The organism is Bacteroidales bacterium (assembly GCA_035299085.1).
In the GTDB taxonomy this organism is placed as follows: domain Bacteria; phylum Bacteroidota; class Bacteroidia; order Bacteroidales; family UBA10428; genus UBA5072.
The window spans coordinates 1-57,671 of sequence record DATGXG010000048.1; the positions used below are offsets into that span (position 1 = coordinate 1).

Genomic DNA, 57,671 nt, shown 5'->3' on the forward strand with positions numbered 1-57,671 from the left:
ACTATTGGAATAAAGATATTACCCCCACGGATACGGAAATCGAAAACAAAGTCAGTATCTATCCGAATCCGTTTAGCACTTATCTGAATATTAGCGGAATCAAGGGATATGCGGAAATAGAATTAATTGATCTCTCCGGAATTGTCAGGTTTCACAAGAATATTAATAATTACGGGCAAATTCCGGTTGACAAGTTAAGTCCAGGCATATACCTTTTAAAAATAAAAAGTAGTGATGGAACCGTTACAAAGAAATTAGTTAAATGCGCAGGCTGAAACTATAAACAATATCACCAATAACTTGTCTTTAAGATCATAAAATGCATTTACCTCATAAGGACAGATTATGGCAACACATATTCAGAAAGAAAAAGCTGATCTATTTCTAAAGTACCACCATGACAATGAAATTCTCGTCCTGCTGAACTCATGGGATATTGGCAGTTCAAAATTAATTGAAGCTTGCGGCTATAAAGCAGTTGCGACCACAAGCATGGGAATTGCCGCGTCATTAGGGTACCCCGACAGCCAGGTAATCAAATTGCCCGAGATGATCAGTGTAATTACCGGCATTGTCAATTCGGTGAAAGTTCCGGTTACTGTTGATATTGAAGCAGGCTATGGTAATACCCCGTATGAAATCATTGAATCGGTGACTAAAATAATTTCAACAGGTATTGCCGGAATTAACATAGAAGACAGCAATAACTTAAGTCCGGTATTAACGGATGAAAAGGAGTTCTGTGAAAGGATTTCATCCATACGTCAATTATCCGATTCGCTTGGATTTCATTTGGTGATCAATGCTCGGACTGATTCCTTTTATACTTCCACGGGTTCACACCGGGAGAAATTATCTGAATCGATAAAACGAGGCAACAAATACAGGGAAGCCGGTGCCGACTGCATTTTTGTGCAACCAGTGTGGGATAAAGAAACGATTTCCACGTTGGTTAAGGAAATTAATGCACCCATTAATATCCTTGCCAATCCTTCAATAGGTGAAGGATTTCCTCCTTCGGTAAGAGAATTGCAGGACCTGGGTGTCGCCCGTTTAAGCCTCGGCTCAAGCATGATGAAAGCCACGCTGGCATTAATTAAAAAAGCAGCTGATGAAATCATGCATAAGGGAACCTATGAGGTGTTGTCCGACGCATTCACCCCTCGTGAAAAGGCTGCATTGGCTTATAAAATGGCGATCGGGAATTCATAAACTTATCAGCCTGTTATATGTTATTAATCAAATCAGTTAATTGTAATGTTATGGCAAAGAAATATTCAGATAAAGCGCAGGACAAGATTGGTGAGGTAATGGAAGAATTCAAGGAGGGTAAACTCAAATCAGGCCGGTCAGGGAAGAAAGTCACAAACAGAAAACAGGCTGTTGCCATTGGTATCAGTGAAGCACGGAAAGAAGGGGATAAAGTACCCAAAAAGAAAACAAAATAATTAAGCTGGTGATTCAGGCAGTTGCTGTCTCTTTATCAGCAATGTGTGCGCCTTCAAGGGTAAAATAAAATGACGTGCCCTTTCCCTCACCCTCAGAATCAAGGCATATAGCCCCTTTATGGACTTCTGTAATTCTTTTTATCAGGGCCAGACCTATGCCGGTACCTTCACTTTTTGCGTCCAGCTTTTCAAATAATCCAAAAAGCTTGTGATGGTATTTCGGATCGATTCCAATGCCATTATCTTTAACGAACAACACTACCATATTTTTACTCTTTTCCAGGTATGAGCCAATTTCTATAACAGGTTTGGGCTGTTTTCCCATAAACTTGGCAGAATTGTCGATCAGGTTCTGGAATAATTGTACTAATCGCTGCTCATAACCATAAAGTGTGACGGGCGGACCGGTGAGTTTGATTTCTACCTGGCCCTGGCGGAGTCGGCCTGCCACCAAATCAACAGCAGATTGTACAATTGCCTGCATTGAAATTTCGGTTTTCGGGTCTTCCTTTCTTCCGATTCTTGAAAGTTCGAGTAATTCATCCAGCAATAGGCCCATTTTATCTGCAGCATTCTGAATATAAGCAATATCCTTTTCCTGTGAATCTTTATCTGAAATCTCGATATCCTCTTTCAGAAAAGAAGAAAAAGACTTAATTGTGATTAAGGGACTTTTCAAATCATGGGAAACCGTATAAATGAACCGTGTAAGTTCTTCATTTTTCTTTTTAATTTCCTCTTCGTTTTCCTTTAAAATATCCTCATCCTGTTTGCGTTTCGAAATATCAATGATTGATGCAATAACAAATGTCCCTTCGGATGTAGTCATCGGATTTAACCCAATTTCAACAGGGAATTTTGAACCATCCTTATGTAAACCATACAAATCGCGGCCGGCGCCCATTGACCTTGTAACGGGTTCCTTAAAAAAATCCTCACGGTAGTGTTCGTGATTATTCCGGTGTTCCCCGGGAATAAGCATTTCAACTTTTTTTCCCAATAATTCCTCGCGTTTATAGCCGAACATGGATTCGGTTTTTTTATTCACGAGGGTGATATTACCCCTGGCATCCACCACTATAAATCCATTGGGTGACGCCTCAACAACCTGCAGGTAGGTTTCAATTGTAGAATGCATAAAGCAGAATTCAATCAGAATCTTAACAGGAACGAAAATATATTGTTCAGGATGCGAACTAATATCTTTCCTAGCCCCCAATTCCGTTAAAGCTTCCCTGCCCAGGTTTATGATTGACAGTCTTATTCAGATCGTAGGTGAAACTCATCATAAAATATCTATGCGGCGAATTGGTAACCGATCTTTCAATGAAATTCCGGCTTGTTGCCTGACTTACACCAATAGTCCTGTTCAGGATATTGCTTACTGAAAACCTGACTTCACCCCTCATGCTTTTAAAAATAAAACAAGAGAGATAGGCATTCAAAATCGGAATTTCCTGCCTGTAATCATAGGTCAGATTTTTGAACTGCAGGTAATCTGATTTCACATTAACCAGGAACCTATTCAGAAATCTGCAGCTAACATCAGCTGAATAGACCCTATTCATGTATTGCTGTTCCGGTATGCCGACACCGAATGTTGATGATTGGCGGTCCATTTCAACCTTCAGGTTCACATTCAGGTTGTCATCAATATTCAGATTATATTGGATATTTCCCTCAAAAGAACCGGAATGAACCCTGATTAAAGTATTATTAATGATTGTGAGACCGTTATTCGTTCTTATTCCGGTTCGAAGATTGAACCGGCTACGGATTAATTTAAGCGGAAAGCCGACATCAACCTGGGTGAATCCTGATTTTTCATATTTCACATTTACGGGGGTTGTAACAGTAACCAGGTTCTCGTTGATTGTCTGTGAGCTTGAAAAGGCATTCATCCTGTAATCGGCCTGAGCCAGGAAAAAGAAGCTGAAAAACCGTGAAGGTGAGAAGAAATTATACTGTGTCCTTAGGGTATGATTATAGGACGGTTTAAGACCGGGATTACCGGTGAATATATTCAGGGGATCACTGTTATCCACTACAGGCTGCATCTGAATTAAAGAGGGTTGTTCAGCCTGAGTCGAATATTCTATTTCAAGGTGGCGGGTAGAGGTGAAATCATATTTGAAGCCGACTACCGGTAAAAAATTGAGGTAATTTTTATTGATCCTTGTATCATTTGACTCAACGATTCCAGACATATCCGTTTGTTTCAGAACTCCGCCCAGCTGAAAGTTATAATCCTTTTTTACAAACCGGAAACTCAGGCCTAATGTATTATAAAGGTAAGTACTGCTGAATTGATTGGTAAGTGCTGTGTCAACCTGTTTTATTCCTTTATTCAAATCAAATACTTCCTGGTTAACATCGCCATTTTCAGCAGCCAGACCATAGGAAACTTCATAGTATTTACCCTGTCCGATCCTGTCGGTATATGTGATTTTACCGTTGCAGTTCGTGTTGTTATTTGTCCTTTCATTTAACTGGTTTTGCTTAATGGTTTGAATGGTATCACCATAAAAACGGTTTACTGCATTCAATGAACCGCTCATATTCTGAGCAACCACATCGGCTTTTAAATCGATTGAAAAGGTTCTTCCCTGCTTTCTGAATTTGTGCCTTAACAGGAATTCAGAATTGGATCTCATTTCATTACCCGAAGAATTCAGGCTCCTGTGGCTGTCATTAACCGGGGAATCACCAGCAGTATTGGCTGATACGGCTGTTTCATCAAGCTTAGTGGCTGTAATATTAAAAGCCGTTAACAATTTGAAACTGTTAAATGAATCGAGCTTTTGATCAATTGTTAAATTGAGCCGTTGATTTGTATTTTCATTGAACTGAATATCATCCTGATCAAAGTTAAACTCGTTTCCCGGCAAAAAATTCCACCGTTCCGTTTTGGTTTGAAGATCCTGATTAATTGAATTTGCAAAATAACTGGCATTGACATTGGTCTTCCGTCCGAAATCGTGATTGATATTTGCACCGCCTGCATAATTTGTAATGATTCCTTTTGAATTTCCTATATCGAGCGGAACACCGTTGAGATTGTTATTCTCATCAAGCCTGACAAGGAATTTAATTCCACCGGCCATCTGTTGCATGGCACCGCTGAAATTGAGGTAATCTTCCATCGAAAAACCCTGTTCATTAAAGTTTCCCGCCATTCCAAGAAATGACAGCTGGTTTCCTGAATTGAACCGGTTTACACTAAATTTACCCCTGAATCGATCATTGGTTCCGGCCCCGGCAGAAACGTTACCGAATAGCGCCTTCTTCCTGTCCGCTTTAAGTTTAAGATTGATTGTCTTTTGTTTTTCGCCGTCATCGATGCCTGTAAAAGTTGCCTGTTCCGATTTTTTGTCGTATACCTGCACCTTTTCCACGGCATTGGCCGGAAGGTTCCTTGTAGCCAGAGTGGGATCATTCCCGAAAAACGTTTTTCCTTCAATTTCAATTTTTTTTACTTCCTGCCCCTGAGCCATAATTTTACCATCCGATTTAACCTGTATCCCCGGCATTTTTTTCAGAAGGTCCTCGACGTTGGCGTTGGGATTTGTCTTAAAAGAAGACGCATTGAATTCAATGGTATCCTTTTTTACAACAACCGGAACTCTCTCTGATATCACAGTAACTTCCCCGAGAGATTTGTTTTGTGCAGAAAGCTGAATGTTGCCCAAATCAAGGATGTTTCCGGGTGAAGTCGTTGCAATGGTTTTAAAATAAGTCCTGTATCCCACGAATGAAATTCTCAGCAAATAGTTACCCGGCTTTACATTTCTGATTGAAAAATTACCTTCAGTATTGCTGGTGGTAAAATCAACCAATGTTGAATCACCCGGGTAAAGAAGAATAACCGTTGCAAACGGCAAGGGTTGGGAAAGACTATCGTGAAGCTGGCCCTGAATTGTGAAAGATTGAGCGGATAGAATAGAACCGGAAAACAGAATGATGAATAAGGCTAAGTATTTCATAAGTAGTGTTTTAGTCTGTTAGTCTGTTAGTCTGTTAGTCTGTTAGTCGAACCGGATGTCATGCTGAGCGGAGTCGAAGCATATTTATTACCGGATGTCATGCTGAGCCGAGTCGAAGCACTGAGCGTTCACAGCCAAGTCGAAGGGAGTATCGAATAATATTTTGGATCATAATACCCTTCGACTCCGCTCAGGGGTGACTGCGGATCACCCGCCGATCATGACATTGCCTCCGTTTTTCTTCATTCTTTCCATTTCATCGAGGACAAGCTTTTCATATTCCCTGCGTGTCATAAGCCTGCCTCCTTTCGGTGCTTTCAGTTCGTTCTTTTTTAATTCACGAAACTCAATATTTTGAGCTGATACCGTACCGCGGCCATTGTCGATATCCACTTCGAGTATGGCGCCCGGAAGGGTATTGGCATTGTCTGGTCCCAGGAAAGGCCTCAGGTCGGTTGTATACCATGCAATCAATGAAGGATGAACCGAATCACCTTTCCAACTTGCCATTTTACAGTCGTAACCAAGGATTTTTTTTGTATCCGTTCCTAGTTTCCAGGAACCGATTTTGAGTGAATCAGTAACCAGGTACTTCTTTCCCAGGAATTCAGTTTGCTCAATTGTATTCCTTTGCTGAACATTGGAATACATAATAATTTCAGGTGCCTTAGCCCTGAACATTTTAACCCCGTTAGTGAATTCATCATCCTCATCATCCGGCAAAGGGATGTACAAAGACTCATTCTCATTAAAAATGAGTTGCTGACGGCCATTAATATATTGAGGCTCCTGATCGTCTTCGTTTTTCATCATGAGCTTCATTTTCAATTCATAGGTTATCACACCCTGCTGTTGTGAAAAACCAGGTTGAGGATTAGTTAATCCGGCAAAAACCAAAACGGGTAAGATGTAGCTTTTCATTGCTTTTTTTTCTGCAATGATAGGGACTACGGGCTCAAAACCAGGTTTATGAAGCTGTATATAACGTTAATTAAGGTTAACGGATAACGATCAATTTAATGATCATTCTAATTTTGTATTGAAATGAAAACATCAAAGAACCTGTTGGCTATTGTTTTGATGTCTGCCAGCACAGCATTGCTGCTGATACTGGAGATATTGTGGCTCAAAAATGCATCAAGGACTGAAAACGCGAATTTTACAAGAACTTCCTATTTTTTATTCCAGAACACAGTGATGGCATTACAGGACAGTCTCAGGGTGCAAACATTTAATCCAGTCCCCCCTGGCAGACCGCCGATAAATAAAACCAATCCCTCGGGCAGCATCCATGATTCCAACAAGGTTACGAATAACAGGATTGTTCAAAAGCTCAATGATGAAAACAGAGCACATGAACTGAAACCGGAAAAAATAACAAGGTTGCTGAGGTTTGTTTATTCCCGATTTTCGCCTGAAAAATTTCCCGAGACATTCCAGGTAAAGATTACGGGTGATTCTGTAAGCATGAACCGTCTGAAAAACCAATACAGCAGGGAATTACATAATGCAGGCATACAATTGACTTTCAATATCTCCGTTTTCAGGGAAAACAACCGGAATTCAGGATGGGTATATTCCATCCATTTTTATAACATGGGCAAATATGCATTTAAAAAAGTGATGCCCCAGGTGGTATTTTGTGCAATCCTGACCTTACTGATTACTCTGTCATTTATTTCATTGTACCGGAATATAAGATCAAATCAACGTCTTATGGAGTTAAAGAACGATTTCATAAGCAATATTACCCACGAACTGAAAACGCCGGTTGCTACGGTATCAGTCGCCATTGAAGCGTTGCAGAATTTCAGTGTATTGAATGACCCGGCAAAGGCGATGCAGTATCTTGATATTGCCTCAAAGGAATTGAACCGGCTCGATATGATGACAGGCAGGATTCTTAGTAATTCGGTCGTCGAAAATAAAGGAGTGGAATTCAAAAATGAACCGGTAGACATGAAAAGGCTGGCGGATCATGTAATTGATTCGATGCAGCTTGTTTTTGAAAAGAAGAAGGCACAGGTTAAACTGGTGGCTGAAGGTGATTCGTTCATTGTTGCCGGCAGCTCCCTGCACATTATGGATGTCATGTATAATCTCATTGACAATGCCCTGAAATATGGTCAGGCGGGAGTCAGAATTGATGTGGATCTTTTTTCTGATGGCAGGGATATTGTCTTTTCTGTTAAAGACGATGGTCCGGGCATTTCTCCTGAATTTCAAAAAAAAATATTTGAAAAGTTCGGCAGGATCCCCGGCGGTGATGTTTATAAAAAAGGTTACGGGCTGGGACTTTATTATGTAAAACAGGTGGTTGAAAGACATAAGGGGACGATTCACCTGGATAGCAAGCCGGGAAAAGGAAGTACATTTTCTGTCCGTTTACCCAAAACGAATGAGTAAGGTTAGAATATTATATGTCGAAGATGAACCGAGCCTTTCAAGGATAGTCAGTGAAACTCTTGAAGGAAGCGGATTTGAAGTGAATCACACTGAAGACGGAATCAACTCCATCGATATTTGCATCCGATTCAATCCTGATATTTGTATCCTGGATGTCATGCTTCCCGGTATGGATGGCTACAGCCTGGCGAAGAAACTGCGTATGCTGATGCCTGATGTTCCCATCATATTCCTTACAGCTAAAATTCAGACTTCGGATGTAACAAAAGGTTTCGAGTCAGGCGGGAATGATTATATCAAAAAGCCATTCAGCATGGAAGAACTTATTGCCAGGATCAACAATTTGCTTGAACTCACCAATAACAGGCGGAAAACAGCAAAACGGGAAATCCTTATAGGCAGCTATCGTTTCCTTCCGAACCGGTTTGAATTATGGAAAGACGGCGATTTACGGAAATTGTCAGCCCGTGAATCCGCTCTACTTGAAATGCTTTATCAAAGCAGGAATTCCACATTGTACCGGAAAGACATACTGCTCAAGCTCTGGGGAGATGATTCCATCTTCAACTCCAGGAACCTGGATGTATATATAACCCACCTGCGGAAATACCTGGCAAAGGATAATTCGATACAGATAATAACCGTGAAGGGAATCGGGTACCTGTTTGTTTGTGAATAGGGAGAGGGGGCATCAATTCTTTCTATCATACTGGCAACAACCCGGCAAATAATTGTAAGCCTTTTCGTCTGCCTTGTACTTTTCAGTGTCATAACCTACAGCGGCAATTTTTTTCTGAATGTCATCGCTGGTGACTTTGGACGGATCATAAACCACTGTTAATACTTTTGTATCCGTATTCCAGGTTGCTTCGGAAACGCCTTCAATTTTAGCAGCTTTTTCGATCTTTGTCTTACATGATCCGCAATTACCGGAAACTTTTATAGTTTCGGTCTTATTGCCCGGGGCGGTTGGATTAGCCTGAACCATAGAACTGAATAATGCTATGGTCAATATAGCTGTGAAAAGCACTTTAATTCTATTCATGTGAGAAATTTTTAAGGTAAATATAGGTATTTCTGAAATTGGTACAAGAAACTTCACCTGGCTTATCCTGGTCTTAGGGACTATAGGGACCATAGGGACTATAGGGACCAAGAGGCCTGGGCTTAATTGAACGCTGTTTTAACTTCTGACAATGAAACACCAAAAATTGAAACTGCAATAAGATTCAGCTTTTCTTCAGGGCCGGTGAAATGAAATACCCGCTGGATGTGCTTAATGCTGTCGCCGGCATTCAGCAAGGCCGCCGGTGATGAGCTTTCTATTTCAAAGAAAGGCCCCATCACCGATCCATCCTCAACCGGTCCGTCATTGTATGAATTAATCACATCGCCTTTTAATGGATTGTCCTGTTCGCCCCATTTTGAATTCACATATTCCACAGGCTTATCCGGTTTTGAATACCAAAGCACGGTAAGTACGTGTTGTTCGGGGTCATAAGATCCGCAGTAAGGTAAGGCACGCATGGGAGGAATTCCTATTTTTCCGCGCTGTTTACCGTCGACTTTAAAAAAGAGCTTGTCTTCTCCGATTTTTAGCCTGTCAGCCGGCACTTTCCCGAAATAATCATCGTGAACTTTAACTCCCAGGTCCTTTTCGGACCCCGGTTTAAAAGGTATAAAAACAACTCCTTTTTCAGAAGGATTAAACATGGACAATATCCATACGGAAAGGAAGCCGTATTCTTTTTTCCAGTCGTTGCTGCCTTTATTGATGAGAACATTACCCGATTGATAGGCAACTGCTTTCACTGAACTATCTGTTGTAATGCCAAGTGATTTTTCAATTTCATCCCGGCTGAATATTTTAACCGTCCGTTCAATACCAATGGTCATCGGGGTACCGGAATAATTATCCAGGACAAAATCCTTTTTAAAAGAAACAGCGTTTTTCTCCTGTTTTGCTATTTCGAAAGGTTCAGTATCCAAAGCCGGCGGCACCTTCCAGTTTTCAAACACCTGCGAAGTACCCTTTTTAAAATATATTGAAAACGGTCCTCCTTCAGGTCCAAGCCATAGCCTTTCTTCTCCACCGTAAGGATTGAACTGGTCGCTTACTTTTGCTGAATCAAAAAGCCTGTAGTTGATCCATCCGAAGCTCAACCCATTCTCGCCGTCAGCCGAACTTGTCATTACCCTGCCCTGCAGACCGGGTGCCACCATGACGCAGGCGCCTGATGAGGAATCTTTGAGAATTACAGTTTCAATTGAGTGCTTTGCAAGGAAATCAGCATCGTAGCCGAATGATCCTTTAATGAATGTTTTTGTCATTGTCGCAGATTTAAGATCATTTCTGCCTGAAGTATTGCAGCCGATTATGAAAGGAACAGTTAATATATACAATAACCAGGTATACCGGTTATGTGCATGTGTTCTCATTTTATGTTGTTTTATATTCCGGAATTAAATATAAAGCGGACCAAAATTTGAACAGGCCCTGTAATCAGCTCCTTCAGGGTCGCTCCCGAAAGCTGCCCACGTGGCAGGACGGAATATCCTTTCATCCGGAACGTTGTGCATGCAAACCGGGATACGAAGCATTGATGCCAGCGTAATCAGGTCTGATCCTATGTGGCCGTATGATATGGCGCCATGATTGGCACCCCAGTTGGCCATAACCGAATAAACGTCCTTGAATGCACCGGTACCCGTAGTTGCAGGTACAAACCATGTGGTAGGCCAGGTCGGATCAGTACGTTTTTCCAATATGCTGTGAACATCTCCAGGGAGCTCGGTTGTCCATCCCTCTGCAATCTGAAGTACAGGTCCCAGCCCTTTTATAAGATTTATGCGCGACATGGTGACCGGCATTTCACCGGCAGTGCGGAAATGTGAAGAATAGCCGCCTCCCCTGAAATAGCCTTTGTTTCCCGGACACCAGTCGGTATTTTCAAGGCATTTCTTCATCTCATCTTCTGAGATATCCCAGTATGGTTTCATAACCGGTTTGCCGTTTTTATCATGCTGTTGTGCTGTAGCATCAAGGGTTGTAGAGCCCGAATTAATGAGGTGAATGAACCCGTTGGATGCCAGTCCGGTAAGCGTTTTTCCGGTAACCCTTTTAACGGCATCGGCACTCCAGAATGTTCTGACATCAGAGAATATCTGTGCCGTATTGGTGAGCAAATGACCGAACAGCATGGATACACCATTCAGGCTATCGTTTTCCGTTGCAAAAATATAAGCCTGCCGGATTCCGTTCCAGTCGAATGAAGAATTGAGAATGGCTTCCGTAAAATCGCCGTTGGGATAAAAATCAGTCCATTGCCTCTGCCCCTGGAAACCGCCGGCAATGGCGTTTCTTCCTTTGGATTCTTCATTGAAGCCCAACCCGGACAATTCCGGATTACCCACCATCAGGTCGCGGCAGATGAGGGTCATTTTAACAACGGTTTCCCACTCCCAGTCTTTTCTTTTCCTGTCGGATGGATTCTGGTTAGGGTCGGGACCTTCCTTACAATTGGCTTTAGTCCATTTAAGCGCTTTTTCATATTCCTTTTTGTCGAAAATCTCAAGATCGAGGCGCCTGCGGATTTCCGACATATCGACAAATTCTGTCCGCATTCCGAGGTAATCAAAGAAAAAGTCAGGGTTAACCAGTGAACCGGCTATGCCCATGGAAACAGAGCCCAGCGCCAGGTATGTTTTGTTTCTCATTTGGGCAACGGCCAGCCCTGCCCTTACGAATTGCAATATTTTTGATTTTACATCCTCCGGTACGTTTGTATCGTTGGCGTCCTGGACATCCCTTCCGTAAATGCTGAATACAGGCAGGCCTTTCTGGTTATAACCGGCAACTGCCGAAGCAAGATACACGGCTCCGGGCCTTTCGGTACCATTGAGACCCCATATGGCCTTCGGTGTAAGCGGATTTGAATCCATCACTTCCATCCCGTAACACCAGCAGGGTGTAACAGTGAGCGAAACACCCACCCCTTCTTTTTCAAACTGATCGGCACATCGTGCAGCATCCGCGATTCCACCGATGGTGGTTTCAGAAATAACACATTCCACTTTATCACCCGATGGGAATCGCAAATTCTCTTCAATGATGCGGGCGGCATTTTTAGCCATGTTCATGGTCTGGTTCTCCAGTGATTCACGAATTCCGGTCTCACGTCCGTCAATTACGGGACGAATTCCAACTTTAGGCAGCCTTCCAATCAATCTGTTCTTCATGTAGTCAGTTTTAATTAGGTTATCTCCGTTATTATCCGAATTACGGGAATTTAAATTAGAATGAATTTCTCAATATCAATTAAAATTATTCCTTTATTTTTAAAATTGAAATGAAATATATCTAGAATCCTTTCTTCGGAAGTATTTCGCTTTCGTCAACCGAATGTCCGGGTCTGTCTATAGTTTTTCCTGAATTAAATGAGTACCCAAGCTTAAACCAGAATAACGGCCTGCCGTGTAATTCAATTTCCCCGCTGTAACGGCTTGACAACTCCCCGCTTCTATAATCTGAACCCTGGTAAGTGAAATTCCGGCAGAAAGGAAGCGCCCAAGAAACACCCAGTTTAAGCCTTTTCTGAATTGTTTTCTCCGCTGACAATATATACAGCGGATCGCTGAAAGCATAAGACCCTATTGAATTCCGCGGGGTTGAGCATTGCAGTACCATGGACATACTGATATCATGCCTGAAAGCAAATATGGATGAAAAACCAGGCTCAGCAACGATCTGATCCTTATCCGGAATTGAATAATGTGATGCTGTGCTATTGGCTCTGGAATGATTACTGTATATTTTAAGGTAAGGGATAAAGCTTAATGATTTTCCGATTTTAAAAGTCCTGCTGACCAGTATGCCGAATTGGTTTATTTTTCCGGTATTATCCGTCAGTGATCCGATCATTACCGTATCTTTTAATAAACTTAGATTTCCCAACACATCGGAAACATGATCATAAAAAAGGCGGAGAGAAAAATAATTGCTTTTCATTCTTCCGGCATACTCAAAAAAAATTGTCGTCCTGCATTCCGGCTTCAATGAAGCATTGCCTTTATGAAAATTATAAAGATCGTCCCTTATTTCCACAGGATTAAGCTGATATAGATTAGGCCTGCGTATGGTTCGATTAATGCCGGTTTTAAAATTCCGGTCGTTTGATATTTTATAACCGGCCAACAGAAAGGGGAGCAAAACAACATGGTGTTTGCTGAAACTATTTTTCAGAACATATTCTGAGTATTCAAGACGTAGTCCGGAACTTACATTCACCTTCTGCCGGTTATAGACAGCACCCATGTATGCAGCATACACATTGTCATGATAGCTGAATAACCTGTTGGTATTCTCTTTCATATTACGGAGTGAAATCCTGGTTCCGGCATTCATGCCAAGATGTTCACTGAGCCTTGCATTCGCATCGGTTTTCAGACTCAGGGAATTCATAGAGGGTTTGCTGATATTCAGAATTGCAGGAATATCCGAATCGTTATTTAACGTTGTAAACCGGCTTCTGTAAATACCGGAGTAATTATACGAAGTGATATCAACTGAAAAATCATTACCGTTTTCATTAAAATTATGTTTAAAAAACAGGGAATAATACGTGCTCGTGTTTTGGTCTTTGCTGTATCGCAATGCCTTCCATTCTCCGGAACCATTTTGCATGTTACCGGCCCGGCCGGAATATTTCTGGGAGTATGGATTATAAAAAGCATAAAAGTTTACCTGCGATTTTTTGTTTAGCTGAAGGTCGAATCCATAATGAAACCGGTATGAATTCGTATTCTGCCTTATAAACTGGTCGGAATTGTTTTCATAAACAAGATTGTTATAACGGTAATGCTGACGAAGACTTTCATGCTGGTCAAACGAGATGTTTTCAGCATTGCAGGAAGTATAAACTGTGAATTTCTTCAACGCAACTTTTACTGTATAATCAGGATGAAGATAGTATAAGGAAGAATTGACCGGCAGTTCAAGATTAAACTGACCGTTTAATCCGATATGGTTTCTTTTGAGAATAATATTGACGACACCTGTTTTGTCTCCGGAGTATTTCGAAGAAGGCATATTCTGAATTTCGATCCGGTCAATCTGGTAGGGCATGATTTGGGTCAGGTAACTATTATCCCTTTCAATTCCATCAACCAGTATCACCACATCCCGGCTTCCTTCCAGGATTATATTCCGGTTTAAATCGACCTGGACGCCGGGCACAAGTTTCAGCACGTCAATACCGTTCGAAGAAACGGTTGCCATTTTATTCGTAATATAATACAAGGTCTTTTCCTTTTCCGCTTTACCTTTTAGTTTGTCGGCAGTAATAACGGTAGCGCCCAATTCTATGCTTTTTTCGCGGAGATTTATGACGCCTGTATTTAACCTGTCCTGAAACGACATATCCGCAGTTTGAGAATACTGGTCATATCCGGCCATAGATATTACGATCCGGTATTTTGCAGATGGAATTCGTTCAATATTGAAGCATCCTGTTGAATCACTGATTGCGCCTTTGATTAAAACCGAATCAGGCAACCTGAACAAGCCAATGCTCGCATATTGAACCGGTTCACCTGATCTGGCGTCCGCAATTTTTCCCGATATAAAACTCTGTGAAAAAATCCCTAAAGAAAGATTAAGGAGTACAATAGAAATAAAACAGATTTTCATGGCTGATTTTTTTTGTGACAATTAATGCCACAAAATGAAGGATTACCGCTATGAATGCCAAAAAGCCGGGATATATGGCAACGATTTGTTACAGGCGAAAAGAGTTGTCCCGATTTTTGTTACGGGTGGCAAGTATTCTGTTATGAATGGTCATTCATGCCTTTATGAGCCTGCCTGAAGGTCATTCATAAGCTGATCAAACAGGCCGATCCTTTGCCTTGATACAGGAATCTCAGTCTCTGTTCCGTAGAGTTTAAGCTTATATCCCAGGGTATTTCCTTTTTTCAACCTGATTTTCTTCATATTCACAAGGAACGCCCTGTGAACCCTAAGGAAATAACCGACTGACACTAATTGCTGCTCAATGTCATTCATTGAATTTCGGATAACTTCTTTCCGGCATTGGCCGTCTGATACAAGATGAAAGACAACATAATTCCCTTCCGATTCGATGAATAGTAACTGGTTGGGATAGAAGCTCAATTCTTCTTTTTTAAGGCGTGAATTTATATGGATCAGGTTACCGGAAGCATCCGGTTTATCGGTTGTGCTTTCTGGTTTAAAGTTCCGGGTAACCTCTTTATAAAGTAAGTATCGGTAGTTAATCAGGCTAAAGAAACCAAATGGAATTATACCGATCAAAAATGCGGCCTTACAGGAATCAAAAAAAGTAGCAAAATTCCAGCGATCTGCCGGTTCTTCAAGGAGAAACCCCATTAAATAAATAGTAATCCCTGTCCCCAGCAAGACCAATATCACTGACAGGAATTCCTTTGAAACATTCCATTCATACTTATCGGAAAAATAAGGTAAAGCCTTGATCAGCCTGATCAACAGAAACGCACACAATGCTGAAGCCAGAAAATAGAAAGCCATCGTGACAGGATAGCTGAATGAACGGGAGCCGTGGGTTTCAAGTGGTTTATAAATTACAAGAAACACAAGGCAAATAAACAGGAATAACAGTGAACCAAGAAGCGGGTTTTTCAGAATAAAATTCTGGGGATACCGTGTGGCAAGCTTGTTAATGATCTTTGACTTCATTAGTTGAATCAGGCAGATTTTTGCCTGAAATTTCGCAATTTATTTTAAATAACTTTGTAGTTGCTAATACTAAAACCAATCAAATGAAAAACCTGGTAGTAAAAAATGTCAATTCTATTGAAGCACAAAAGATAAACAGGCCCGGTACTGAATTTTTTGTTAAGTCAATCATTTCCCAGGAAGATATTGCCAAACTTCGGGCGAATTTTGTTGAAGTTGAACCCGGACATTTTGCATATAGCTATCATTACCATGAAGCAAACGAGGAAATTTTTTACATAATAAGCGGAAAGGGCACCGTGAGGACAGCTGAGGGAAAGATTGAGGTTAAGGCCGGTGATGTTATAGGTTTCCCCACGGGTGAAAAAGGAGCACATGTTATGATGAATGAATCAAAGGATGAAAAGCTTGTATATATTGATATTGGCACCACTATCAAACCTGAAATCGTTCATATGCCGGATACAAAGAAGTTGATGGTGATCGGCAGTGAGGTTAATACGTTTGATGTTTGAGGTTGGATACTGGATGCTGGATGCTGGATGCTGGATGCCGGATGCTGGATACTGGATACTGGATACATAGCCGTCATTGCGAGTGATCACCCCTATTTTTTAGGATCACCCAATGATATGACAACCATGGCTTTCACAAATAGCTACGAAGTAGCGAGATCTGAATAACCGCGGGTGAAACCCGTGGATTATGATACCAGCAGACAAGAACCCTGAAAGGGTTCAATTTCAATTATGCATAATTCAACTCTTTCAGAGTTGTTTTCGTTATCGTAGCACCGTACCACGGGTTTCACCCGCGGTTATTCAAATTGAACCCTTTCAGGGTTATTCATTAACATACAACGAATTAAGAAAAGCCGTCATTGCGAGGAGCGGAGAATACTCTTGATTATAATCACATTGTTATGCGACGAAGCAATCTGCCCGCACTGGCAGAACCTTGCAAAGAGCACGTAATCGTACATCGTAAATCGTACATCGTAAATCGTACATCGTAAATCGTAAATCGTAAATCGTACATCGTAAATCGTAAATATTCTATACACTGATTACAAATGACGATTTGCTATTAAATAGAAAATCATTCGGATACTTTTAGTAATATTGTTTTCTAACTCTATTACAGATCATCATGACAAAAAAGTACTCCCTTCAGAAAGACAAAATCAAAATTCTTTTACTCGAAGGCGTTCATAAAAGTGCGTTTGAATACATGAAGGCAAACGGGTATACCAATGTACAGATGCTGCCGGATGCTCTTGAAGGTGATGAACTCCATCATCAGATAAAGACGGCCAACATAATTGGTATACGTTCACGCACTCAGTTGACAAAAGAAGTGCTGAGTCATGCAGAAAAACTGATTGCCATCGGATGTTTCAGCATTGGCACAAACCAGGTTGACGGGTTTGCAGCCAAGATGATGGGAATACCTGTATTTAATGCGCCTTTCTCCAATACACGATCCGTTGCTGAACTGGTTATTTCAGAGAGCATTTTGATGATGCGCGACATACCGGCCAAGAATGCAGCAGCCCACAGGGGCAAATGGCTTAAATCGGCCAGTCATTCCTATGAAGTCCGTGGTAAAAACATTGGTATTGTAGGTTATGGACATATCGGCTCACAGGTTTCCATACTGGCCGAATCACTCGGAATGAACGTCTATTATTACGATATAGAAAAGAAACTCAGCCTGGGAAAAGCTGTCGCCTGCAGTTCGCTCGAAAAACTTCTTGAAATATCACATATTGTCACCCTTCATGTACCGGAAACACCGTTAACCCGGAACATGATCGGGGCTAAGGAATTATCCGTCATGAGGAAGGGGTCTTATCTTGTAAATGCCTCCAGGGGTACCGTGGTGGATATCCCGTCACTCACTGAAGCGCTTAAATCAGGGCACTTATTGGGCGCAGCGCTTGACGTTTTTCCCCAGGAACCGGCTTCTAACAGTGATTCATTTGTGACTGAATTGCAAAATTTCGACAATGTAATTCTTTCACCTCATGTAGGAGGAAGCACCATGGAGGCTCAGGAAAATATCGGGACAGAAGTAGCTGAAAAGCTTGTCAACTACAGCGATACAGGCTCGACTATAGGTGCGACGAATTTTGTACAGATTTCCCTGCAGCCTAATCGTAACGTACAACGATTCCTTCATATTCATAAGAACGTTCCAGGCATGCTGAAGGAAGTAAACTACCTGTTTACTTCAAAGGGCATAAATATAGCTGCACAGTATCTCCAGACCGATCCTGAAATAGGATATGTCATAATCGATACGGATAGTAACCTGGATATCGGTTTCTTAAATGATCTGAAGTCCATTGAAGGCACTATACGGGCAAGGATGCTGTACTGAAATTTTAAACCGTTTCCCGTGTATAGTTGTTACCCCTTTGATAAAACGATTGTACAACTAACGGATAAACACCATGAAAAATTCAGTAAAACCCGTTCCACAGGGCTGGCATACGCTAACGCCCTACATCAATGTGAAAAATGCTGAAAAAGCAATTGAATTCTATAAAAAAGCTTTTGGTGCGCGTGAAACAGGCAGGATATCCATGCCAGATGGTTCAGTAGGCCATGCTGAGCTGGAGATAGGCAACAGCAAATTTATGCTTGCCGAAGAAAACGAAATGTGGGGAAACCGCAGTCCTCAATCATATGGCGGATCTCCTGTTTCTCTTTGCCTGTATGTTGAGAACGTAGATGCTGTATTTGAAAGGGCTCTTAAAGAAGGCGCAAAAGTTAAAGGAGACATGACTGTGAAAGATCAGTTTTACGGAGACCGGGCAGGTACTTTGACTGATCCGTTCGGTCACCAGTGGTCCATCATGACCCATGTTGAGGATGTTTCGTACGAAGAAATGCAGAAACGTTCGGACGCAATGTTTGCAACAGCAAAATAAATTTTTGGTTTACGATTGGACGATTTACGATTTACGATTTGTTGGACAATAGTAAATCTTAAATCACTAAATCTCTAAATCTCTAAATCGTAAATCGCTAAATCGTAAATCGTAAATACATTTCAATGTGGACCCATACCAAGGAAACCCAGGAGAAAATAACCCCGCAATTAGCACTTAAGTATTTAAAAGAAGGGAATTGCAGGTTCCTTAATAACCTGCAAACAGACAGGGATTTACTTAAACAGGTAAATCTCACAGCCGAAGGGCAGTTTCCATTTGCCGCAGTATTGAGCTGTATAGATTCCCGCACTTCAGCAGAACTCATTTTCGACCAGGGCCTTGGTGATATTTTCAGCATCCGCGTCGCCGGGAATGTCATCAATGAAGATATCCTCGGAAGTATGGAATTTGCCTGCAGCATTGCCAATTCAAAGATCATCGTAGTGCTGGGCCATACGAAATGCGGAGCCATCACCGGTGCCTGTAACAATCTAAAAACCGGTCACCTTACCGGTTTACTCCACAAGATCAAACCGGCCATTGACCGGGAGATAACGGTTCTGAAAGACAGAAACGGAAAGAATCCCGACTTTGTGAATAAGGTGAGTGTTAATCATGTTATGCTTACAATGGACAACATTCGGGCCCAAAGCAGTATCCTTAGAAATCTTGAACATCAGGGGAAAATAATGATTACCGGTGCACTTTACGACATTGATACGGGTGCCGTGAAATTCTTTGACTGACAGGAACATTTCCTGCAACCATCAGAAAGGAAATCTGTCTCTTAATCAAAACCTGAGTCAGATGAAAACTTTCTTATTGTTTATAGCAGCTTTTTTTGGTGGTTCTTTCATCAGTCCGCTGGCAGGACAGGAAAATCAACACTCACCGGTGCAGGTAAGCTTTGTTTATCCTTTAGGAACACATGGATACAAGAGTACTGCATACGTATTCGACTTCTCATTTAATATACTTACCGGTTATACTGGAGGGGTAGACGGTTTTGAACTGGGTGGACTTATCAACATGAACAAGGGAAACGTTTCGGGTTTCCAGGCCGGGGGCATTGCCAATATCACAAGCGGCGATGTATCGGGCTTCCAGGCCGCAGGGATCTACAGTATGGCCAAAAACCTCGAAGGAATACAGATTAATGGAATTTTTGGCAAAACCGATGAGTCAGGCGGAGTACAGATATCTGGTATAACCAATGTTTCAAAAGAAACCCATGTGGCCATTGCAGGGATATCAAATATAAATGCTTCGCGGGTAAATGGTTTACAGATTGCGGGAATCCTGAATACAACCAAAAGCATTGATGGTGTTCAGATAGGGCTCATCAATATTGCCGATTCATGTAAGAAAGGAGTTTCCATAGGACTTGTAAATATCATCCGGAACCGGTACTTTGATGAGTGGTCGTTTGATGTGGCTGACTATATGAACCTCGGGATCTCGTATCATTTAGGTACCAAAGAATTGTATACTATCTTCTCAGGAGGCTTCAACCTGGTTGAAGAAAAGCTTTGGGTGGCAGGATTGGGCCTTGGGCATGTGAACCAGGTTAGTCCTTCATTTTCAATCAGGCCTGAAGTAGTCTGTTACACGTATTTTCCGATGACTTATGTAAAGCCGCTGAGGGATACCTGGATTTACCATCTCCGGGTAGCTTTTGTAAGAGATTTAGGCAGCAGGCTTGCCATTTCAGCTGCGCCCGGTTTTTATATTTCAAAAAAATCAAACCGGGGAACTGAAGACGAATATGGCTACAGTCAAAGTCCGATCCCTGATTTTTTTGATGTAAGACCCGCAGGCAGTTCAAATAAGACGGCTTTCGGTTTCGGGATGGAATTATCGGTTATATTGAAATAGAATCCAGTCGTAGTGAACGGAAATGCTAGGCGAAGTTTTCAACTTCGTCTGAACGGTCGCCTGGCACAGAGTTGGTCAGACGAAGTCGGAGACTTCGCCTGGCAGAGACGAAGTCACAGACCATAGCCGTCAACTTAAGCTAAAATCCGCGTTAGCGGTTGAATTTGAACATATGAACTTATCAGTCAACGGTAAACAACCGTTGTGTTTACATTTAACCACTCCGTGGTTAGAAGTATTGTATGCATTGGATATTCGCTTACACCGGCTTTCAGCCGGCGCTATTCAAATTAAACCACTCCGTGGTTTAAACCATTAATTAACTGTACAGTTATAGCCTTAAGTTGACGGCTATGGTCGGAGACTTCGCTTAGCAGAGGATTCTCCCCGGCTAAGCGTAGTCTCCGGACTACGCTTGAATAATCATTTCAATTCGGATTCGGAAAATAGTAGATTGAATCGGTGTCCGGTTTTTTATAAACATCGATATTCAGAGCGTCTGAGGCCGGTCCGTCTCCGCCGGCATTGTGACCTGATACCGTAATTGTAGCTTGACCGTACCATGAGGCATTCCATGTTACGGTACCAGTAGTCCCGCTTCCTGAAACCGCACCGGCAGCCGCAGGTGAAAGCGACCAGACATAGGATACTGCACCGGTTGCACCGGTTGTAGTGTAAGGGGTATCCGGTGATCCACTGCACATCAACACGCTTCCAACCGGTGTCCCGGGTTTCCCTGGCAAAAGGCTGACTGTTACGGCAAGGTTTTGACTTGCCAGGGCACTGCAATTATTGAGATTGGTATAATTTACACCAACCCATTGTGCCCCGGATGTTATCCACTGAATAACAACACTGTCTGCTGAGGCGCCACCGCCGGCTATTACCTGTCCCCCTGCCGAAGCACTCCAGGCATAATCAGTCATTGCGGGATCAGTTCTGTAAACTGATATATCATTGAGATTTACTGTGGTATTGCCTGATAGAGAAGGAACAGGTCTGTCATAGAGCGTTACGGCAAGCGTGGAAAAATTGAAACTGCTGCCACACCCGTTTAAAGGATGAACTCTGATGGTACCGCTGACTGCTGAACCATTAAAATCAACGTTTATAGATGATCCGGTTGATGGACCATCAATAACGGCGCCTGCCGGCAAAGTCCATATATATGAAGTGGCATTGGCAACGGGTACAATGGAATAGGCTACATCCTGCGAAGAGCGGCAAACTGAAGCCAGTCCACTAATACTGCCGGGATCAGAGGGCAAAGCATGAACCGTAATCACAAGGGGATCGGACAACGGGCCTTCACCGCAAAGTGCATTACTTCCTGACACTGTAATGGTGGCCACTCCGCTGAACAAAGGATCCCATGTTAATGTCACCGAAGATCCGCTGCCGGAGAATGTCCCTGCAGCAACCGGGGCAACATGCCAGTTATAGGTTGTTGCATAGGCAGAAACTGTATTGAGTGCCGAAGCAGCACCATTCTGGCAGATGCTCGTATTTCCCGTAATTGAAAAAGGTTTCCGGGGTACTTTATTCACTGTGATTGTGGTGGGTAATGATTGCGGGCTCACACAACCATTATTATCCACGATTTTGACCCAATAGCTACCGGGCTCGCTAATGACCTGCGAATAACCGGATACACCATTTGACCAAAAAGCAAATGCCCCTGCGGGTGCCGTGTAAAGAGTCACTGAACTGCCTTCACAAAATGAAACAGGACCTGTAATATCAATTACGGGGACAGACCCTGAAGGGTAATTACTGATAACAGCCGTGCTGCCAAAATCAGATCCAATGCATCCATTTGCATCGGAAAGGGCTGTCACCTGGTAAGTACCTGGAACGGATGACTGGAAGTTGTATGGGTTTGCTGAAGTAGTACCTGAAAATGTACCCGTGCCATTGGTATACGTATAATTCCAGGGCGCCTTTCCTGTAAAGAAAATATTCAGATCCGCCAGTGAACCGGGGCAAACGGTTGCCGACTGGTACATGGATGCTTTGGGATTGCCATATATGGTAACCGATTGAGTGGTATTGTTAGAGCAACCAGTTACCGGGTCGGTATAGGTGAACACAATGTTGAAAGTGCCTGCCCCGGCTACAGAAGGCTGGAAAGTAGCTGTACCGTCACCGTTATCCGTGATTCCATGCCCGGTAAAAACGCCGCCGACACCGGCCGGTGTTCCGCTGAGTAAAGATGCAGCTGCACTTTGGCAATATGTGGCGGAAAGACCTGAGAAACTGACCTCAGGTAAGGTATTTGCAAATGAAAGTACATTATTACTTTGTGTGAGTGAACCCGAGGTGGTAATAGTTCCGCTGGCTTGTGTGCCTGTGGTACCTCCGTTCCCGTGGTTTATCCATGATGCACCTTCCCACACGGCTACCCGTAAATTGGTAAGGCTGCCAATACAACAGCTTAATGAACCCCATGAAAGGGTTGCCTGAACAGTTGAGATGCCTGCATCACGTGTAAGCGACCAGTATTCGCAATCACTGATATTGTTCAGGGAGGATTCTCTGAGATTATGATTATATGCTGGATGAGAATTAGCATAGAAATACCGGCAGGTGAAGGCATCAGTTGCCACTGAAGGAGCGGAGATTGTAAAAGCTTTGTAAACTCCTGCACCACCCACAGGGAATGTAAAGGAAGTGTTCCCTGTTTTCCTCACGGGACCATCGACATAACTGTCATTTGAAGCACCGTTTACCGATGCCCCGGCCGGAATAATAAGAATATTTGTCAATGTGGTGGCCACTATGCCGTCTGTAAACGTCACAGAACCGGTTACAGACACCTGTCCTTCAAGCGTAACCTGCGGTGAGGTTACCTTGCTGTTATTGATCACTACATTTTTATAGGTAAATCCGTCAGTACCTGAACCTGCGTTTGCAGGCCACGTTTGCAGGTAACTGGTTCCATGAAATACAAGAGTTGAATTATCATTTGACGAAAATATGCCATAAGCGGGGGTGCCTCTTCTGAAATTGCCATACAAATTCAGAATTGAATTATTGTTCATCTGGATTTCCACCCTGTTCTGGGCAGAAGCAGTCAATATAATATCATGCCATGCATACAATACAGCGGAATTATTCAATATGAAACTTGTCCTTGGCCCGCCGGTATTGGAAAGCGTCAGGTCCCTGGTAACACTCAGAGTTGCCGAGTTTGAAAGTGTAATTGAATTGGTTGCCGCTGTACCGGCAGAAGAGTTGAAGATGAGGTCCTGTCCTGCATTCAACGTTGAAGCACCGGATAAGACCAGGCTCATTGCAGCATTTCCCCCGTTTCGCGTCACCTGCAGATCGCGTATAATGTTGATTGCCCCGCCATTTATACCTGAAATTGTACCTGTGAAATTGGTTCCGTTGTTTGCCGAAGTCAGGTTACCATTCACGGTCAGGTTTCCGCCGTCAACTGTAAGGGAGGTATTATTATTGGCAACCGGCATGTCAAGTCTTGCGCAGGCTTCGGAACCGGTAACTGTAATATTGTAACCTTTAATGTGAACCACATGAGAAGCCCTTGGTTTGGATGTCGCCGGGGGCCCTCCTTCCATTCTCGACCAGTTTGCAGGAACATTCCAATTGCCTGAGGCAATCGCCCAGTATTCAAGTCCGCTTACATTGTCAATGCACATGGTGAATGTGCCGTGAGTGGTACGATCATCCACTGAAATATAATATGTGTTACCCTGGACGAGCGAATTTAACGTTAACGAGCTTACCCCTGAATAATTCCAGCCGGTGTTCACACATCCGATCTGTACCCCTGCAGATGTCCATACAGCGATCTGCTGACCGCGCATAGTGCCGAACGCTCCTCCTGTTGTGACGGATATCACTGCCGTATCGAAAAGTGCCGTAAAGGAAAACCATACGTTGTGATCGGTGCCGCCGGTCCAGCATGACCCCGCTGTTCCGTCGGTTGTGGCATACTGGTTACTGTACAATCCTGATGCGGAACACCAGTTATCGAGATTGGTCAACGCAACCGCTCCTGACCTGAAATCATAGCCGGTTTTATTATTCACACACAAAGTAAATGTGCCGTGTGTGGTCTGATCATCAACTGAAATGTAATACGTTCTGCCGGCAGTTAAGGTATCCACGCTCAAAACAAGATCCCCGCTGTAGTTCCAGCCACCATCGATGCAAGCGAGCTGAGTTCCTGAGGCATTCCAGATTGCCACCTGCTGTCCCCGCATGGTGCCGTATGTTCCACCTGTCCTGACATTTACTTCCAACTGTCCTGAAACAGCTGCAAACCTGAACCATACATTATGATCGGTACCACCCGACCAGCAGCTTCCGGCAGATTCATCCGCAGTGGCGAAACGGTTGCTGTAAAGTGCATCTGCTCCGCACCAGTTATCAATATCATTCAGCAACAGGGCGCCCTGCTTGAAATCATATCCCGGCAAACTACTTACACACAATGAAAACGTTCCGTGGGTAGTCTGGTCGTCCACCGAAATATAATATGTTCTCCCGGCAGTCAGGGTATCAGCCGACAACGTAAGGGTGCCTGAATAATTCCATCCCCCGTCCATACAAGCAACGAGCACCCCAGCTGCATTCCACAGTGCCACCTGCTGTCCGCGCATGGTACCGTAGGTTCCTCCAGTTTTTATAAGGATTTCAGCACTGTTTGATGCGGAAACAAACTGAAACCAAACATTATGATCGGTACCCCCGCTCCAGCACGAACCGGCGGCATGGTCAGCGGTGGCAAAACGGTTATCATACAGGGCATCGGCACTGCACCAGTTCAGGGTGTTATCGAGCAATAAGGGGTCAGACCCGAAATCATAGCCCGGCTGGTCATCGAGGCATAGGGTGAATGTGCCGTGGGTTGTCTGGTCATCGACAGCAATATAATATTCATGCCCGGCAGTAAGTGTATCGACACCCAGGGTAAGCACACCGCTGAAATTCCATCCGGCATCGTTACAGGCCACCTGGACGCCGGCGGCATTCCATATGGCAACCTGTTGGCCGCGCATAGTTCCGTAACTTCCGCCTGTTTTTATTTCAACCAGTGCGGCGTTTGTGGAGGCAGTAAAATGAAACCAAACATTATGATCTGTGCCCCCGCTCCAGCATGATCCGGCCGATTCATCGCGGGTGGCAAAACGGTTGTCAAACTGTGCATCCGACGAACACCAGTCTGCCAGTCCTGACAAAAGCACTGCCCCGCTCTTAAAATCATAACCTGATTTATTATTGGCACATATGGTGAAAGTACCGTGGGTCGTCTGGTCGTCCACAGACACATAATACAGGCGGCCGGACGTGAGTGTATCGGTCAGAAGCGAAAGAGTACCTGAATAATTCCATCCGGCGTCAATACAGGCAACCTGTACACCATTCTGATTCCAGATAGCCAGCTGCTGGCCGCGCATTATACCGTAGGTGCCTCCTGTTTTTACATCAATCTGTATCTCCCCGGAAACAGCGATGAATTTGAACCAGACATTGTGATCGGTGCCACCTGACCAGCAGGATCCGGCAATTCCGTCAGCTGTTGCATACCGGTTGCTGTAAAGCGCATCTGAAGAACACCAGTGGTCAAGATCAGACAGGATAAGGGCATCTTCACGAAAATCAAATCCGACCTTATTATCGAGGCACATTGAAAAGGTGCCATGTGTCGTCTGGTCATCAACGGAAATATAGTAATGCCTTCCGGCTGTAAGCGTATCAATACTTAACGATAGTGTGCCACTGTAATTCCAGCCACCATCGTTGCATGCCAGCTGGGTACCTGATTCATTCCAGATGGCAATTTGCTGACCGCGCATGGTTCCGTATGTGCCACCGGTTAAAATGTCAACCTTAATTCCCCCGGTTTCAGCCACGAATTCAAACCAAACATTATGATCGGTACCACCCGACCAACAAGTTCCTGCGTTACCATCACGCGTAGCAAACTGGTTTGAAAACTGGGCATCTGTTGAACACCAGTTGTCGGTAAAATACATGGGCATTGCTCCGGATTTGAAATCGTAATCCGCTTTGTTATCCGCACACAAAGTAAATGTTCCATGCGTGGTCTGATCGTCAACAGAAATATAGTAGGTGTGTCCCACAGTCAGTGTATCGGCACCAAGGGTAAGGGTTCCGGAGTAATTCCATCCCGCATCGTTACAAGCAACAAGCGTCCCGGATGAATTCCATATAGCTACCTGTTGTCCCCGCATGGTTCCCTGTGTACCCCCCGTTTTTACCTGGACATTTATCGCCCGTGTATCTGCAGTGAAGCGAAACCATACATTATGATCAGTACCGCCGCTCCAGCACGAACCTGCAGACCCGTCACCCGTAGAAAAAGAATTGCTGAAAACGGCGTCACCCGAACAATAGCCGGTTGTTGAAGTTAAAGTATAAGCACCCGACCTGAAATCATAACCCGGATCATCATCCGTACACAAAGTAAATGATCCGTGCGTAGTCTGATCGTCAACGGATATGTAATAAGTCGACCCCGCTTTTAGAGTATCTATACTGAGCGAAGACGTTCCGCTGAAATTCCAACCGGCATCGTTACAGGCAACCTGCACACCATGAGAATTCCAGATTGCCATTTGTTGCCCTCTCATAGTGCCATAAGTTGTTCCGGTTGTAAGACTAATCTTTATGGCATTTCCGGTTGGAATAAACTTAAACCAGACATTGTTTCCTGTACCGCCCGACCAGCATGAACCGGCTGCCTGGTCTGGTGTCATCAGCGAATTGGAATAGCCTGCACTGGCCGAACACCATCCGTCAATATTATTGATCAATACGGCTCCTGAACGCAGATCATATCCCGGCTCATCGTCAAGGCACAGGGAGAAAGTACCGTGAGTGGTCTGGTCATCTACTGAAATAAAGTATTCCTGGCCAACAACCAGGTTATCCAGGCTCAGTGACAATGTTCCTGCATAATTCCATCCGGCATCATTACATGCCAGTTGGACGCCGGCACTGTTCCAGATTGCCATCTGCTGGCCCCTCATGGTGCCATAAACGCCACCGGTTATAATATCTGCCTTAACAGCAGTTGTGGTTGCAAAAAACCTGAACCACACGTTGTGATCGGTACCTCCGCTCCAGCATGACCCTGCAGCTCCATCACCGGTGGCAGTGGAGTTCGAATAGGAAGCATTCGACGAACACCAGTCGTGAATACTGGTTATCAGCCGGGCCCCTGCCCTGTTATTATAGGTTCTGACATCGGTGGTTTGAGTGATGGTAGTGGAACAACCATATGAATCGGTATAAACATACCGGATGGTATGGATTCCGACACCGGCAATTGAAGGCGTGAATACTGATCCGGAAATTCCGGGACCACTGAAGATGCCGCCTGAGGGATTTGGAGTAAGCGTTACAGGACCATCAAGCTGAATATCATAGAAGGCACTCAGTCCTGTAAATCCCACCGAAGGATCAGGACAACAATGTATTGAAGCTTCCCACCCTGCTTCGGTTAGTGAAGCATCTGATTTAAAAACAAAAGTGAGGCACGACCCTGTAGCATTTGCGGTAAACGAGAGGCCAATTCCCGAATATTTTCCCAACAACGCTGATGAAGTCCCTGGCCCATTATATATGTAAAGTGTATCCCCGGCCACCAGGCGAAAAGAGCTGAAATTAACAAAGATAACGCCTGACGGGGCACACAATGTTAGCGTATCCGATTCATTATCTCCGTAGCCGGATGTCAAGTCACCGCTGTCAGTAAAGGTGCCTGTACAGGTCGAAACAGTCTGTCCGTTAAGAAGCTGAATATTATACGTCTGAGCGCAAAGAGTAAAAGATAAAGCACAGCTGGCAAGCAACAGGTAAAATGTAAGGAATGCCTTGTGTTTGTGCATAGTTCAAATGCTCTGAGAGTAATCAGACATCTACTTAAAAGTACAATTTGCGGGACGCACTAAAGTAAATAAAAATGCAGAGGTATTTTATCAATACAAGAGCATTGACAAGGTATTTATTAACAAGCTGTTAACACATTACTATCTTACTGCCTGATCGTTGTAATTGATTCTTACCCCGTAGCCACTGATTATACGGTTCAAGCCCATCATACCGTTCGGGTTATCCTCTCCTTTCAGTTTTCCGGAAATAACATCACGGCTCAGCGTGATCATGTCGTCTACCCGTTGTTTTGTTTCCGGGTTACTTCCATAATAATGACCGGGATAAAAATAGGAAATACCATATTTTGACATGATGGCACTTGTTTTCTCACAGGTTGACAGTAATCCTGAAAAGGTGGAAGACAGGAGAAGGTTACCTGAACCAAATGAATCGCCGCTGAACCCATATCCTGCTTTCGTATCTAGAAATGTGGTAGAACCCGGAGTATGTGCGGGAGTAAAAACAACTTCAATCATCCTTCCTCCCAGGTCAATAATTTGTCCGTCTTTCAGATAAGTAATCTTTCCTTTATAATCCGGCATAAAAGTTTTTATCTGTACCGTATCACCCGGGTTAATAAATAATTCAGGAAAACTATTTATGGAAGAACCTGTATGATCGGGATGGACATGGGTTGCGACAAGCATTACCGGTTTTTTGGTTATAGATGCTACTATTTTATCGAGATCTTTTACATTGGTGCCTGCGTCGATCAGAAGCGACATGTTCTCGCCTTCCACCAGGTAAAAGCTTTCATTATACATCGCATGACCTGTTCCAACCCAGGTATGATCATCAATCTGGTGGAATACGGCATCATCGTTTTTAAATACTTCTTTTCCCTGCAGTGCATCGGGTATCTGGGCTGTCAGCATTTGCAGAAAAGATAACAGGATAACGGATAAGGTTAATGTTCTCATTTGTTTTTGTTTTATGTCAGAAATGGATAAATTACTTTTTACCGGGCATTAAAGGACTTTCTTTCACGAAGAGCACCATTATAAACGTAAGGATACTCAACGCAAAGAATACATTCATTGTAAGTCCGAGGAAATGGTTACTCCTGTAACTCATTGCAAATACGAAGATCATGCCTGTCAGCTGACCTACCCATAGCAGTATTCCCTGTGAAACGGATTCAGGTGCCGGCGAAGTGACTTCGGCGGCATACTGGAAACCAATGGGTCCGGCACTCATCACAAAGAAACCAAGAACAAAGGAACCAATCAGGGCAATTGCGTATATATGAGCAGGGTTGGCCGCTAACTCAGAAGCATAGGAAAGACCGGCAATGCCCGGAATCATTCCCGCAAGGCAAATGACAAGGAACAGCTTTCTTTTTTTATAATAATCGGAAAGCACAGGGATTATAACCGCACCCACAATACCACCTATCAGCATGACACCGCCCAGGTATCCGTCGGAATCCTTTACACCCAGCTTTTCAGCAATTGAATCGGTCATTGAGCTGACTGCATTGAATATACCCAGTCCGATAAGAAACAGGAATAGAGTTATTATCATATCGCGGTGTGACAGTACCATCCTAAGGCCTCCCAGGAAAGTTTGCCTGTTTTCTGCCTCAATATCAGCATTGGAAGGTTTCTCTTTAACAAACACAAAAAAAGCAACCACAGAAAGCAAAGAAACCATGCAATAGATCCATAACATTTTTCCGAATCCCGAGCCATACTCGGTTGCAGACGGATCAGAACCGACAATAAGCGGTGTTATCAGCATGGCAATAATGATTCCGATGAATTGTGCCAGAACAGCCAGTCCGGCTGCCATAGCCCGTTCATTCAGCGGGAACCATCTTACGGAAACAGCAGTTACAGCATTTATGATAAATGGTTGCGCTATGGCAAGTCCTGCCTGGGCTATCAGAACTCCTGTAAAATTATTGGCCGAAATAGCCTTAAGCAGGCTGAAAGCGCCCAGTAAAACGGCTCCTGCACCCACACCCTTTTTAATTCCATATTTATCAATAATATAAGAGGCCGGGAAGCTTATAACCAGGAAAGCGAGCATATATACCATCGCTATAAAATCGATGTTGAAGAATGAAGCCTTGCTGAATTGTCCGGCATAGAAAACCTCAGCAGGCCGGGCAACTGAAGCATGGGTAAGCCACTGGATTTCTACTGTTGCTGTAATAAATGAATAAGCCGCCAGTACAACAAAACGGTATTTTGGATAAGTCACATTTTCCATTTTTCCATATTAAAAAACAACCCTGAAACCAAGACCGCCCGGCATCATAGTAAAATACCAGGATACTTCTTCCGACCTGAGATATGAAGCATTACCCGGCCTGTATTTCTGCATGTACCGGTTATAATCTTTTATAGCCCTTACCGGCTGTGTGAAAATCTGGGTTTCACAAATAACAGAGTTCAGAACAAAGTTCCCGGCACCTTCAGCAAAATACCGGTCAAAACCAAACCAGACAACGGCCCCGAATCCCAGGTTGACGGCTCCGTCAAGGGCATGGGTCTTCCATGAACGGCCGTGTTTTTCACGCTGTGCACATTCAAAAAGCAGTTTTTCTGCGGTCTGTAATTTCAATCTCAGTTGTTCAGGTGAATCCTGGGGCATTTCATTCAGGAGATCGGATGTATAACCCTTTGGCATAGGGGCTATCAATTGCCCGGCCGCACCAAGAAGGGTGCTTAATGCGCTAAGTGACCAATCCTGTCGTCCTTTCAGGTCATCCGATGTTATCGCCAATGCCGTCTGGGCCACAGTGGCAGCGCCGTAGCCAACCAGCCAGCCTTTCCACCAGAGGTTTGCGCCTTTTTTGCCCTGGTTGAGCATCCCGGTGATTACATTGATCCGTTCATTCATAAGCGAGTCCGGCAACACATCCTGGCAAATGGCATTACTGCAATGACTGTTCAAAAGCACAATTAAGGCTAATGTAAGAACCGGAATTATGTCTTTCTGTTTTTTCAATAAGGATCAGGGCTTCTTTGCCATGCAATTTAGGCAATTATTTCCTACATTTATTCCCATAACACAACTTACATAAAACCGTATCATGAAGATCTTTTCCTTATTGATTCTCCTTGTTCTTACAATTCCATTGAAATCCCAATATAGCGATTACGGGCAACTCAGCACACGCATAAAAAAATTGGGACAAAACAGCACGGTGGCAGTTTCCTCTTTAACCAAAACATTCAGCGGAAAAGAAATTTTTACCGTAACAGTTGGAAAAGGAGAAAAAGAAAATAAGCCAGGGATTGCCGTTATCGGCGGTATCAACGGAGCTTCACTTGCATCCGTTGAGCTTATCATGCAGATGGCTGAAAAACTGGCTGTATCCAACTCACTTTTACTTGACGAGGTTACTTTTTATTTTATTCCCAATGTTTCGCCCGATGCAACAGAACAGTACTTTGCACCGGTTCGTTATGAAAGAACACGTAATACCTTTCCTTACGATGAAGATAAAGATGGTAAGACCGATGAAGACGGATTTGATGATTTAAATAAGGATGGTGTTATTTCGGTAATGCGGGTTTTGGACCCCGACAAAGGGGAATACTTTGTCCATCCAGATAATCCCGATTTGATGGTAAAGGCAGACATTACGAAAGGAGAGAAAGGCCAATACCTGGTTTTATTGGAAGGAACGGATAATGATAAGGATGGAAAAATCAATGAGGATCAGCCTGGTGGAGTAAATTTCAACCGGAATTTTACTTTTAACTACCCGTATTTTAGTGAGGACGCCGGCATCAATGCCATTTCCGAACCCGAAACACGTTCGGTTGCAAAGTTCCTGTTTGACCACTGGAATATATTTGCAGTTCTTTGCATTGGTAAAGAAAACAACTTGTCTGAGTTTTCGGATCTGGCTGCTGAACTAAGCGATAAAAAGATTACAGCTGTTGTATCTGATAAAGACAAACCCTATTACCAGCAGGCAGTTGAAGCCTATAAGAAACTGGTCCATCTTGGAGACTCGTCAAAAGTCACGTCCAAAGGCGGAGACATTCTTTCATGGACCTATTTTCATTACGGCCGGTTCGGTTTCGGCACACCCGGATGGAATGTAGTAAGAGATAAAAACAACCGGGGATCCGTTGATTTCGATTACCTGAAATATGCGGCTTCAAAAGGAATAATGCAACAGGTTGTTCCCTGGCAAAAATTTGACCACCCCGATTTTCCGGGCAAAACAGTGGAAATCGGCGGAATTAAGCCATTTGTCGCTTTGAATCCGCCTATGAAAGTTATTGATTCCATATCAGGACCGCATTATGAATTCATGTTGCAACTGGCCCGGATGCATCCTTCATTAAAATTCAGCTCAGTAAAAGTTTTGCGGAATTCCGGAGATCTTTACCAGGTAGAAGCCGAAATCACCAATACCGGAAGTCTGCCGACAATGGCCTATCCTGCCGTACACAGCAAATGGGTAAAAATGGTGCGTCTTGACATTCTCACCTCAAAATCGCAGGTTATTTCAGGTGGCAAAAAAGTTTTCCTGTTTGACCGGATTGATCCGGGCGAATCCCAAAAAGTCATCTGGCTTGTTAACGGAAAAGGCAAAGTAGTTCTGAAAGCCGGTTCACCGCAAACCGGGATTGTGGCACGTGATGTTGAACTCAATTAAATTGTAAAATGAAAATCGCCGCTATATTTTTCAGCCTATTCCTTTTTTCGGTTTTAGCCATTAAAGGACAGGATGTACCCTATTTTTTCAAATCGGCCGGTTCACCTTCGGATCCAAAGGTGAAGATCATGTGGAACACATACTACACTTACGAAGGCCTCACCGACCTGTGCAATAAAATTGCCAATGCCTATCCTGACCTGGCACAGATTTCATCAATCGGAAAATCATATGAAGGAAGGGATTTGATTTTGCTTACAATTACAAATTTTAAGAATAAGAAGCCGGATGAGAAACCGGGCTACTACATCGACGGGAACATTCATTCGAATGAAGTGCAGGGATCCGAGATTGCGCTGTACACGGCATGGTACCTGACTGAAATGTATGCTTCAAATGATTTTATCCATGAACTGCTTGATGATAAAGTATTTTACATTATTCCGACAATAAATCCGGATGCCAGGAATAATTACATGCTTAAGCCGAATACCATGCACAGTCCAAGGTCAGGAATGATTCCAGTTGACGATGACCGTGACGGGATAACTGATGAGGATGGTTATGATGATCTGGATGGTGATGGAAGTATAGCTTATATGCGACGGAAGACGCCTTACGGCCGGTACAATATTGACCCTGCAAATCCGGACAGAATGGCCCGTACAGACGTCACACGGTTCGGACAATACGAAATCCTCGATGATGAAGGAACGGATAACGACGGGGACGGACTGGTAAACGAAGATCCTGTGGGGTATTACGATCCGAACCGCGATTGGTCATTTAACTGGCAGCCCGACTACATACAGGATGGAGCGCTGCCCTACCCTTTTTATGCACCTGAAAACCTGGCAGTGAGGAACTTTGTTGTAAATCATCCTAATATTGCCGGGGCCCAGTCATATCATAATTACGGGGGACAAATTCTCAGGGGACCAGCGCAATCGGCATACACAGAGCTTTATGACAATGATGACGAATCCCTTCTGAACACTGTAGGGAGGATGGGTGAGAAAATGTTGCCCGGCTATAAATTTGTTACACTCTGGAAAGATCTGTACCCTGTTTACGGCGGTGAAATCGACTGGTTTTACGGGGCAAGGGGTATTTATGTGTTTTCGAACGAATTGTTCACAGAGCAAATGTATTTCGGTAAAGAACAGAATTCCCAGAATGACAGGCTCGATTTCGATAAATACCTTCTTTTCGATGATGCAGCCATACCATGGAAACCTTATAATCATCCGCAATACGGGCAAATCGAGATTGGTGGTACAAATAAAAATTTCGGACGGCCTGATCCCGGTTTCCTGCTGGAATCGGATGCCCACCGGAATATGGCATTCACTATTTATCATGCCTACCAGACACCTTTAATAGAAATTGATACAATTGAAGTAAAGGATGCCGGAAAAGGAATGCAGGAGGTAACTGTTTCCATTGTAAACAAGCGCATTTCGCCTACCCGCTCGGGACAGTGCCGCAAATATAATATTGATGCCAAAGATCGTGTTACCATAGAGGGGGTCAAAGCCCTTGGCAAAATGATCGTAAAAGACAGGGACCTTAACATTTCAGAAGTTCAAACCGGTGAACCTTCCGTTATTATACTTGATAATATTCCCGGGATGACTGTTGTAAGAGTGAGGTGGATTACGGAGAAAAGCCGGCACTTCCAGGTAACAGTGGAAAGCACCAAGGGAGGAAAAACAACAGCCGCTTATTAATTATGATAAAGACAAATGCTGCCCGAATCCTGGATCAACTAAGAATACACTACGATCTGGTCTCGTACGAGGTAGATGAATCCGATTTAAGTGCCGTTGCAGTTGCTCGGAAAATTGGCCAGGATATTGAAAAGGTATTCAAAACGCTTGTCCTTCGCGGAGATAAAACAGGAGTTTTTGTCTGCATTATTCCTGGTGCTGAAGAACTGAACCTGAAAAAGGCGGCCCATGTATCCGGGAATAAGAGCGCAGAAATGGTGGCTGTTAAGGAGATCACGGAACTCACAGGGTACATTCGGGGTGGATGTTCTCCGGTGGGAATGAAAAAGAAATACCCCACCTATATCGATGAAACCTGCACATTATACGACTTTATTTATGTAAGCGCCGGCGTCAGGGGTCTCCAGTTCAAAATATCACCCGGTGACCTGATCTCCGTTGCCTCGTGTGTTATATCCGACCTCGTCTGACTTATTTTAATACCCCTGCTGTAATATATGATGGGTTTTCTGCAGAATGGTAAACCCTTATATTGGCTTTGATAAAGTCCTCAGGACGGGCAAAAAAGATATTGTCGACAAATTTCTGGGGATTCAAATCAACGAGCGGAAACCATGTGCTCTGGATCTGAATCATGATCCGGTGACCTTTTTTAAAGTTATGTAACACATCCTGCAACTCCAGGTTAACTTCCGTTATTTCACCGGGTTTAAAAGGAACAGCATGATCATATCCCTGCCTGAAGCGACCGCGGATCACTTCACTCCTGATCATCTGCTGGTATTCGCTCATTTCCATCTTCGGACGGGTTGAAGGGTTATTGGGAGTGTTTACAGGATACAGGTCAATGAGCTTCACTATAAAATCGGCATCACTGCCCGATGTTGACACTTTAATATGCGCTGTGAGAGGACCGGCAAGAACCACATCATTATCAAGCACCCTGGTTGAATAAACGAGCACATCCGGTCTTCGTGCGGCAAAGCGCTGATCATCGGTCATATATTCCTTTGTCATTCCAAATGCAATATCTTCAATATAAGGTACCGGCTTTTGAGGATCGCTTGTGTATTCATCAAAATTGCTTGTATTTTGGCCAGGAGTTCCAATTGAAACAGAACCACCGGAGGACAGGTATAAGTTTGTCATAGCGATGTTTTTGGGTGGCCACTGTTCGAATTTTTTCCACTTATTTTCGCCTGTCATAAACATCGTGGCTTCAGCCAATTTCAGATTGCCTTTACCCTTCAGATAGTAATTGAAGAAAGGAAGTTCAATACTATCCCTGTAGTATTCCGAGTTCTTCGCACCAAAGGAAACGTTGCCGAGGTACGAGCCGTCAGTCCGTGCCCATCCGCCATGGATCCAGGGGCCAATGACAATAGAACTGTTTGCTTTTGGATTATTCTTTTCAATCGACTGGTAAGTATGGAAAGTACCGTATAAATCCTCAGCATCATACCAACCGCCAACCACCAGCATGGCAGGCTTAATGTTTTTAAGGTGTGGTAAAATATTCCTTTCCTGCCAGAATGCATCATAGTTCGGGTGTTGTATAACCTCATTCCAGAAAGCAATGCTGTCGCCAAAATAAGTGGATTTAATCTTTGAAAGCGGTTCAAGGGTCGAGAAAAAGCTATAGCCGTCAGGTGTTTCAAAACTCCAGGGCTGCAACCAGTCGGTTTGCTTTTTATGCCTCGGCAGATCCATAAGGGCAATGAAATCAAAGTTGGCAGCCAGGAAAAAAGCACCATGGTGGTGCATGTCGTCAAAAAACCAGTCGCCGATAGGAGCCTGCGGTGAAATGCAAACCAACGCCGGATGAGCATTAATGGCGGCACAGGAAGAATAATAGCCCGGATAGGAAATGCCCCACATCCCGACTTTCCCATTATTATTTTTGATATTTTTTACAAGCCAGTCGATTGTATCCCAGGCATCGGAACTTTCATCCACATCAGTGTTTTTGGTTTTGTTTTCAATGAACGGTGTCATATGCCTGAAAACGCCGTCGGACATGAACCGGCCTCGTACATCCTGGAAAACGAATATAAAACCTTCTTTCAGAAATTGCGGAAACAATCCCCTTCGGAAAGAGAATCCCATATCATCACCGTAAGGCGGCACTCCATAGGGAGTGCGGTTGAACAAAACCGGATATGCAACAGATTGATCTTTTGGCGAATACACTACAGTATACAGCCTGGCACCGTCACGCATCGGTACTTCATATTCTGCTTTTGTGTAATGCTGCGCAAGGTAAAGTGAATCGGGATCTGAAGCATAACTATTCAATGCGGAAGTAATAATAAAAATCAGGGTGTAAAAATATTTCATCAGATATTGGTTTTCTGCAAAATTAAATTGAATGCACTAACAATCCAAACCCCATAATGGTATGTGTAATTGATTGTCATAAAAAAACACATGAACCACTTCCAGAATATCCTGCAAAGCAATAATTTAGCCATATATCCGTTTCAATAATATGCGTTATTTCATTTTCATTTCGTTACTTTTTTGCAGTTTCTTCAATGCCGCGGGAACTGGTGGCGGCGATGGAAAATTTGATTTCTGGATCGGGTTCAAAGGCGGTATTAATTTCTCAACTGTAATACCAGCAAAGCGTTTTTCGGTATTGCAACCATCTGGAGGTATGGAACCCACAGCCGGGAGAAAGAATTATAAACCTTTTTACAGGAATCCGGGTTACCAGTACGGATTTGTGGGACTTGTAAGAATAACCAGGTCTCTTTTGATTGGAATTGAACCAACTTTCAGCAGTTACACATTTAAATATACCTCATTTCTGCAATGGACTGACGCCGCTAATCCCGGGAACCGCCTTGAAATAGAAAGCAATTTTACTGACAGGTTGAAGTACTTTGAGATTCCGCTTGAAATCAGGTATGAGCTTGGATCGGGCCAAATCAGGCCATTCCTGGCCGGAGGATTTTTTTATTCACTTTTAACCGGGGCCAATGGCAATATCAGTTCAGTTACCACTCAATATATCAATGAAACAGGCATTGAACTGGATAACAATTCAACCACGGGTGAGAATTCCGGAAGTTATATAAAAACGCGCCTGGCTGCTTTCCCTGGCGCAGGTTTTTTCGCTGATCTCAGCTGGGTTACCCTGTTTGCAGAAGCCGACTATTTTATCAGCCTGCACAATATTGTAAACGAATCAAAACGATACTCGAACCAGCAGAATGCCGGCGGATCCTATAATGTGCCGGATAACCTCGTATTTAACAATCTGGTCATTAATGTCGGTGTACTGTTCAATATTAATCAAAACCTTAAATCCGGCGGAGGCGGGAAAGGAAAAGGTTCTGCTGTGCCCTGCCCGGTATTTAAAAGCAAACGATAATTTATGAAGCTCCTGAAATCCGCCATCCTGTTTGAAAAGATAATTATCCCGACTGTCTTCGGCCTTTTATTCACATCATGTGATATTAAAAAATCGGATGCCGATCCGTCTGAAACTTTCACAGCAGTGTATGATAATCCCGATATGAACCTTGCTCTTTACCCGGTTGATTTTGTTCAAACCGGGGACAAAGGCTACCTTGTATTATCGGTTTATACGGATACCGCCCTGAGCACTTTTCCGCTTATAAAATTGATGAAGGCGGACAAGAGTGGCAAAATGATCAAGGAGTTGATAGTCGAAAACTCCTATTGCAGCGCAGTACCTACGCTAATGCAGCAGGGAAATGCCTTGCAGTTTACCTGTATGGATGCGGTTAATCAGAATATTAAACTTTTGGAAACAACTGAAGATTTGTCGGGAATTACTGAAATTTCCGAATTGAACGGTAAGTACCCGCTTTATTTATATGCGGCAGAGGACGGTTTTGTTGTTCTTTCTTTTGACCGGATCGCAAGAACATCAGTTGTAACAAAATACTCGACCGGCGGAGGCCAGGTTTGGCAGAAGAGTTTAAATATCAACGAAGATTTCAAAAACCAGGTGGAAAACCATCTGAAAAAAGGGAAGCAGTTTCCTTTTTTTATAGCCCCTGCCGGGTCATCAACCACACATTACATGATCAATTGTTTTTACAACTATACGATGACCCTGCTGTTTTTAAACGCCTCCACCGGAAATCAAACCGGTCAGCTGAATACTTACCAGGACGACGCAGCCATAAGCGCTGCAGTTTACATGGCTTCAAACCTGTTTTCGGTCTCACGTTATTATATGGGTGAAAACTATATCTTCCCTTCGGTGACACTTAATCTTGATGGGTTGCAGGGGGCTGATACATTCGAAGACACCAGGTTGCCTGAATTGGAGGAAAATGCTTCTTCAAAAATGCTGATGACCACAATACACAATAAAGAAGTCATTGTATTTGCAAGCGAAACCAAATCCAACCGGATAGTTTTATATTTCTTTGAAAAACCAGGCGGAAGATTAATGGCAACAAAATCGCTTAACTCAACAAACCCTGTAAGCGTGGCAGACCTCATAGCAACAGATGACGGAGGATTGGCGATTCTGGCACAAACTTATGTAGCCGGCAGGTTTCCAAGAATTGCCATATTCAAAGTCGCTGCCGGCGACATAAAGTTCTGATCCTACCTTTTTACAACTTTAATAGTTTCTCTTGTCATACCATTCTGAAACTCAATAATGTATTCACCTGCACTGAACCGTGCAAGACTGATCGTGAAGGAATGTTTTCCTGAAACAGCCTGAGTATCCTTTTGCCTGGCAAGTTCTCTTCCGTTCAGATCGAAAAGTTTAATTATAACCGTCGACGGCCTGTCGATCGAATAACTTACAGCCGTTTCATTTATAACCGGGTTTGGAAAACATCCCAATAAACCTGACCGGCCGGCAGGTATTTTACCAATTCCGGTTGCACCGGCTATCAGGTCAAGCCTTTGATCAACCCACTCATTAAAACCGGTAGCCTGCATGGCCTCATCCGATGCGCCAAACCAGTCCTGTACAACCGACGTGTAAACCTGCCTGTAATCGGTTGTATACACAAGGTTGCCGTTATGAAGATTACCCAGGTCGGGGTTTGTTCCAAGGATGCCACCTTTCAGTCCTTTCCCGAAAAGGAAAACAGGACTTGCTGTACCGTGGTCGGTGCCATAGCTTGCATTGGAGTGAACCCTCCGGCCGAATTCAGTGAATGTCATTGTCAGTACATTGTCTTCAATGTCCATTGAAGCCATATCATCCTGAAAGGCCTTTATGGCAGAGGACAAGTGGTAAAGCAGCGCTGCATGGGTTCCGAGTGTTGAATCGTATGTTTCAACCTGCTGGCCGTGCAAATCAAATCCGCCAATCCGGCAGAAGAATATCCTCGTTTTCAGTCCGCCCTTGAGAAGCCGGGCTACAAGTCTCAACTGTCCTGACAACGGATTACTTAAAAATGGCTCCGGAGCGCTTAGGGGGTATGCTTCTGGGTAGGAAACCGCCGAATTGCTGCCGTTATCATAGCATTCCTTCAGACGACCAGCATATTGATTTGATTTCTTCTCTAGAGCGGCAAGGTATCGCAACTCATCTCCGGCATGGCTGTCGGGATATACTATAGGAGGATTTATACCGACTGTTGTAATTAACTGGTAAAACTGTTCGGGGTTATGGATATTAATTCCCATTGGTATTCCTTCCTCCCGGTGGAAAGCAATGCTCATCACATTTCCCATCTCAATGCCTATAGGGTCAGGCATGGTTTCATCCGGATATGCATCGGGGTATCCCGGGTATTCGTGGTTGAGGAATCTTCCCATCCATCCTGAAGAATAATCGGTTATCGAATCGCCACCCATGAAAACAATATCGCGGCCTTTGAAATGGGACATATTCATATTAGGATAACCAACATTCTGTACAATGGCGGCTTTCCCCTGGTCATATAACTGTTTGAATCCGATCATATCGGGATGAAGGCCCACCTGGTCTTCAACAGGCAATGAAGTGTCCACATTAATGAATTTCCGTAACCCGCTGTCAGGAATGGCAATGTTTGCGCGAAAATTATAATACGTATCGTACTGATTTACGGGAATCAAAGAATTCAATGCATCGTTACCACCGTGTAGTTGTACAAAAATGAGAACATTGTTATTATTACCCGCCGCAGCGCCAAGTTTAAGATAATTATTTGCTGCCAGCAATCTCACCGGCACTCCGCCAAGCATCATAGAACCGGCAGAGGCAACACCTATATTGCGAATGAAATTTCTTCTTTTCATGATTGGGTTGTTTTAAAATAACTGGAATTCAGGAGTCTGCATTAAAGAAGCGAGAAGCGTTTCAAGCCTTTCCCTGACAACTGTGTCATCTGATGAGGACAGATATTGCGACCATTCGGAAGACCATGTTTCAGGAGGAAGATTTTCAAGAAACACATCGTTAAGAAAGTAATTCTGCCTGTCGGTGTCAATTTCAACAGCCAGCAGGTATTTGGTAATTGTATTCACAACCTGCGATGCATCAGAAGGTGTTGAGAATTCACCTGAATTTTTTACCCAATCCACCGCATCGAGCCGGAAACCACAGTCAATTCCTTCATTCAAGCGGTTCATCAGAATATTCGAAAAATGATACCGGTTACCAATGGCGTTCGGTGTGATCCAGTCGCGATAATATGACGGTGCCTGGCTGTATGGCGGATATCCTGAAACATCGATTGGCTCATAAAAATCAAGTCCCTGGTCTGCCAGGAAAGGCAAAATACCGGCTAAATAAGCTTTGTTGTAAAGATCAGCAGTATTTCCCGGCATATCAACACCGAAGAACCGTAACGTACCAACAATAAGTTCGAGAGGACTTTTAATAATGGCACCGATAGAATTATCAGAAGTGACAGGGGTATCGGTATCGAAGAAGTGCTGACTTGAAAGCAGCTGCCGCAAAACAGGGGCAAATTCATAATTATTATCCCTGAAGGTAGCAGCAAGAGGTTCAATAATGTCAGACTCAATTTCAGCTGTAATTTCCCAATAAACAAAAAACCGGTAAAGTTTCCGGCATATAAAGCGGGCAGTCTCCTCACGGGCGAAAATCATTTCAATCAGATCATCATACTCCTTTAATGTCGCAGCCTTTGTTGGCTGGTCTTCAATAATTTCAGAAGGGGATATGGTTTGATTATCAAATGCCGCCGAAAAGACTTTCGTTGTTTTGTCATGGCGCACTGCGAGGTCCGTTGCCGGGATGCCCTGAGAAACCTCTGTCTGGAGTATCCCGCAGGGTATTTGGGTATCGGGATCGAGATTTGTAAACGTTTCATCGAATTTCCACCCTGTAAGAATTTTGCAGGCTGATTTAATATCGTCCTCGGTGTAATTGGTGTAGTTGCCGTCACCCACTTGTGTTCCCCTGCCAACAGAATACAGTTCAAACATTTCACGGGCAAAATTCTCGTTAGGACTGTCTTTATCGTTAGTATCGCCGTCGATATAACGAAGCATCGCGTTTTCAAGACATACCTTTTTAAAAAGATCCTTGAAATTGCCAAGAGCATAATACCTGTAAAGAACGTTCTGATAGTAAATAGCTTCGCTGCTGTTTATAACACTCCAGGCAACCGGAAGATGCGTATGCAGAAAATAAGTCATCCGTTCCGTAAGATTACTGCCCGAAAGCCGCATCTGTTCAATGTGCCATGCTTTAAAATAGCTGAAGAGAATATCCTGGCTGCTGTTCACATCTTCAACAGCGGCGGGATAATCAGGAGGATCAACCCATGTGGTGCCCGTTTTAAGGTCAACAGGAGGCACAGGGACAGGTTGAGATGACAACAATGTGTTAAGTGCTTCAGCCGGCGTTAATGGCGCGAATGTCCTGATATCGGACGGAGAAGGTCCCCACGTTGCACGCCGGAGCAAATGGGCAGCATTCCTTTCGCCAAGGTTTCCTGCAATTGGATTTAGTGATGCCATGAAAATTGGTTTAGAATTGTTTTGAAATTAACGATTATTGCTGTTAGCGTTTGAGGTTTGAGGTTTGATGTTTTAATGATAGAACGCTGATTTATATTAATATAGTATGGAAAGCTATTACATTTCCCTGGTTTTTGCAAGCATTTCGGAAGTCTTGCGGCTTAATGTTTTTACTGTTGAAATCAACCTGGGGTCATTGCGATAGCCGGCAAACCATGGTCCGTACTCAAGCTGGGCGTAATCAATCCATCCGGATTGGATTGCTTTTGATAACCATTCAAAAGCTTTATCATGCTGGCCCAGGATCGCGTAAATACCGGAGATGTTAAAAGGAATGTTCTTATCCTGTGAATTTTTCCTGATCTCCCCAAGGTTTATTTCAAGGGCATGGGTCAGGTATACTTCCGCTTCAACGTTTTTGCCTTCCCCGAGTAAGATTTTCCCCAGCCCTATGGCACTCACAGTTGTAGGATCATCTTTATAGGAACTGTTGAGGTCAATCGATTTGCGGAAGTATTCTCTGGCATTCAATATATCACCTGCAAAATGAGCCATCACGCCTGCTGTTTCATATGCCCTTGAATCAGGATTTACCTTTGAGAGAAGGTCATGTATAAGTTGTGTAGCCTCCTGCTTTTTCCCTTGGCATACATAGCAATACCCGAGCATTTCATAAGTGTCCCAGTAAGAAGTTGAGTTCAGTTCAAGCGACTTTTCAAGCCAGGATTCTGCTTTGGGCAGATCTCCCAGCAACCTGTATATCCAGCCCACAATCTGAAATGGAATTGCATTTTTCGGATTCAGTCCTGCAGCTTTCTTTTCCCATTTCAGGGCTTCAACAAGATTTCCCCTCAAAAAATATGACGTACCCAGGTTTCCTATTGCCTGGGCGTTACTCGGATTAAGTTCAACGGCTTTTTGGAGGAAAACAAAAGCCGTATCATACTTGTGTGAATATGTGTAAGCGTTTGCAAGGGCTTTGTAGCCTTCGGACAGCGAAGGATCCAGAGAGACTGCAATCTTACCTGCTTTTATACTTGAATCAATCCAGGCCACTTCTCTGCCAAACCGGCTGTGCATCTGGCTGTATGCATCCCCAAGGCCGGCCCAGGCAAGGGCATAATGCGGATCGAGTTCAATAGCTTTCCTGAACTGCTGTACCGCCTCGTCGTTGCTTTTATTGTCATACCGGTAATACAGCGTCCTGCCCTTCAAATAATAATCATATGAATTTGAGTTAAGGGTATGAACCTGGTCAAGCTTTTTCTCCTCAATATTATTGATTTTAATATTCAGAACCGACCCGATATTTTTTGCAATATCACTTTGAACGGCCATGAGATCCTTGCCGGTTCTCTGGAATGTTTCGCCCCATATGTATTTATTCGTGGCACATTCAATGAGTGTGGCTGAAATCTTTATAAGGTCGCCGGACCGCCGTACGCTTCCAGTAAGAATATTGGATACATTCAGTTCACTTGCAATTTTTTTGTATGAAAGATCATTACCCCTGTAATCCTGGATTGACTGTCGGTTAATAACATGCAGTTCACCCAGGATGGATAAATGTTCAATAATTTCATCTGTCAGGCCATCGGCAAAAAATTCATCATCCTGATTACTGCTCCGGTTTTCAAATGGAAGAACGGCAATTGATATCTTTCCCTCTTCCTGTGGATGTGCCAAATTTTTCCGGTAATAGAAATAAACCAGCAAAAAAACAACCAGGGTGAGAATCGCGATAATAGTCTTTCGGGAAAGATTCTTTTTAAAGCGTTCAGGTGCTGTTGCATCCGGATTGGATTTAAGGACAGGTGCATGGGCGTGACTCTCTGCGATTAAACCTCCGGCAGTTTTTAACTGAACAGATGTAATGATTTGACCGATGGCATTGGCTGTTTTATTGATCTGATCGCGATAAACCGTTTTGCCAAGGTTTTCCGACCGGTTATCAGATGCCAGTAATGGCCTGTTAACTCCGGGGCTTTTAAAAATAAATGAAATGGCCCTTAGGGGACTGCCATTTTCCTTTTCGAAAAGACTCTGATCAGATGCGCTGATTTCATGGATTTGCACGGGAAGGATACGGCTTGTGACATTTTTGTCAGAAAGTTTAATATTCAGACCAACATGGTCATTTGATGCCATGTTCCTGAATGCAATGAATTCATTGTTCCAGGCAAAGCTTTTTATATCACAATACGTTTTCGAAATAACAGGAATCAAAATAATGCATTTCAGACGGCCTTCAAGGCTTTCATCCACATTATGATTTTCAAGGAGCCCGTCACACGGGTTTGTATCAAAATAAACGGAGAGCCTTTCTTTTAAAGTACCTCTTAACTCCTTCTGAAGATTCGTGACAAAGTCAGTTACCCAGCCATCAAGGTTATCGTTTTGCCGGTAACTGATGAAAATATCATATTCAAAAGAAGGCACCAGGCTTGCCATAGTTTTAACGGGATGGTATTCGGTATGTCACTCCGTTGCAGGAAAAGCTTCCACCCACGGCAGGTTCACCATTGCGGGCATGAATGATTCCGGCTACAAGTGCGCATGCCATTGATGTGCCCGACATCACCATATATTTCCGGTCAGGCCAGGTTGAAAAAATGTTAGAACCGGGGGCTACCCAATCAACCGCAGGCTGACCGTAATTTGAATATGAGGCACAACCCGAAATTCCGGTTGAACAGGTAAAGTCGAGTGCAGCCACTGTAAATACATTCGGGCCGTTTATGCATCCTGGCAGGTTAATATTGGCATCACCATGGTCATTGCCTGCCGACATCACTATAAAAATACCATGAGCAGCCAGTTCGCGAATAGCTGCAACCAATGGAGGATTTGAATTTTCACATGAAGATATATCATACCCGCCAAGACTCATCATAATCACATCACCGGCTTTACCGAATTTGGCAATATGGTCCAGAGCTTTAAGAATATTGGACCAACTGCCCTGGCCGTTACGGTCAAGAACTTTAACCGGAATGACTTCGGCACCTGATGAAACGCCATTGCAGCCAAGCTGGCCGATCCCTTTTCCGGCCGCGATTCCGGCACAATGGGTACCATGACCGGCAAAGTCATCTGTTGCATTTTCACCTTTTACAAAAGATACTGCAATAGTATTTTTCGCATTCACCTTCAGGTCAGGATGATTTTTATCGATGCCTGTGTCCAGTATCCAGATCGATTCAGAACGGTTATTGCTGTTAGCCGGGCCACCGATGAGGTCGACTGCACAGCTCGCCTTAGTGCTTTCATTGTAATTCCATGATTGCTGGATAGGGATGCCCTGCTGGATGGGGATTCCCTGCTGAATAGGAATTCCCTGTACCGAGAAATCCTCATATACGCCATCAACATTGGGATCATTTCTTAATTCATCAGCCTGTTCAGGAGACAAAAGTGCTTCAAATCCGACGCCACCGTCTACAAACCGGCCGTTATTTGAAGAAACACCTTTTGATTTCATAAAACCATCCAGGTGCGATAATTTTTTCTCCCGTGCCGGTCGGTTATCATTGTTCTGCATTTCGCGGTCTGTATTGTTTGCACGGTTTCTGATCACCGGAACCTCAAACTGATCCTTCATGATTACCACATAGTTGTTTTGTGCAGTCAGGTCATGGATCAAGCACAGAAAGAAAATAAAGGCGATTATTTTCATTGGAGCAAGACTTAGGTTAATAAATTCAAGCTAAACCGTTTTAAAATGGTCGGGTATGTTCAAACGGATTTATTGGTTAACAATACAATACAGTTTTTGTTAAGGTTTTTTTAACAAACCATTGAATTCATCTGCAGATGCCCGATTTATGTTGTTACTACGGTACCTGTTCCCATGATAAAAATGGGTTCCGCCATTAACTTTTAATACAAGCACTTGTTTTTAATAAAACCATTCAACAAAAAGCTCAAAACATACTCTATGAAAGGAAATGAAAGTTTACTTGAAGTATTGAACTCTTTGCTGGCTGATGAACTTACAGCAATCAACCAGTATATGGTCCATTCCGAAATGTGTGAGAACTGGGGTTACCAGAAGCTGCACAAAGCCATAAGGAAACAGGCATTTGATGAAATGAAGCATGCCGAATGGCTGATTGAAAGAATTCTTTTTCTTGAAGGAATTCCGATGGTATCAAAACTGAACCCGATCAGTATTGGCAAAACCGTTCCTGATATAATCAGGAATGACTATAATGATGAGATGGGTGCCGTAAAGGCTTATAACGAAGGTATAAGACTTGCACGGGAAGTCAGGGACCAGGCATCATCTGATCTTCTTTCGAAAATTCTTGAAATGGAAGAAGGACATATTGACTGGGCAGAGGCACAGCAGGACCAGATTGACCAGATGGGCTTGCAGAATTATTTGGTGAAGCAGATTGATGAGTAGGGGCTATTAGGCTATTAGGCTATTAGGTTATTAGGTTATTAGGTTATTAGGTTATTATCGTGATAGCCGAAATAATATAAGTATAAATTCTATTGGTTTCCACTCACTGTTTTCTCCTCCAGCTCCCGTATCTTTTGCCTGTAACTTTCTTCTACCTGCAAACGCTCAAATTCAGCGCCGGCACGCGATGCAAAGATGGACAGGATATATCGTGAGTTTGGAATTTCTTCCATGGGCTGATCATCCATAATCAGCAATAATCCGCAAACCTCACCGGCTGCGCAGAAAATGGGTGTTCCCAGGTAAGCTTCAATATTCAGTTGTTTGACAAGGATATCATCGGGAAACATTTCCCTGAGGTTTCGTGGATAAAACGTAGGATATCCGCGGATCACATTGAGCGAAGGACTTGTTTCAAGTTCAAATGTAAAGGGCTCGAGTGTTTTTGACCTGTGCCATCCATGAACCAGGGTTGCCAATTTTTTGTCATCACTTACTTTAGCAACCATTACAGTACAAACGCTGAAGGTTTTTGCAAGTAATTCAGTGAGTGTTGAGAAATAGGCCTGACCCGTAGATTTAGACGTATATTTGATCATTGTTGACAGCATTTCGGCTGTTTTCATATAATCAATAACACGGCGAACGCGAAAAACAACAACCGGGATCCCTTTCGATTTCACCTGCCGTATGATGCAACGGCCCCAGAATACATTGCCTTTAAGTGAACGGAAAGACAGTTCCTGGCTATGTTCAATGCCTTTACCGATGGTTTCAAGAAAAATATTCCTGCTGAATTCAACGGGTTCCGATTCATAAAGCGAAAACGCATTCCTGCCTTCTATCTCTGTTTTGTCAGAAGCCTGGAAAAGTTGCAGTGCTTTGGCATTGCAATCGTAAATAACGAAGTCGCGGGGATGGATTAAGAAAATCGCATCGGGGGAATCATCAAAAATTGCCCTGAACAGTTCATCAGTGCCATCGTGCAGCGGCTGAGAAACTTTATCGGCATATAACCTATAATTGCGCATTGAAAAAGGCTGGTTTAAGTGTGTGGTGTAAATTACGTTTAAACGCTTGAAATGTTGTGGTTTTATTGACGAAATTCAGAATTTGTTGACAAAGAATTTCAGTTATTAAGGAATATAGCAAATAAGGCCTAAGAGATACATCAATACCGAAAATCTCTTAGGCCTTAAAAGCTTAATTACTGATTACTTTTTTACTTAAACAGTCCTTCATCCCTTATCAGCATCAGAATGGCATTGTGAGGGACGATAACATATTTTTCATTATTGAATTCAATCTCCCAGCCGCTCTTCTGGAGATAAATGGCTTCATCCCCTATCTTCGGCTGCAATGGAACATATTTCACTTCATCGCTTTTATCCTTCCACGGTTCATCCACCTCGTTAATGGCAGGAATAGGATAACCCGGGCCTACTTTCACAACATACCCTGTCTGAATGTTCTCACGCTCCTGCACACCCGGAGGCAGATATAACCCGGTTTTTGTTTTTTCATGTGGTGTCTTAGGCTTAATCAATACCCTGTCGCCAACAACAATAAACTTATCCAGATTCTGGTTCCCTATTTCGAGTGACATGTGAGATGTTTGCAGCAAATATAGTAAAAACAACAAAGCACGTCATTGCGAACACCGGTTCCTACGGTGTGAAGCAATCTGCCCGAACAGGAAGGGCTTGAAATCTTCAAACCGCGAAGCTTCAAACAGCGAAGCATCAAACAGCAAAGCGTCAAACGGCGAAGCCTTCAAACGGCGAAGCCAATCAAACACCGATCAAGGAACACTGATTTAAGATTTAAGAAGAAGTTCCTATAAAGAAATGATCTCCAACCCAAACCTCTCTCTCAAAAATGCCTTTGTTGCCTCAGCTTCTTCAGTAAACCCCAGGAACATACCACCGCCACCCGAACCGCACAGTTTAAGGGAAAATAATCCCGATTCACTGCCAGCATTCCAAACCGGCTTTATAGCATCGGGAATCATGGGCGACAGGAATCTGACCTGGGCGTCAGAAAGTGCGGAAACCTGCTTCAATCCAAGGCTCCCGTTTTTCCACGATTCAACGGATGAGTTCACCAACGGTACATATTCTCCCTGGAAGTCTGAAAAGTATGAATGCTGACTGAACATTCTTCTGAATTCATTCACCAATGGTGCGGTTTCACAGGTTATTCCGCTATCCAATAAAAAAGGAACAATCCTGGTTTCCTTCGGAATTTCAGGTATTTTATACTCCGATTTTTCAATGATAACCGGAGCACCTATGTAAATGGATAATGGATCCACACCGGAACTGGTGCCATGGAAAAAGGACTCCATGAAAGCAAAAAGCTGCTGCAGAGTATTCAGATCTCTGATCTCCGATCTTTTATAGGAATCATACACAGCAGCGCACAAAGCACCTGAGCTGCCCAGTCCCTTATGCTCCGGAACAGAAGATTTCAAATAAAGGCCCCGGACTACATCATTCCTGAAGGCTTCCGTGTCGATGACTTCACTGGCATTACTGTTTATAAAACTACTGAACCGAACCAGAACATCATTTGACCGTCGCACGGAATCATCCGCAGTTCCGGCTGCCATGACAAGTTGCGCTGTTGCCCTGCGATAAGGAATGATTAAAACAGATGAACCGGCCATTACAGAGTATTCTCCAAACAGGATGACTTTGCCGTTGAAAATTCTGAAAGAGCCCATTTCAGCGTATTTTTAACGGTCCATTACCGGCCAAATCATGAATCACTTTCCCATTTTCGCAATAACCGGTAAGCTCTTTTTCAATGAATGTAATTACACCTGCTTTTGTAGAATCAGGGTACAACACATGCACGTTGGGACCGGCGTCCAGCGTGAATCCGACCGGGATTCCTGTTTGCCGGCGGAATTCCTTTATCCGTATGATGATCTCAAAGGTTTCCGGCCTGATGAGCATATAACCCGGGTCAGAAGTCATCATAAGGGCATGAAGAGTAAGTGCCTCGGTTTCGGTCACATTCATCAAATCATTCATTTCACCCGAATTCAGGGCACTAAGAATCCTCTCAAGATTTCGTTCCGCCTGCCCGATCCTGGCTTCACGAAGCGGATGTTTAATCATTAGCTCATGTCCACGGCTGCTTGAAACGGATTTAGCACCCGAAGATACAACCAGGACAGAATCTCTTAAAGCTGAAAGAACCTGGCCTTTATCTTCGACAGGCAGTGCATATTCATCTGAAGATCCTAATATAAAGGGTGTTTCACCCCATAAAGTCAGTCCGCCGAATACCGAGCGGCATGCACTTCCTGATCCGAGTCGTGCCATAAAGGATGCCTTCCTGAAGAAATCAGTGGTTAAGGTTTCCTCATTGTTTTGCATACTGCAGACAACCAATGCCAGGGCTCCAAAAAAAGAGGCGGAAGATGCAATTCCAGATGAATGGGGAAAGCTGTTGCACGATTCCAGCTTTATATGCAGGTTATTTATAAAAGGGAAATAGGGAATAAGCTTTCTGAAATAGGATACTATGCGATCCTCAAATTGAGGGTTCTGTTTTCCTTCAAACAGGAACTCAAGTTTAAAGGGTGCACCGGGCTTAATGCTGTAGTCAGATGTGAGGCTGGTGAAGCAGTTTGTAAGAGTTACGCTTAAGGAAGGGTTTGCCGGTTTCTGATCATTCTTTTTGCCCCAATATTTGACAAGGGCAATATTTGAAGGGCATTTCCATTCGGTTATGCCCTCTGATGGTTTATAAATTGCAGGCTGAAAGGCTTCTGCCAGGTAAGTTGTTTCAACAATTGCGGGGGACATTATAGTACGATTTGATTAAAAGAAAATATCGGAGTGGTCCCTTTCGAATTAAAGTATTGCCTGACGGCAGTTTCATTTTCTTCACTGACAGCCAGGGCAAAGTCGCCTCCCCAGGTTCCCAGGGATTTCATTTCACCGGGAAAATCATCGAACATCAATTCCTTTACAGTCGGCTTTTCCAGCAATTCAGACAGTATCTGCTCATGCCGACCGATAAGATTAACAAATTCCTTTAAATCCCGGGCCTCAGCTATTCTGAGGGTCAGATCATCAATCATGGTTATGTGTTTCCGTTCAACTTTCCCTGTAGAATTCCATCCTGAAATTCCGGTTCCCGTATCCACCTTTTCCCCCAGGTAAACAAGCCAGAGTTTGTCTCTGTATCCGGGATTGAAGACTATACGGCAATATGAAGGTTTACCGTTTATCTGCCGGTATACGACCGGTCCGTCAGATAAAGCCCCTGCAAGATCGGCACCTGATCCCCCGAACGTTTTAAATAAAAGTTGAAACGGATCTACACCGGCCCAAGCAGCAACGTTGGCAACCAGTGCAGCACTGCTGCCAAAGCCCCATTCCATTTTGAATCCTGTATAGGTGTTGACTTCTAAACCGCCAGGTGATGCAAATAAAGCAGGATTCAAGTTTCCTGCTTCCTGTAACAACGAAACTAATTTTTGTGCTGTATTTTGATCTGTGGTTTCTGAAACAGTCCACGTGACGGTATCTGCAACCATTGTGAACCAAAGATAATCCATTGAATAAGCATTCCATTTAATTTGCCCATCCTGGCCTTTCAGTGAAACTTGCATATCTTGTCCGGGTTTCAGGGGGAGTACTATGGCCCTGGCCCCGAGAAGGACCATGTATTCACCGGTTAGTATAAGCTTTCCGTTGGAGCGGTACATTATGTGTTTAAAGGTTTAGATGTTTAAAGGTTTAGGTATTCGGAATAGATCGTCATTGCGAACACCGGTTCCTACGGTGTGAAGCAATCTGCCCGCACAGGAAGTTCCCTGCCAGAAGCACTGGTTTGGTACCAATGGAACCCGCGGCATCGCTCCGTTTAAAGACCTTCCTGTGCTGGCAGATTGCTTCGTCGCCTGAGAATCTGCTATAATCAGTGAACTGACTGGCTCCTCGCAATGACGGGGCATCTATTTTTATCTTTTTCGTAATTCCGACAAAAATTCTTTTACATCTGAATAGGAAACGGTTTTATTATGAAACCAGGTGAAAGCTTCCTTCTTTTCAGAAATACCAGCACTTAACTGGTTCAGAATGTTGGCCAGGTGAAGTTTCATATGACCCCGTTGAATCCCACCTGTGATCAGTGCTTTTATAGCACTGAAATGATTGGCCATTCCCGCTGAGGCTGCAACTGACATCAGTTCACCTGCGCCGGGATTACCAAGCAGTGCAAGCGATGCCTTAGCCATAGGATGAAGGCTTGTGAGACCACCGGTGACACCCACTGCAAGAGGAATGTCGATAATAAACTCAAACAAACCCGGTTTCAGGAATAACCGCGACAACGAGGTATACCCTCCGCCTGAAGAAGCCCAGGAATGACCGGCCGCCTCCGCAGCCCTGAAATCATTCCCTGTGGCTAACATTACGGCGTCAACCCCGTTATATATCCCCTTATTATGAGTGACCGCCCTGTTCATATCGATTGAAGCGATATTCACCGCCAGTTCAAACCTGCGCAGGAATTCGGTGTCAAACTCATCGGCAGGACATGAAACTTTACATTCTACCCGACACCCGGGTGTATAGTTTGATAAAATAGACAAGATCACCTCAATATGCCTGCCCGTGTTTTGTTCCTCAAAACGATTCACCATAAATTCAGACATCTTTTCCAGGCAGGTATTAATGAAATTAGCTCCCATGGCATCCGCTGTGTTGAAAAGCACCTCCGCCCTGAAATAATTTTCCAGCCTGTCAGTCATATCCTGCAGGGTTACCTGTTGAATCCCCCCTCCCCTGGCCCGCATCGACGCAGTGAATGAGCTGACACAATCAACCATGGCAGGCTTAATTTCTTCAAACATTCTGAAAAGTATTTCCTTGTCCCCGTTCCACATAAAATGGATGTGTCCGGCTTTTGTCATGCCTATAATCCGGGTTGTGAATCCGCCCTTTTTATACCAGAATTTAGCAGCGGAAGCAGCAGCAGCAACAACGGAACTTTCTTCGGTAACCATAGGGATGATATACTCCTTTCCGTTAACCAGGAAATTAGGGGCAAGATTGTATGGAAGAGGAAATCCGGAGACTGCATTTTCAGTGAAATCATCCAGTTCACCCTTCCAGTTGGTATGCATCTGCCTGATAAATTCAGATGGCTGAGAAGTAAATTCTGAAGCAACCTGAATTTTCTGTTCACGGGTCATTGTTGAAAACCCTTCAATCATCTTTTCCGGTTTCAATCTATTTCACAGTTAGATAGGCATAAGCCAGTTTAAGTCCGTTCACCTGGTCGGTACAGTATTTTTGCAACGATTCGTATCCTTCAGCCGCGTGTTTCAGGAATCCTGATGCCTGCCCATATATAGCCGTTGTGTGAACTTTATTGATGAGGTAATATCCGTCGAGAAAATTTTTTATTCCCCCGGAAACGATCACTTCATGGCATCGTGTTGTGTGCTCACTATCCAGTATCTCATTCACATAATTTACCATGCTGAATCCCGGTTCGCCTATGCGGGTATAAGGTTCATACAGAAACTGTCTGTCAGTGCTGCCGCGCATGAGTTCGACCCTGGCAAAGTTGGTTCCCCCGAAAGCAGCAAACTCAATGGCGCTGATGGGTAATTTAAATAATTCACGAAGGCTTGCAGGCCCCATTCCCTGTCCCACTTCTTTCACAATAACCGGATATCGGGCCACTTTTAGTAACCGTTTTATAGTTTCAACAGGCGGATGGTTTAACCTGTCGCCTTCAGGTTGAAACCATTCCTGCAGGGGATTGATATGAATAATGAGTCCGTCTGCCTTAAGGCTGTCAACCAAATGGTGAATGGCTTCCGTTTTGTTTTCATGGATCAGCTGTTCGGTTTGAACAATGCCAAGATTTGCGAATAACGGGAGATCAGTTCCTATAATGTCCCGCACATTAAAATCATCAAAATAGGTATTTCCGTGAAGCAATGTCCGGCATGAACCGAGTCCCATTCCCATACCGAATTCCCGGCAGGCTTTTGCCAGGTTATGATTTATATCCTTTGCGCCGGATGTGCCTCCCGTCATGCTTGAAACCCAGAGCGGAGCCCTAAGCTTCTTCCCAAGGAATTTCACCGGAGGAAGGTCTCCCTCCGGATGAGCACTTAACAGAGGTTCATAATGAAACCGGTTATCGTGTTCCTCAATGCTGATCTGAGATTGCAGTGCAGCATGAATATGATCGGTTTTACGCTGCTCCATCAGAGAAGGTGTTTTAAACCCAGAAAGCGTGATATCACAATATGGAGAATTTCAGATGTTCCTTCGCCTATCTGAAGAATACGCTGATCGCGGTAAAAGCGCTCAATGGGATTGTCTTTGAATAAACCATAGGCGCCGAAAATCTGGACTGCCTGGTCAGCTATTTCTTTTGCAATTTCAGAACAGTAAAGCTTTGAAATAGCTGCTTCACGTTCATAAGGCTTATTCTGATCCTTTAGAATGCAAGCCAAATAAAGCGTGTTGCGGGCCAGTTCAAGCTTCATATCCATATCGGCAAGTTTAAAGGCTATCGCCTGGTTTTTTCCTATCGGATGTCCGAATTGCTGCCTCTTTTGTGAATATTCGAGCGCCATTTCAAACGCACCCTGAGCAAGTCCCAAACCCATGGCCGCAATAGCCAGCCTTCCGCCGTCAAGGGTTTTAAGCATAATACGGGCACCCATTCCCCGTGTTCCGAGAATGTTTTCTTCCGGCACACGGCAGTCTTTGAATTCAAGCGTACCGGTATCAGCTGCTCTCCACATCATTTTGTTATGGATGCGCTGGCAGAAATAACCGGGGGAATTACGCGGGACCAGTATGGCTGAAAGCTCCCTGGTTCCGTTATTTTCACCTGTAACAACCTGCAATGTGGCTCCGAAAGATATATCCGAAGATGAATTGGTTATAAATATCTTTGATCCGTTTATTACCCATTCGCCTTTTTCAAGAACGGCTGATGTTTTAGTACCACGGGCATCCGAGCCTGCAGTTTCTTCAGTTAGTCCAAAAGCCCAAAGCTTATCGCCCCTGCAAAAGGCAGGAAGCATTTCGGACTTTTGCTTTTCATTTCCGAATTGAAAAACCGGACCTATTCCAAGGGAATTATGCGATGCCACAGTGGCTGCCTGGGAGCTGTCGATCCGGGCGAGTTCTTCAACGGCAATAATGTAAGATAATGTATCAAGATCCTGGCCACCATAACGACCGGGCAAGGTAATGCCAAACAAGCCGAAATCCCCCATCTTTTTAGTAATTTCAACTGAAAACTGGTTCTTTTCGTCCAGTTCCGCTGCGAGACCCCGAATTTCGGATTCGGCAAAATCTCTGACCTTTTGCCTGTATAATTGGTGTTTCTCTGTAAGTAAAGGATGCATTTAGTTATAAACTTAATTGTTAATAGAATCCTGCAGGTAAATCAGCGGTTCATCTTTTTTCACCCTGTCACCTGTTTTAATGGCGATTTTTTCAACCATGCCTTCACATGTTGCCATAATTGTGTTTTCAAGTTTCATCGATTCAATGGTTAGCAGGTAATCACCCCTGTTTATCCTCTGTCCCTCCGATACCCTTATATTCAATACCGTTCCGGGCTGAGGTGCTTTAACCATATTACTATGGCTTGTAAAATATGCCGTTTCACTTACATAATCCTTTTCGGACTTCAGCGCAAAAACAGGCCATTGCCAGGTTAAATGACCGTCTGAAACCGATACGGTTGTTCCTTGTTCAAAACGGGCATACAATTCAACAGGCCGGCCATTGAAAAGGAAACGCAACCTGTTGCCGCTTTTATTCAGGTCTGAAATTTCAATTCTTTCTTCATTGATATATAAGTCAATGCTTTGGGGTCCGGTTCTTTCATATTCTATTTCGGTTACTCCCTGATCGGCACGAAACCGAATGCGGTTTACATTTCTCCAGAAACCGGAATTCCAGACTGCATGTTTTTCTGTCGATTCAGAATTCAATACCCAAAATGCAGCACCACAAAGCGAGACCCGTTCAAATACTTTCCGGCGTTGGGCAATCAGCAAGCTGTACCCATCCAGTTTTTGGTTCAGCCACACCGTGGAAGTTTTTTCATTTTTGAAATCAGGATCAGACAGGATCAGATCAAGCAATGCCAGATTGTTATGAATTCCGGTTACAGCAGTTTGTTTAACAGTACGTTTCAAAAGTTCAACAGCCTCACTGCGTGAATTAGCATGAATAAGGATTTTGGCAACCAGCGGATCAAAGTTCTCAGCGATGGCACTCCCCGGCCTCACCGATGTTTCAAGTCGAAGTCCATTTACTTCAGGAAATGATAGTTCATGCACAATTCCGGGAGAAGGTAACAGGTCATTCTCAGGGTCTTCAGCATACATACGTGCTTCAATGGCATGACCTTCCGACTTTAGATTCTGTTGCTTTAAAGCAAGCGGAAATCCTGCGGCAATTTTGATTTGTTCCGCAACCATGTCGACTCCTGTAATTAATTCAGTAACGCCGTGCTCGACCTGTATTCGCGGATTCACTTCAAGAAAATAGTATTTACCCGAAGGTTCAACCAGGAATTCAACCGTTCCGGCACCTTCGTATTTAACTGACCGGGCAATCTGAAGGGATGCATGGATAAGCTCATTCAAAACATGTGCTGGAACTGATGAAGGACTTTCCTCGATAAGCTTCTGATGACGCCGCTGCACCGAACATTCCCTTTCAAAAAGATGAACGGCATTGCCATATTTATCAGCAAGAATTTGTATTTCGATGTGCCTTGCGTTTTCAATATATTTTTCAATATATATCCGGTTGTCGCCGAAATATTGAAGTGCTTCATTTGAGGTAGTTTTCAGCACATTTTCAATGTCATCGGGCGAAGATACAAGCCGCATACCTTTGCCACCGCCTCCTACCACGGCTTTTACAATTACCGGGTAAGGCAAAGTATCCTTCAGGGAAAGCAATTCCAGGGAGTTTCCGCAAAACGACTCAGGAACCGGAATTCCAAGTGAACCGGCCCATTCACGGGCGTTTATTTTATCTCCCATTAATTTCAGAATCGAAGCAGGCGGCCCTATAAATGCAATATTGTGGGTATGGCAAGCTTCGGCAAAGAGAGAATTTTCTGCAAGAAAGCCATAGCCCGGATGAATCGCATCACAGCCGGTTTCGACAGCGATGTCAATTATTTTTTCAATATTCAGCCATGTTTCCAAAAGCGTTCCTTTACCAAGAGAGAACGATTCATCACTTTCTTCAGACCACGGGTTACCGGCTTCAATTTCAGTGTAGAGCGAAACAGTGGAAATACCCATTTTGCGCGTTGTCCGTATAATCCGTAACGCGATTTCGCCCCTGTTGGCAATCAGTATTTTTTTCAAAGGCCTTTCCATGAAATCAAAGCATTTCATTTTCCCAGACAGGAAGTCGTTTCTGAAGACAGGCATTAACGCCTTCCCTGGCTTCTAAGGATGTTCTTATGCCGGCCAGCTGATTTGCCGTCTGGGTCTTCAGTCCGGGTAATAGCAGATCAGGGTATGGATTGCGGAGATTATACTTAATTGTACGCTGTGCTTCAGGAGCACCTCTTAATAACTGGCTGATAAGTCCCTCGAGAATTTCCTGCGCACCAGGTTCATCATATATCCGGTTAACAAGTCCGG

43 protein-coding genes (1 of these 43 running past the window's edge) are annotated in these 57,671 nt (G+C 43.7%); 16 read left to right on the forward strand and 27 right to left on the reverse strand.

Going from position 1 to position 57,671, the window contains the following annotated elements; genetic code table 11:
* From VK179_15785 to VK179_15795, 3 genes are all read left to right on the forward strand, one after another.
* On the forward strand, positions 1–275 hold a 275-nt coding region (locus tag VK179_15785; GenBank protein ID HLO60211.1), incomplete at its 5' end, for a T9SS type A sorting domain-containing protein.
* A 70-nt stretch (positions 276–345) separates the two neighbouring features.
* A complete protein-coding gene (locus VK179_15790; GenBank protein ID HLO60212.1) occupies positions 346–1,212 on the forward strand; it encodes an isocitrate lyase/phosphoenolpyruvate mutase family protein in 867 nt (288 codons plus the stop codon).
* A 50-nt stretch (positions 1,213–1,262) separates the two neighbouring features.
* Entirely contained in the window at positions 1,263–1,448 is a 186-nt protein-coding gene (locus tag VK179_15795) for a DUF6496 domain-containing protein (protein HLO60213.1), read from the forward strand.
* 13 nt (positions 1,449–1,461) lie between these two features.
* Here the strand turns inward: VK179_15795 and VK179_15800 are convergent, their stop codons facing one another.
* From VK179_15800 to VK179_15810, 3 genes are all read right to left on the reverse strand, one after another.
* Positions 1,462–2,586: a PAS domain-containing sensor histidine kinase gene (locus tag VK179_15800; GenBank protein ID HLO60214.1), complete on the reverse strand. Its 1,125-nt coding sequence runs from the start codon at positions 2,584–2,586 to the stop codon at positions 1,462–1,464.
* A gap of 70 nt (positions 2,587–2,656) precedes the next feature.
* Positions 2,657–5,431: an outer membrane beta-barrel protein gene (locus VK179_15805; protein HLO60215.1), complete on the reverse strand. Its 2,775-nt coding sequence runs from the start codon at positions 5,429–5,431 to the stop codon at positions 2,657–2,659.
* Between the two features lie 207 nt (positions 5,432–5,638).
* Positions 5,639–6,352 (reverse strand): GLPGLI family protein, encoded by a 714-nt coding sequence (locus VK179_15810; GenBank protein ID HLO60216.1) that lies wholly within the window; start codon positions 6,350–6,352, stop codon positions 5,639–5,641.
* Between the two features lie 123 nt (positions 6,353–6,475).
* On the opposite strand from VK179_15810, the gene VK179_15815 reads away from it, so the two are divergent.
* On the forward strand, positions 6,476–7,837 hold the full coding sequence (locus VK179_15815) for a HAMP domain-containing sensor histidine kinase (GenBank protein ID HLO60217.1): 1,362 nt from the start codon (positions 6,476–6,478) through the stop codon (positions 7,835–7,837).
* Positions 7,830–8,516 (forward strand): response regulator transcription factor, encoded by a 687-nt coding sequence (locus VK179_15820; protein HLO60218.1) that lies wholly within the window; start codon positions 7,830–7,832, stop codon positions 8,514–8,516. The genes VK179_15815 and VK179_15820 overlap by 8 nt, the downstream gene beginning before the upstream one ends.
* 12 nt (positions 8,517–8,528) lie before the next feature.
* Here VK179_15820 and VK179_15825 read toward each other — a convergent pair whose 3' ends face one another.
* The 5 genes from VK179_15825 to VK179_15845 form a co-directional block, all read right to left on the reverse strand.
* Positions 8,529–8,882, reverse strand: coding sequence for a cation transporter (locus tag VK179_15825; GenBank protein ID HLO60219.1), 354 nt, complete (start codon positions 8,880–8,882; stop codon positions 8,529–8,531).
* 122 nt (positions 8,883–9,004) lie between these two features.
* The gene (locus VK179_15830; GenBank protein ID HLO60220.1) at positions 9,005–10,276 is read right to left on the reverse strand and encodes a DUF6786 family protein; all 1,272 of its coding nucleotides are present in this window, start codon (positions 10,274–10,276) and stop codon (positions 9,005–9,007) included.
* Positions 10,277–10,300: 24 nt separating this feature from the next.
* Complete coding sequence (locus VK179_15835; GenBank protein HLO60221.1) at positions 10,301–12,076, reverse strand: L-fucose isomerase; 1,776 nt, start codon at positions 12,074–12,076, stop codon at positions 10,301–10,303.
* Between the two features lie 121 nt (positions 12,077–12,197).
* A complete protein-coding gene (locus VK179_15840) occupies positions 12,198–14,525 on the reverse strand; it encodes a TonB-dependent receptor (protein ID HLO60222.1) in 2,328 nt (775 codons plus the stop codon).
* Between the two features lie 162 nt (positions 14,526–14,687).
* Positions 14,688–15,569: a LytTR family DNA-binding domain-containing protein gene (locus tag VK179_15845; protein ID HLO60223.1), complete on the reverse strand. Its 882-nt coding sequence runs from the start codon at positions 15,567–15,569 to the stop codon at positions 14,688–14,690.
* Positions 15,570–15,652: 83 nt separating this feature from the next.
* On the opposite strand from VK179_15845, the gene VK179_15850 reads away from it, so the two are divergent.
* The 5 genes from VK179_15850 (at position 15,653) to VK179_15870 (ending at position 20,382) form a co-directional block, all read left to right on the forward strand.
* Positions 15,653–16,084 (forward strand): cupin domain-containing protein, encoded by a 432-nt coding sequence (locus tag VK179_15850; GenBank protein HLO60224.1) that lies wholly within the window; start codon positions 15,653–15,655, stop codon positions 16,082–16,084.
* 634 nt (positions 16,085–16,718) lie between these two features.
* Complete coding sequence (gene serA, locus VK179_15855) at positions 16,719–17,951, forward strand: phosphoglycerate dehydrogenase (protein ID HLO60225.1); 1,233 nt, start codon at positions 16,719–16,721, stop codon at positions 17,949–17,951.
* Between the two features lie 73 nt (positions 17,952–18,024).
* Complete coding sequence (locus VK179_15860; GenBank protein ID HLO60226.1) at positions 18,025–18,504, forward strand: VOC family protein; 480 nt, start codon at positions 18,025–18,027, stop codon at positions 18,502–18,504.
* Positions 18,505–18,629: 125 nt separating this feature from the next.
* Complete coding sequence (locus VK179_15865) at positions 18,630–19,253, forward strand: carbonic anhydrase family protein (GenBank protein HLO60227.1); 624 nt, start codon at positions 18,630–18,632, stop codon at positions 19,251–19,253.
* 61 nt (positions 19,254–19,314) lie between these two features.
* Positions 19,315–20,382: a hypothetical protein gene (locus tag VK179_15870; GenBank protein HLO60228.1), complete on the forward strand. Its 1,068-nt coding sequence runs from the start codon at positions 19,315–19,317 to the stop codon at positions 20,380–20,382.
* A gap of 428 nt (positions 20,383–20,810) precedes the next feature.
* On the opposite strand, the gene VK179_15875 is transcribed toward VK179_15870, so the two are convergent.
* From VK179_15875 to VK179_15890, 4 genes are all read right to left on the reverse strand, one after another.
* Positions 20,811–28,265, reverse strand: a complete 7,455-nt coding sequence (locus VK179_15875; GenBank protein ID HLO60229.1) for a hypothetical protein — start codon at positions 28,263–28,265, stop codon at positions 20,811–20,813.
* 141 nt (positions 28,266–28,406) lie between these two features.
* Positions 28,407–29,231, reverse strand: a complete 825-nt coding sequence (locus VK179_15880; GenBank protein ID HLO60230.1) for an MBL fold metallo-hydrolase — start codon at positions 29,229–29,231, stop codon at positions 28,407–28,409.
* Between the two features lie 31 nt (positions 29,232–29,262).
* Positions 29,263–30,525, reverse strand: coding sequence for an MFS transporter (locus tag VK179_15885; protein ID HLO60231.1), 1,263 nt, complete (start codon positions 30,523–30,525; stop codon positions 29,263–29,265).
* Between the two features lie 9 nt (positions 30,526–30,534).
* Positions 30,535–31,266, reverse strand: a complete 732-nt coding sequence (locus VK179_15890; protein HLO60232.1) for a hypothetical protein — start codon at positions 31,264–31,266, stop codon at positions 30,535–30,537.
* A gap of 85 nt (positions 31,267–31,351) precedes the next feature.
* Here VK179_15890 and VK179_15895 point away from each other — a divergent pair, with 85 nt between their 5' ends.
* Genes VK179_15895 through ybaK form a run of 3 tightly spaced genes read left to right on the forward strand, consistent with a single transcriptional unit; the run spans position 31,352 to position 35,135 of the window.
* Positions 31,352–32,935 (forward strand): M14 family metallopeptidase, encoded by a 1,584-nt coding sequence (locus VK179_15895; GenBank protein HLO60233.1) that lies wholly within the window; start codon positions 31,352–31,354, stop codon positions 32,933–32,935.
* Positions 32,936–32,943: 8 nt separating this feature from the next.
* Positions 32,944–34,665 (forward strand): M14 family metallopeptidase, encoded by a 1,722-nt coding sequence (locus VK179_15900; GenBank protein HLO60234.1) that lies wholly within the window; start codon positions 32,944–32,946, stop codon positions 34,663–34,665.
* A gap of 2 nt (positions 34,666–34,667) precedes the next feature.
* Entirely contained in the window at positions 34,668–35,135 is a 468-nt protein-coding gene (gene ybaK / locus VK179_15905; protein HLO60235.1) for a Cys-tRNA(Pro) deacylase, read from the forward strand.
* A gap of 1 nt (position 35,136) precedes the next feature.
* Here the strand turns inward: ybaK and VK179_15910 are convergent, their stop codons facing one another.
* Positions 35,137–37,002, reverse strand: a complete 1,866-nt coding sequence (locus VK179_15910; GenBank protein HLO60236.1) for a CocE/NonD family hydrolase — start codon at positions 37,000–37,002, stop codon at positions 35,137–35,139.
* Positions 37,003–37,153: 151 nt separating this feature from the next.
* Here VK179_15910 and VK179_15915 point away from each other — a divergent pair, with 151 nt between their 5' ends.
* Both VK179_15915 and VK179_15920 read left to right on the forward strand, forming a co-directional pair.
* Positions 37,154–38,041 carry a hypothetical protein gene (locus tag VK179_15915; GenBank protein ID HLO60237.1) on the forward strand — a complete coding sequence of 296 codons (888 nt, stop codon included), beginning with the start codon at positions 37,154–37,156 and terminating at the stop codon, positions 38,039–38,041.
* Positions 38,042–38,044: 3 nt separating this feature from the next.
* Entirely contained in the window at positions 38,045–39,253 is a 1,209-nt protein-coding gene (locus VK179_15920) for a hypothetical protein (GenBank protein HLO60238.1), read from the forward strand.
* Between the two features lie 2 nt (positions 39,254–39,255).
* Here the strand turns inward: VK179_15920 and VK179_15925 are convergent, their stop codons facing one another.
* The 4 genes from VK179_15925 to VK179_15940 form a co-directional block, all read right to left on the reverse strand.
* Entirely contained in the window at positions 39,256–40,893 is a 1,638-nt protein-coding gene (locus VK179_15925; protein HLO60239.1) for a DUF1501 domain-containing protein, read from the reverse strand.
* 12 nt (positions 40,894–40,905) lie between these two features.
* Positions 40,906–42,585, reverse strand: coding sequence for a DUF1800 domain-containing protein (locus VK179_15930; protein ID HLO60240.1), 1,680 nt, complete (start codon positions 42,583–42,585; stop codon positions 40,906–40,908).
* A 117-nt stretch (positions 42,586–42,702) separates the two neighbouring features.
* A complete protein-coding gene (locus VK179_15935) occupies positions 42,703–45,036 on the reverse strand; it encodes a tetratricopeptide repeat protein (protein ID HLO60241.1) in 2,334 nt (777 codons plus the stop codon).
* 4 nt (positions 45,037–45,040) lie between these two features.
* Complete coding sequence (locus VK179_15940) at positions 45,041–46,261, reverse strand: S8 family serine peptidase (protein HLO60242.1); 1,221 nt, start codon at positions 46,259–46,261, stop codon at positions 45,041–45,043.
* 261 nt (positions 46,262–46,522) lie between these two features.
* Here VK179_15940 and bfr point away from each other — a divergent pair, with 261 nt between their 5' ends.
* Positions 46,523–46,993: a bacterioferritin gene (gene bfr, locus VK179_15945; protein ID HLO60243.1), complete on the forward strand. Its 471-nt coding sequence runs from the start codon at positions 46,523–46,525 to the stop codon at positions 46,991–46,993.
* A gap of 89 nt (positions 46,994–47,082) precedes the next feature.
* Here the strand turns inward: bfr and VK179_15950 are convergent, their stop codons facing one another.
* From VK179_15950 to VK179_15995, 10 genes are all read right to left on the reverse strand, one after another.
* Entirely contained in the window at positions 47,083–48,024 is a 942-nt protein-coding gene (locus VK179_15950; GenBank protein ID HLO60244.1) for a PAS domain S-box protein, read from the reverse strand.
* A gap of 191 nt (positions 48,025–48,215) precedes the next feature.
* A complete protein-coding gene (locus VK179_15955) occupies positions 48,216–48,599 on the reverse strand; it encodes a co-chaperone GroES family protein (protein HLO60245.1) in 384 nt (127 codons plus the stop codon).
* Between the two features lie 231 nt (positions 48,600–48,830).
* Positions 48,831–49,718: a hypothetical protein gene (locus VK179_15960; GenBank protein HLO60246.1), complete on the reverse strand. Its 888-nt coding sequence runs from the start codon at positions 49,716–49,718 to the stop codon at positions 48,831–48,833.
* A 1-nt stretch (position 49,719) separates the two neighbouring features.
* Positions 49,720–50,811 (reverse strand): hypothetical protein, encoded by a 1,092-nt coding sequence (locus VK179_15965; GenBank protein ID HLO60247.1) that lies wholly within the window; start codon positions 50,809–50,811, stop codon positions 49,720–49,722.
* On the reverse strand, positions 50,811–51,719 hold the full coding sequence (locus tag VK179_15970) for a GYDIA family GHMP kinase (protein HLO60248.1): 909 nt from the start codon (positions 51,717–51,719) through the stop codon (positions 50,811–50,813). Before VK179_15970 ends, VK179_15965 begins: the two co-directional genes overlap by 1 nt.
* A 255-nt stretch (positions 51,720–51,974) precedes the next feature.
* A complete protein-coding gene (locus tag VK179_15975) occupies positions 51,975–53,231 on the reverse strand; it encodes a hypothetical protein (GenBank protein ID HLO60249.1) in 1,257 nt (418 codons plus the stop codon).
* A gap of 16 nt (positions 53,232–53,247) precedes the next feature.
* Positions 53,248–54,240, reverse strand: a complete 993-nt coding sequence (locus tag VK179_15980) for a hypothetical protein (GenBank protein ID HLO60250.1) — start codon at positions 54,238–54,240, stop codon at positions 53,248–53,250.
* Complete coding sequence (locus tag VK179_15985) at positions 54,240–55,397, reverse strand: acyl-CoA dehydrogenase family protein (protein HLO60251.1); 1,158 nt, start codon at positions 55,395–55,397, stop codon at positions 54,240–54,242. Before VK179_15985 ends, VK179_15980 begins: the two co-directional genes overlap by 1 nt.
* Before the next feature lie 12 nt (positions 55,398–55,409).
* Positions 55,410–57,401, reverse strand: a complete 1,992-nt coding sequence (locus VK179_15990; protein ID HLO60252.1) for a biotin carboxylase N-terminal domain-containing protein — start codon at positions 57,399–57,401, stop codon at positions 55,410–55,412.
* A 4-nt stretch (positions 57,402–57,405) separates the two neighbouring features.
* Positions 57,406–57,671, reverse strand: the final stretch of a protein-coding gene (locus VK179_15995) for an enoyl-CoA hydratase-related protein (GenBank protein ID HLO60253.1). The gene runs 532 nt beyond the window's last position; the window shows 266 of its 798 coding nt (coding positions 533–798); its start codon lies off the right edge, out of view; the stop codon is at positions 57,406–57,408.

Bases quoted from the DNA above. Each gene is read 5' to 3' on its own strand.
- serA (HLO60225.1), top strand. From the start codon at position 16,719: ATGACAAAAAAGTACTCCCTTCAGAAAGACAAAATCAAAATTCTTTTA.
- VK179_15860 (HLO60226.1), top strand. From the start codon at position 18,025: ATGAAAAATTCAGTAAAACCCGTTCCACAGGGCTGGCATACGCTAACG.
- VK179_15795 (HLO60213.1), top strand. From the start codon at position 1,263: ATGGCAAAGAAATATTCAGATAAAGCGCAGGACAAGATTGGTGAGGTA.
- VK179_15925 (HLO60239.1), bottom strand. From the start codon at position 40,893: ATGAAAAGAAGAAATTTCATTCGCAATATAGGTGTTGCCTCTGCCGGT.
- VK179_15940 (HLO60242.1), bottom strand. From the start codon at position 46,261: ATGAAAATAATCGCCTTTATTTTCTTTCTGTGCTTGATCCATGACCTG.
- VK179_15950 (HLO60244.1), bottom strand. From the start codon at position 48,024: ATGCGCAATTATAGGTTATATGCCGATAAAGTTTCTCAGCCGCTGCAC.
- VK179_15935 (HLO60241.1), bottom strand. From the start codon at position 45,036: ATGGCAAGCCTGGTGCCTTCTTTTGAATATGATATTTTCATCAGTTAC.
- VK179_15865 (HLO60227.1), top strand. From the start codon at position 18,630: ATGTGGACCCATACCAAGGAAACCCAGGAGAAAATAACCCCGCAATTA.
- VK179_15960 (HLO60246.1), bottom strand. From the start codon at position 49,718: ATGGGCTCTTTCAGAATTTTCAACGGCAAAGTCATCCTGTTTGGAGAA.
- VK179_15880 (HLO60230.1), bottom strand. From the start codon at position 29,231: ATGAGAACATTAACCTTATCCGTTATCCTGTTATCTTTTCTGCAAATG.
- VK179_15790 (HLO60212.1), top strand. From the start codon at position 346: ATGGCAACACATATTCAGAAAGAAAAAGCTGATCTATTTCTAAAGTAC.
- VK179_15965 (HLO60247.1), bottom strand. From the start codon at position 50,811: ATGTCCCCCGCAATTGTTGAAACAACTTACCTGGCAGAAGCCTTTCAG.
- VK179_15810 (HLO60216.1), bottom strand. From the start codon at position 6,352: ATGAAAAGCTACATCTTACCCGTTTTGGTTTTTGCCGGATTAACTAAT.
- bfr (HLO60243.1), top strand. From the start codon at position 46,523: ATGAAAGGAAATGAAAGTTTACTTGAAGTATTGAACTCTTTGCTGGCT.
- VK179_15900 (HLO60234.1), top strand. From the start codon at position 32,944: ATGAAAATCGCCGCTATATTTTTCAGCCTATTCCTTTTTTCGGTTTTA.
- VK179_15895 (HLO60233.1), top strand. From the start codon at position 31,352: ATGAAGATCTTTTCCTTATTGATTCTCCTTGTTCTTACAATTCCATTG.
- VK179_15970 (HLO60248.1), bottom strand. From the start codon at position 51,719: ATGTACCGCTCCAACGGAAAGCTTATACTAACCGGTGAATACATGGTC.
- VK179_15805 (HLO60215.1), bottom strand. From the start codon at position 5,431: ATGAAATACTTAGCCTTATTCATCATTCTGTTTTCCGGTTCTATTCTA.
- VK179_15980 (HLO60250.1), bottom strand. From the start codon at position 54,240: ATGGAGCAGCGTAAAACCGATCATATTCATGCTGCACTGCAATCTCAG.
- VK179_15840 (HLO60222.1), bottom strand. From the start codon at position 14,525: ATGAAAATCTGTTTTATTTCTATTGTACTCCTTAATCTTTCTTTAGGG.
- VK179_15875 (HLO60229.1), bottom strand. From the start codon at position 28,265: ATGCACAAACACAAGGCATTCCTTACATTTTACCTGTTGCTTGCCAGC.
- VK179_15885 (HLO60231.1), bottom strand. From the start codon at position 30,525: ATGGAAAATGTGACTTATCCAAAATACCGTTTTGTTGTACTGGCGGCT.
- VK179_15845 (HLO60223.1), bottom strand. From the start codon at position 15,569: ATGAAGTCAAAGATCATTAACAAGCTTGCCACACGGTATCCCCAGAAT.
- VK179_15910 (HLO60236.1), bottom strand. From the start codon at position 37,002: ATGAAATATTTTTACACCCTGATTTTTATTATTACTTCCGCATTGAAT.
- VK179_15800 (HLO60214.1), bottom strand. From the start codon at position 2,586: ATGCATTCTACAATTGAAACCTACCTGCAGGTTGTTGAGGCGTCACCC.
- VK179_15820 (HLO60218.1), top strand. From the start codon at position 7,830: ATGAGTAAGGTTAGAATATTATATGTCGAAGATGAACCGAGCCTTTCA.
- VK179_15850 (HLO60224.1), top strand. From the start codon at position 15,653: ATGAAAAACCTGGTAGTAAAAAATGTCAATTCTATTGAAGCACAAAAG.
- VK179_15920 (HLO60238.1), top strand. From the start codon at position 38,045: ATGAAGCTCCTGAAATCCGCCATCCTGTTTGAAAAGATAATTATCCCG.
- VK179_15815 (HLO60217.1), top strand. From the start codon at position 6,476: ATGAAAACATCAAAGAACCTGTTGGCTATTGTTTTGATGTCTGCCAGC.
- VK179_15990 (HLO60252.1), bottom strand. From the start codon at position 57,401: ATGGAAAGGCCTTTGAAAAAAATACTGATTGCCAACAGGGGCGAAATC.
- VK179_15830 (HLO60220.1), bottom strand. From the start codon at position 10,276: ATGAGAACACATGCACATAACCGGTATACCTGGTTATTGTATATATTA.
- VK179_15985 (HLO60251.1), bottom strand. From the start codon at position 55,397: ATGCATCCTTTACTTACAGAGAAACACCAATTATACAGGCAAAAGGTC.
- VK179_15870 (HLO60228.1), top strand. From the start codon at position 19,315: ATGAAAACTTTCTTATTGTTTATAGCAGCTTTTTTTGGTGGTTCTTTC.
- VK179_15835 (HLO60221.1), bottom strand. From the start codon at position 12,076: ATGAAGAACAGATTGATTGGAAGGCTGCCTAAAGTTGGAATTCGTCCC.
- VK179_15955 (HLO60245.1), bottom strand. From the start codon at position 48,599: ATGTCACTCGAAATAGGGAACCAGAATCTGGATAAGTTTATTGTTGTT.
- VK179_15915 (HLO60237.1), top strand. From the start codon at position 37,154: ATGCGTTATTTCATTTTCATTTCGTTACTTTTTTGCAGTTTCTTCAAT.
- VK179_15930 (HLO60240.1), bottom strand. From the start codon at position 42,585: ATGGCATCACTAAATCCAATTGCAGGAAACCTTGGCGAAAGGAATGCT.
- ybaK (HLO60235.1), top strand. From the start codon at position 34,668: ATGATAAAGACAAATGCTGCCCGAATCCTGGATCAACTAAGAATACAC.
- VK179_15825 (HLO60219.1), bottom strand. From the start codon at position 8,882: ATGAATAGAATTAAAGTGCTTTTCACAGCTATATTGACCATAGCATTA.
- VK179_15975 (HLO60249.1), bottom strand. From the start codon at position 53,231: ATGATTGAAGGGTTTTCAACAATGACCCGTGAACAGAAAATTCAGGTT.